The organism is Streptomyces sp. NPDC093591, from assembly GCF_044764885.1.
Lineage (GTDB): Bacteria > Actinomycetota > Actinomycetes > Streptomycetales > Streptomycetaceae > Streptomyces.
This window is the reverse complement of record NZ_JBIWIY010000001.1, coordinates 171390-228745: the sequence shown is the minus strand read 5'-3', so window position 1 is coordinate 228745 and position 57356 is coordinate 171390. Positions and strand designations below refer to the sequence as shown.

47 protein-coding genes (2 of these 47 cut by a window edge) are annotated in these 57356 nt (G+C 71.2%); 14 read left to right on the top strand and 33 right to left on the bottom strand.

Features of this window, described 5'->3' with window-relative positions; translation table 11 throughout:
• Both ACIREI_RS00980 and ACIREI_RS00975 read right to left on the bottom strand, forming a co-directional pair.
• Positions 1-67 carry the 5' portion of a PHB depolymerase family esterase gene (locus ACIREI_RS00980; protein WP_403325799.1) on the bottom strand. The gene continues 1256 nt to the left of window position 1, outside the view, so 67 of the gene's 1323 nt are visible here — the first part of the coding sequence; its start codon is at positions 65-67; its stop codon lies off the left edge, out of view.
• A 32-nt stretch (positions 68-99) separates the two neighbouring features.
• Positions 100-1182 carry a non-reducing end alpha-L-arabinofuranosidase family hydrolase gene (locus tag ACIREI_RS00975; RefSeq protein ID WP_403325796.1) on the bottom strand — a complete coding sequence of 361 codons (1083 nt, stop codon included), beginning with the start codon at positions 1180-1182 and terminating at the stop codon, positions 100-102.
• Between the two features lie 311 nt (positions 1183-1493).
• On the opposite strand from ACIREI_RS00975, the gene ACIREI_RS00970 reads away from it, so the two are divergent.
• Both ACIREI_RS00970 and ACIREI_RS00965 read left to right on the top strand, forming a co-directional pair.
• Positions 1494-2474, top strand: coding sequence for a polysaccharide lyase family 1 protein (locus ACIREI_RS00970; RefSeq protein WP_403325794.1), 981 nt, complete (start codon positions 1494-1496; stop codon positions 2472-2474).
• A 32-nt stretch (positions 2475-2506) separates the two neighbouring features.
• A complete protein-coding gene (locus ACIREI_RS00965) occupies positions 2507-3289 on the top strand; it encodes a pectate lyase (RefSeq protein ID WP_403325792.1) in 783 nt (260 codons plus the stop codon).
• A 192-nt stretch (positions 3290-3481) separates the two neighbouring features.
• On the opposite strand, the gene ACIREI_RS00960 is transcribed toward ACIREI_RS00965, so the two are convergent.
• Positions 3482-4276 (bottom strand): PaaX family transcriptional regulator C-terminal domain-containing protein, encoded by a 795-nt coding sequence (locus ACIREI_RS00960; RefSeq protein WP_403325789.1) that lies wholly within the window; start codon positions 4274-4276, stop codon positions 3482-3484.
• Between the two features lie 80 nt (positions 4277-4356).
• On the opposite strand from ACIREI_RS00960, the gene ACIREI_RS00955 reads away from it, so the two are divergent.
• A complete protein-coding gene (locus ACIREI_RS00955) occupies positions 4357-6114 on the top strand; it encodes an acyl-CoA dehydrogenase family protein (RefSeq protein ID WP_403325786.1) in 1758 nt (585 codons plus the stop codon).
• A 579-nt stretch (positions 6115-6693) separates the two neighbouring features.
• Here the strand turns inward: ACIREI_RS00955 and ACIREI_RS00950 are convergent.
• Positions 6694-7281 carry a hypothetical protein gene (locus ACIREI_RS00950; RefSeq protein ID WP_403325783.1) on the bottom strand — a complete coding sequence of 196 codons (588 nt, stop codon included), beginning with the start codon at positions 7279-7281 and terminating at the stop codon, positions 6694-6696.
• A 275-nt stretch (positions 7282-7556) separates the two neighbouring features.
• Here ACIREI_RS00950 and ACIREI_RS00945 point away from each other — a divergent pair, with 275 nt between their 5' ends.
• The 4 genes from ACIREI_RS00945 to ACIREI_RS00930 all read left to right on the top strand — a co-directional run bounded on the left by ACIREI_RS00945 (position 7557) and on the right by ACIREI_RS00930 (position 11420).
• On the top strand, positions 7557-8642 hold the full coding sequence (locus tag ACIREI_RS00945) for a WD40/YVTN/BNR-like repeat-containing protein (protein WP_403325780.1): 1086 nt from the start codon (positions 7557-7559) through the stop codon (positions 8640-8642).
• Positions 8643-8724: 82 nt separating this feature from the next.
• On the top strand, positions 8725-9402 hold the full coding sequence (locus ACIREI_RS00940) for a uracil-DNA glycosylase (protein WP_403325777.1): 678 nt from the start codon (positions 8725-8727) through the stop codon (positions 9400-9402).
• On the top strand, positions 9399-10376 hold the full coding sequence (locus ACIREI_RS00935) for an N-acetylglucosamine kinase (RefSeq protein WP_403325774.1): 978 nt from the start codon (positions 9399-9401) through the stop codon (positions 10374-10376). Before ACIREI_RS00940 ends, ACIREI_RS00935 begins: the two co-directional genes overlap by 4 nt.
• Before the next feature lie 120 nt (positions 10377-10496).
• On the top strand, positions 10497-11420 hold the full coding sequence (locus tag ACIREI_RS00930) for a sirohydrochlorin chelatase (RefSeq protein WP_403325771.1): 924 nt from the start codon (positions 10497-10499) through the stop codon (positions 11418-11420).
• A gap of 100 nt (positions 11421-11520) precedes the next feature.
• Here ACIREI_RS00930 and ACIREI_RS00925 read toward each other — a convergent pair whose 3' ends face one another.
• Positions 11521-12582 (bottom strand): lactonase family protein, encoded by a 1062-nt coding sequence (locus ACIREI_RS00925; protein WP_403325768.1) that lies wholly within the window; start codon positions 12580-12582, stop codon positions 11521-11523.
• Positions 12583-12958: 376 nt separating this feature from the next.
• Positions 12959-14449, bottom strand: a complete 1491-nt coding sequence (locus ACIREI_RS00920) for an FUSC family protein (protein WP_403325765.1) — start codon at positions 14447-14449, stop codon at positions 12959-12961.
• A 193-nt stretch (positions 14450-14642) separates the two neighbouring features.
• Between ACIREI_RS00920 and ACIREI_RS00915 the strand changes: the two genes are divergently transcribed.
• From ACIREI_RS00915 to ACIREI_RS00895, 5 genes are all read left to right on the top strand, one after another.
• Complete coding sequence (locus ACIREI_RS00915) at positions 14643-15122, top strand: Lrp/AsnC family transcriptional regulator (protein WP_403325763.1); 480 nt, start codon at positions 14643-14645, stop codon at positions 15120-15122.
• Positions 15123-15168: 46 nt separating this feature from the next.
• Positions 15169-15864, top strand: a complete 696-nt coding sequence (locus ACIREI_RS00910) for an HAD family hydrolase (protein ID WP_403325761.1) — start codon at positions 15169-15171, stop codon at positions 15862-15864.
• Positions 15865-16099: 235 nt separating this feature from the next.
• On the top strand, positions 16100-16516 hold the full coding sequence (locus ACIREI_RS00905; RefSeq protein WP_403325759.1) for a hypothetical protein: 417 nt from the start codon (positions 16100-16102) through the stop codon (positions 16514-16516).
• 191 nt (positions 16517-16707) lie between these two features.
• Entirely contained in the window at positions 16708-19557 is a 2850-nt protein-coding gene (locus tag ACIREI_RS00900; protein WP_403325756.1) for a beta-L-arabinofuranosidase domain-containing protein, read from the top strand.
• A gap of 85 nt (positions 19558-19642) precedes the next feature.
• Positions 19643-20095 (top strand): SRPBCC family protein, encoded by a 453-nt coding sequence (locus ACIREI_RS00895; RefSeq protein ID WP_403325753.1) that lies wholly within the window; start codon positions 19643-19645, stop codon positions 20093-20095.
• A gap of 15 nt (positions 20096-20110) precedes the next feature.
• Here the strand turns inward: ACIREI_RS00895 and ACIREI_RS00890 are convergent, their stop codons facing one another.
• Positions 20111-20821 (bottom strand): LysR family substrate-binding domain-containing protein, encoded by a 711-nt coding sequence (locus ACIREI_RS00890; protein ID WP_403325750.1) that lies wholly within the window; start codon positions 20819-20821, stop codon positions 20111-20113.
• A 172-nt stretch (positions 20822-20993) separates the two neighbouring features.
• Here ACIREI_RS00890 and ACIREI_RS00885 point away from each other — a divergent pair, with 172 nt between their 5' ends.
• Positions 20994-21386, top strand: a complete 393-nt coding sequence (locus tag ACIREI_RS00885; protein ID WP_403325747.1) for a DUF5997 family protein — start codon at positions 20994-20996, stop codon at positions 21384-21386.
• An 82-nt stretch (positions 21387-21468) separates the two neighbouring features.
• Here ACIREI_RS00885 and ACIREI_RS00880 read toward each other — a convergent pair whose 3' ends face one another.
• On the bottom strand, positions 21469-22422 hold the full coding sequence (locus ACIREI_RS00880) for a Dyp-type peroxidase (RefSeq protein ID WP_403325745.1): 954 nt from the start codon (positions 22420-22422) through the stop codon (positions 21469-21471).
• Positions 22423-22658: 236 nt separating this feature from the next.
• Here ACIREI_RS00880 and ACIREI_RS00875 point away from each other — a divergent pair, with 236 nt between their 5' ends.
• Positions 22659-24824 carry a hypothetical protein gene (locus ACIREI_RS00875; protein ID WP_403326849.1) on the top strand — a complete coding sequence of 722 codons (2166 nt, stop codon included), beginning with the start codon at positions 22659-22661 and terminating at the stop codon, positions 24822-24824.
• A gap of 103 nt (positions 24825-24927) precedes the next feature.
• Here the strand turns inward: ACIREI_RS00875 and paaE are convergent, their stop codons facing one another.
• The 25 genes from paaE to ACIREI_RS00750 form a co-directional block, all read right to left on the bottom strand.
• Positions 24928-26043: a 1,2-phenylacetyl-CoA epoxidase subunit PaaE gene (gene paaE, locus ACIREI_RS00870; protein ID WP_403325742.1), complete on the bottom strand. Its 1116-nt coding sequence runs from the start codon at positions 26041-26043 to the stop codon at positions 24928-24930.
• A complete protein-coding gene (gene paaD, locus ACIREI_RS00865) occupies positions 26044-26556 on the bottom strand; it encodes a 1,2-phenylacetyl-CoA epoxidase subunit PaaD (RefSeq protein WP_403325739.1) in 513 nt (170 codons plus the stop codon).
• On the bottom strand, positions 26550-27377 hold the full coding sequence (gene paaC, locus ACIREI_RS00860; protein ID WP_403325736.1) for a 1,2-phenylacetyl-CoA epoxidase subunit PaaC: 828 nt from the start codon (positions 27375-27377) through the stop codon (positions 26550-26552). Before paaC ends, paaD begins: the two co-directional genes overlap by 7 nt.
• A 10-nt stretch (positions 27378-27387) precedes the next feature.
• The gene (paaB, locus tag ACIREI_RS00855) at positions 27388-27681 is read right to left on the bottom strand and encodes a 1,2-phenylacetyl-CoA epoxidase subunit PaaB (protein WP_403325733.1); all 294 of its coding nucleotides are present in this window, start codon (positions 27679-27681) and stop codon (positions 27388-27390) included.
• A complete protein-coding gene (gene paaA / locus ACIREI_RS00850; RefSeq protein WP_403325730.1) occupies positions 27678-28673 on the bottom strand; it encodes a 1,2-phenylacetyl-CoA epoxidase subunit PaaA in 996 nt (331 codons plus the stop codon). The genes paaB and paaA overlap by 4 nt, the downstream gene beginning before the upstream one ends.
• A 115-nt stretch (positions 28674-28788) precedes the next feature.
• On the bottom strand, positions 28789-29685 hold the full coding sequence (locus tag ACIREI_RS00845; RefSeq protein ID WP_403325727.1) for a peptidoglycan-binding protein: 897 nt from the start codon (positions 29683-29685) through the stop codon (positions 28789-28791).
• A complete protein-coding gene (locus ACIREI_RS00840) occupies positions 29685-31241 on the bottom strand; it encodes a DUF6519 domain-containing protein (RefSeq protein WP_403325725.1) in 1557 nt (518 codons plus the stop codon). The genes ACIREI_RS00845 and ACIREI_RS00840 overlap by 1 nt, the downstream gene beginning before the upstream one ends.
• Before the next feature lie 56 nt (positions 31242-31297).
• Entirely contained in the window at positions 31298-33484 is a 2187-nt protein-coding gene (locus ACIREI_RS00835) for a hypothetical protein (RefSeq protein ID WP_403325722.1), read from the bottom strand.
• The gene (locus ACIREI_RS00830) at positions 33484-37281 is read right to left on the bottom strand and encodes a putative baseplate assembly protein (protein WP_403325720.1); all 3798 of its coding nucleotides are present in this window, start codon (positions 37279-37281) and stop codon (positions 33484-33486) included. The genes ACIREI_RS00835 and ACIREI_RS00830 overlap by 1 nt, the downstream gene beginning before the upstream one ends.
• Positions 37278-40385, bottom strand: a complete 3108-nt coding sequence (locus ACIREI_RS00825) for a putative baseplate assembly protein (protein ID WP_403325718.1) — start codon at positions 40383-40385, stop codon at positions 37278-37280. The genes ACIREI_RS00830 and ACIREI_RS00825 overlap by 4 nt, the downstream gene beginning before the upstream one ends.
• Positions 40382-40774 (bottom strand): GPW/gp25 family protein, encoded by a 393-nt coding sequence (locus ACIREI_RS00820; RefSeq protein WP_403325715.1) that lies wholly within the window; start codon positions 40772-40774, stop codon positions 40382-40384. Before ACIREI_RS00820 ends, ACIREI_RS00825 begins: the two co-directional genes overlap by 4 nt.
• Positions 40771-41106 carry a hypothetical protein gene (locus ACIREI_RS00815; RefSeq protein WP_403325714.1) on the bottom strand — a complete coding sequence of 112 codons (336 nt, stop codon included), beginning with the start codon at positions 41104-41106 and terminating at the stop codon, positions 40771-40773. Before ACIREI_RS00815 ends, ACIREI_RS00820 begins: the two co-directional genes overlap by 4 nt.
• A gap of 22 nt (positions 41107-41128) precedes the next feature.
• Positions 41129-41668 carry a phage baseplate assembly protein V gene (locus ACIREI_RS00810; RefSeq protein WP_403325712.1) on the bottom strand — a complete coding sequence of 180 codons (540 nt, stop codon included), beginning with the start codon at positions 41666-41668 and terminating at the stop codon, positions 41129-41131.
• A 64-nt stretch (positions 41669-41732) separates the two neighbouring features.
• A complete protein-coding gene (locus ACIREI_RS00805) occupies positions 41733-42872 on the bottom strand; it encodes a hypothetical protein (RefSeq protein ID WP_403325709.1) in 1140 nt (379 codons plus the stop codon).
• Positions 42865-43239 carry a hypothetical protein gene (locus ACIREI_RS00800; protein WP_403325706.1) on the bottom strand — a complete coding sequence of 125 codons (375 nt, stop codon included), beginning with the start codon at positions 43237-43239 and terminating at the stop codon, positions 42865-42867. The genes ACIREI_RS00805 and ACIREI_RS00800 overlap by 8 nt, the downstream gene beginning before the upstream one ends.
• Before the next feature lie 180 nt (positions 43240-43419).
• Positions 43420-44103, bottom strand: a complete 684-nt coding sequence (locus ACIREI_RS00795) for a hypothetical protein (protein WP_403325703.1) — start codon at positions 44101-44103, stop codon at positions 43420-43422.
• Positions 44100-44711 (bottom strand): hypothetical protein, encoded by a 612-nt coding sequence (locus ACIREI_RS00790; protein WP_403325701.1) that lies wholly within the window; start codon positions 44709-44711, stop codon positions 44100-44102. Before ACIREI_RS00790 ends, ACIREI_RS00795 begins: the two co-directional genes overlap by 4 nt.
• Positions 44701-51093: a DUF4157 domain-containing protein gene (locus ACIREI_RS00785; protein ID WP_403325699.1), complete on the bottom strand. Its 6393-nt coding sequence runs from the start codon at positions 51091-51093 to the stop codon at positions 44701-44703. Before ACIREI_RS00785 ends, ACIREI_RS00790 begins: the two co-directional genes overlap by 11 nt.
• On the bottom strand, positions 51090-51437 hold the full coding sequence (locus ACIREI_RS00780) for a hypothetical protein (RefSeq protein ID WP_403325696.1): 348 nt from the start codon (positions 51435-51437) through the stop codon (positions 51090-51092). The genes ACIREI_RS00785 and ACIREI_RS00780 overlap by 4 nt, the downstream gene beginning before the upstream one ends.
• Positions 51428-53413, bottom strand: coding sequence for an ATP-binding protein (locus ACIREI_RS00775; protein ID WP_403325693.1), 1986 nt, complete (start codon positions 53411-53413; stop codon positions 51428-51430). Before ACIREI_RS00775 ends, ACIREI_RS00780 begins: the two co-directional genes overlap by 10 nt.
• Before the next feature lie 32 nt (positions 53414-53445).
• Positions 53446-54384 (bottom strand): DUF4255 domain-containing protein, encoded by a 939-nt coding sequence (locus ACIREI_RS00770; protein ID WP_403325690.1) that lies wholly within the window; start codon positions 54382-54384, stop codon positions 53446-53448.
• Between the two features lie 70 nt (positions 54385-54454).
• A complete protein-coding gene (locus tag ACIREI_RS00765) occupies positions 54455-55210 on the bottom strand; it encodes a hypothetical protein (protein ID WP_403325687.1) in 756 nt (251 codons plus the stop codon).
• A complete protein-coding gene (locus ACIREI_RS00760) occupies positions 55203-55937 on the bottom strand; it encodes a hypothetical protein (protein ID WP_403325684.1) in 735 nt (244 codons plus the stop codon). The genes ACIREI_RS00765 and ACIREI_RS00760 overlap by 8 nt, the downstream gene beginning before the upstream one ends.
• 179 nt (positions 55938-56116) lie before the next feature.
• Positions 56117-56641 carry a phage tail protein gene (locus ACIREI_RS00755; RefSeq protein ID WP_403325682.1) on the bottom strand — a complete coding sequence of 175 codons (525 nt, stop codon included), beginning with the start codon at positions 56639-56641 and terminating at the stop codon, positions 56117-56119.
• Positions 56642-56674: 33 nt separating this feature from the next.
• Positions 56675-57356 carry the 3' portion of a phage tail sheath family protein gene (locus ACIREI_RS00750; protein WP_403325679.1) on the bottom strand. It continues 1184 nt past the right edge of the window, so only the last 682 of its 1866 coding nucleotides appear in the window; its start codon lies beyond the right edge, outside the window — the gene reads right to left on this strand; it ends in the stop codon at positions 56675-56677.

Genomic DNA, 57356 nt, shown 5'->3' with positions numbered 1-57356 from the left:
GGGCCGCGAGGGCGACGAGTAACGCCTGGAGCGGTCTTCTCACGGTGGTGCCGGTGGGGGTGGGCACGTCCTTGTCCCTTCTGGCGCTGTCTGTACCGGTCAGCAGGAGCTGTTGGTCTGGGTCACCAGGCCGAGCTTCCAGGGGAGTTGGGAGTAGTCGCCGCCGGCGGCGGGGTCCATCCCCTGGTAGAGGAACCGAAGGCGGCAGGGGTTGATCGTGAGGGTCTGGTCGACGCCGTCGCGGATCATCTCGCCGTGGCTGAAGTCCGTGGTCCACGCGGGCTGTCCAGGCCCGAACGTCACGTTGGTCGATCGTATGAAGGGGTTGGCCTCGGTCTCCGCCAGCGGTGTCCAGGCGCCGCCCGGGCTGTCGGCCGTCCAGGCGCGGAAGTAGCGCCGCCAGTCGGAGCCGGTCGCCAGCGCCTCGACGAGCATGAGGTACTTGCCGCTGCTGCCGAGGCGGTAGACGTTGCTCCCCTCGAAGAGGTCGAAGCGGTTCGGTTCGGACAGGACGATGGTCGTGTCGCGGAAGCCGTTGGGGAACTCGGCGACCGTGGTGCGCGAGCGGTACTCGTGGCCGTTGCCGTCGGAGGAGAACAGATAGCAGTCGGTGTCGTCGCAGATGACCCAGTAGTCGAGCCAGCCGCCGGGGCCCTTGTTCTCCGTGACGATCGGCGGCTCGGCGTCGACAAAGTTCCGCGGCGCGCTCCAACTGCCCGGATCCGAGGGGTCGTCGGTGGTGGAGAAGCTCGGCAGCGGGCTCTGGTAGACCATGTACCACTTCTTCTGCGGCGCGAAGTAGAACACCTGGGGAGCGGCGACGTACCGGTTGCCGATGGCGGGGTTGGTGTCGAGGAACGTCTGTGGTGCGGCGGCCGCCTGGGACCAGTCGGTGAAGCTGGTGTGGGCCAGGCTCCATCGCCCGGAGGTGTCGGCCGTCGTCATGTAGACGTGCCAGCGGTTGTGGTGGCGCAACACCGTCGGGTCCTTGACCGAGACGATCGGATGCGCGGCGTCCGGCTTCGGCGCGATCAGTGGTCCGCTGGACGACCAGGCGAAGGAGCCGGGGAGCGGTCCGGCCCGGTCCGCCCCTGGGCTGCCGGCGGCGGCACGGTCCGGGGATACGGCCACGACGCCGAAGGCCAGCAGAGTGAGCACCAGCGCGCTGATCAACGTACGCATACGTGGAGTCGGCATGGCCTCGCCCTCTCGCAGGAACAACGCCCGGAGGGCATCGTGGCATGGACACGCTCATCATGGAAGCGCTCCCACGGCAGGCGCGAAGAGAGCCCTTACCTCCCACCAGGACTGAGTGGATTCTTTTGCGCAAAGCGTTGACCAGAAAGCGCTTGCCCTCTACGTTCCGTTCAACAGGCTGACCGAGCCGCACCGCCGCACCCCCACACGGTCACCCTGCCCGCGCGCGGCGTTCTGTATGACACACACCGTTCACGTACACGATCGAGTAAGTCCTTCTGAAGGGACGCACCCGCATGCGTACTCTCCCCCCACGTGCACGCCCGCAAAGAACCGCGCTGGTGACGGCGGCCGCGGCCGCTCTCGCCACCGCCGCCGTCCTCGTCCTGCCGCAGCCCGCCGGGGCCGCCGAGACCTCACCGGTCGGATTCGGGGCCGGGACGACCGGTGGCGGCAGCGCCTCGGCGGTGACGGTCTCGACGCTGGACGCCTTCAAGACGGCGGTCACCGGCAGTTCGGCCAAGGTCGTCCGGGTCAACGGCCTGATCTCGCTGAGCGGTCAGGTCGACGTCGGCTCCAACACCACGGTCCTCGGCGTCGGTTCGTCGTCGGGGTTCACCGGGGGCGGGCTGCGGCTGAAGAACGTCACGAACGTCGTGGTCCGCAACCTGAACATCAGCAAGCCCGTGGCGCCGTCCGACGGCATCACGGTCCAGGCGTCGACGAAGGTGTGGATCGACCACAACTCCTTCTCGGCCGACCGTGATCACGACAAGGACTACTACGACGGTCTGCTGGACATCAACCACGGCTCGGACAACGTCACGGTGTCCTGGAACACCTTCAAGGACCACTTCAAGGGCTCACTGGTCGGACACAGCGACAACAACGCGAGCGAGGACACCGGGCACCTGAAGGTGACGTACCACCACAACCACTTCAGCAACGTCTACTCGCGCATCCCCAGCCTGCGCTTCGGCACCGGGCACTTCTACAACAACTACGTGGCCGGCGCGGACACCGCCTGCCACTCGCGCATGGGCGCACAGATGCTCGTGGAGAACAACGTCTTCCGCGACACCAAGATCGCCGTCACCACGAACCGCAGCAGCGACGTGGACGGCTACGCCAATCTGCGCGGCAACGATCTCGGCGGGGCCGCGACCGAGATCTCCCGGGTCGGCACCTTCACCACGCCGCCCTACAGCTACGCCGCCGAGTCCGCGTCCACCGTCGTCGCCTCGGTGACGTCCGGCGCGGGCGCCGGAAAGATCTGACCACCCCCCAACTGGAAGAAGGCATCCGGGACATGACTTCACCAGCAAAGCCCCGCTCCCGCCGGCGCGCACTGACCGGCGGTCTGGCCGCACTCGGCCTCTCGTCTGTCATGATCACGACTATCGGAGTACCGCCGGCGAGCGCCGCCACCTGGCCGACGCCCAACGGCAGCCAGGGGACCTCCGCCACCATCTCCGTGTCCGGCACCAAGGACTACGGCATGAAGCGGTTCTACGGCACCGGGGACCTGGCCGGTGACGGCCAGGAGGAGGGCCAGGACCCGATCTTCAAGCTCGCGGCCGGCGCGACGCTGAAGAACGTCATCATCGGCGCACCCGGCGCCGACGGCATCCACTGCGAGGGCAACTGCACGCTGCAGAACGTGTGGTGGGAGGACGTCGGCGAGGACGCCGCCACCTTCCGGGGCGGCTCCACGTACAACGTGATCGGCGGAGGCGCGAAGAAGGCGGCCGACAAGGTCTTCCAGCACAACGGGCCCGGCACGGTGAACATCTCCAACTTCGCCGTCAGCGAGTTCAAGACGCTGTACCGCTCCTGCGGTGACTGCTCCACGCCGTACACCCGCAAGGTCAACCTCAGCAACATCGAGGTGACCGGCACGGGCTCCACGGCCCGCCTCGTCGGCATCAACGTCAACCGGGGCGACGTGGCGACCCTGCGCGGCATCACGATCCTCAACGACGCGAGCCGCAAGGTCATCCCCTGCCAGAAGTACAACAACAACACCGCCGTGGGTACGGGTCCGGACAGCACGAACTGCCTGTACTCCACTTCGGATATCACCTACAGGTAGACCTCGCTCGCCCACATGTCGGTCTCACACATGGGTGAGTCACACGCAGGTCGGTCTCACACATGTGGGCCACACACAGGTCGGTCTCACACATGTGGGTCACACACCGGTAGGTCTCACACATAGGTGGTCCCCCCCGGGGAGGGCGGCCGTACGAAGCGTCCCCGCACGGCGCTTCGTACGGCCGCCTCGTCATTTCTGGCCGGTACGCGCGCGTGGAGCTTCGACGGCAGCCCGGTCGTCACGCGCGGGTGTGTCCTCGGCCAGCTCCCGCCGGTAGTCGGCGTACGCCGCCCGCAGTCGCGTGCCCGGCCAGTCGGCCGGGAGGAGTTCGGGGGGCAGCACCGGGTCGGCGAGCAGGTGCCGCACGACGGCCGCGAAGGCGGTGAAGCGGTCGGACGGCCGGCGGGCGTGCGTGACATGGGTGAGCAGGGCGCGCCCCGTCTCTCCCCACACGTCCAGCGACCACAGGCTCGCCGCCAGCTCTCGCGCCGGGCGGTCGGGGCGGGCCGTGCAGCGCTCGGCGACCTGGTCGAGTTCGTCCGGCAGGGGGCGGAGCAGGTTGGCCGGTCGCAGCCAGACGCCCTCACGCAGCTCGGCGAGCCGGAGCCGGGTCAACTCGTTGCGCAGGTCGGCGCGTTCGGCGGGACCGCGGCCCGTGGCGGTGACCACGACCATCTCCCAGTCTCCGCGCCAGGGCCGGGTCGCGGGGTGGACGGCGTCGTCCTGGCGCCGCTGGCGTTCCAGCAGCCGGTCGCTGAGCCGGTAGACCGTGTCGGCGCGCCGCAGGTCTCCGGCCGCCACCATCCGGCTGAGCGCGGCCCGCACGGTGGATCCCGCGATCCCGAACGGCTCCACACTGCGCACCACATCCTTCACCGGCAGCTCGGGCGGATGCAGACCCAGCAGCAGGCTCAGGACGACCGACCGGGCGGACAGCGGGCGCAGTCCCACCTCTCCGGCCTGCGGTGACGCGTTGTTCGGCATGGCGACGACTGTACGGGGCGGGGCGACGGTGACGTATTACAGGATTGCTGCAACCGCAGCCGTAGTGCAACACTGGCGGCATGGTCTCGATACCCGCGCAGGAGCAGTCCGGTGCCTCGCTGGAGCAGCCCGGCGTCACGCAGGAGCCGACCGGACTCACGCAGGAGTCAGCCGTACTCACGCAGGAGCCGACCGGGCGGTACGCCACCCACGACGTCACCAACCAGCCCCCTCCCCTGGCCCCCTACGACGCGTCCGAGGACACGGCCCTGTTCGAAGGGCTGCGCCGTGAGGGCGCCGGGTGGGCCGAGGAGGACATCCGGCGGCTCGGGCTGCGGGCCGGGAGCGCCGAGGCACAGGAGTGGGGCGAGCTGGCCAACCGGCACGAGCCGGAACTGCGTACGCACGACCGGTACGGCCGTCGCGTCGACGAGGTCGAGTTCCATCCGAGCTGGCATCACCTGATGCGGGTCGCGGTCGCCGAGGGGCTTGCGGGGGCGCCCTGGGCGGACGAGCGGCCCGGCGCCCATGTCGCCCGGACGGCCGGCGGGCTGGTGTGGGGGCACACCGAGGCCGGGCATGGCTGCCCGACGTCGATGACCTACGCCGCCGTCCCCGTGCTCCGTCGGCAGCCCGAGCTCGCGAAGGTCTACGAACCCCTGCTGACCAGCCGGGAGTACGACCCGGAGCTGCGCGTGCCGACCGAGAAGCGGGGTCTGCTGGCGGGCATGGGGATGACCGAGAAGCAGGGTGGCTCCGATGTCCGCACGAACACCACGACGGCGACGCCGACCACCGAGCCCGGCATGTACACGCTGCGCGGGCACAAGTGGTTCACCTCGGCGCCCATGTGCGACGTCTTCCTGGTGCTGGCGCAGGCTCCCGGCGGCCTGTCCTGCTTCCTCGTGCCGCGCGTCCTGCCCGACGGCAGCCGCAACACCTTCCGCATCCAGCGCCTGAAGGACAAGCTGGGCAACCGTTCCAACGCCTCCTCCGAGCCCGAGTTCGACGGGACCGTCGCCTGGCTGGTGGGGCCCGAGGGGCGCGGAGTCAAGACGATCATCGAGATGGTCAACTGCACCCGCCTGGACTGCGTGATGTCGTCGGCGACGCTGATGCGCAAGACGCTCGTCGAGGCGGGGCACCATGTGCGGCACCGCCGCGCGTTCGGGGCCCGGCTGCTCGACCAGCCGCTGATGCGCAACGTGCTCGCCGACCTGGCGCTGGAGTCCGAGGCCGCCACGACGCTCACGCTACGGCTGGCCGGCGCGGCCGACCGGGCGGTGCGCGGGGACGACGCGGACGGGGCCGAGGCGGCGTTCCGCCGGATCGCCACCGCCGTCGGCAAGTACTGGGTCACCAAGCGAGGGCCCGCCTTCACCGCCGAGGCCCTGGAGTGCCTGGGCGGCAACGGCTACGTCGAGGAGTCGGGCATGCCCCGCCACTATCGCGAGGCTCCGCTGCTGTCGATCTGGGAGGGCTCGGGGAACGTCAACGCCCTCGACGTGCTGCGAGCGTTGAGCAGGGAGCCGGCCACCGTCGAGGCCCTCTTCGCCGAACTCGCCCTGGCGCAGGGGGTGGACGCCCGGCTGGACGCGGCCGTCACCCGTCTGAAGGGCCTGCTCGCGGCCGGTTCCGAGGCCGGCGCCCGCCGCCTGGTCGAGCAGATGGCCCTGGCCCTCCAGGCATCCCTCCTGGTCCGGCACGCCCCCGCGCCGGTTGCCGACGCCTTCTGCGCGAGCCGGCTCGGCGGCGACTGGGGGCATGCGTTCGGGACTCTGCCGGAAGCCGCCGATGTAGACGGGATTTTGGCGCGGGCGCTGCCGGGTGGGGTGTGAGGCGCGGCTCCTCGTGGTCGGGCGGGGGCCCTTAGGGCTCGGGGCCACCTGAGTGAGGTGGAGCGGGGCAGGGCTGATCGGGCGGGGGAGGCCGCAGGGCGCGGAGCTGGGCAGGGCTGATCGGGCGGAACATCGCCGGGCTCGACCCGGGCGCGCCGCCAGGTGGCCGGGCCCGCGGACCGGGCCACCGCCTCCGCCCAGGCGGACATGGTCTGCGGGTCGCCGCGTCCTCTGCTGTCAGAGGGAGGTCGTAGGCGACAGCCAGCCTGTGTCAGGGCCCTGACCGCCCGGGACCCGGACTACCGGCGTTCTGACAGGAGTCCCCCGCGGGCGCAGCAACGCACGGACCCGAGGGACGGGCCTACGGGAGGAGCTCGCCCGGCCCGTGGCCGCCGGCTCGGGGGGCCGCCGACCGCCCTCGGGCGCAGCCGAGCCCACCGCATCCCCTGGCGGTCCGGGCCGCCGGGCATCCAACCCTGCGCCGCCGGGACGCCGTACGGCGCGATCGGACAGGCCGGGCGATCAGGCCATTTCACGGGTACGGCAGCCACGCCCCTTCGCCCACCCCGCGTACAGCCGTCAGCCTGTCGTCCGCCCACCCCACAGGGGGCCGAACCGTGCCCACTCGTAGCCCCACTGGTCGATGCGCCGGCTCTCCAGGCGACTGCGGAGGGCGCGCCCGGCGACGAAAGGTACGCAGGCGGCGCAGACTCCCGCGAGACCGCCGACCAGAGTGGCCCGGGTGCGGGCCTCGGAGGCGGTGGCGGGCTGGGTCACCATGCGGCCCTGCGGGTCCGTCCAGACGGTGACCGGCGTGCCGACGCCGCTGCCGGGCCGGACGCGGGCCTGTCCGGTGTGCGCGGAACCGTCCTGTGCGCTCCAGCGGACCTTCGCCCACACGCTCGCGCCGCTCGACGTGCCGGAGCGCGCGTCGGTCGTGCCCGGCGCCCGCTCGGTGAGCAGGGCGACGACGGGGCGCCACTCGACGCGCTCCCTGGCCATCCCCTGCTCCACCGTGCCGGCCGTCGCCAGGCCGGCGAGCACTCCGGCGAGGACGGTGAGCGCCCAGGCGGCGAGCAGCACCCAGGCCTCCACCGCGTCGGCCCGGCGCTTGAGCGGATTGCGCCGCCACCGCCACAGCCACACCTTCGGACCACGGAACGCCATCGAAGGCTTCCTCCTCCTGAGCGCACGAACCTGCCGGACCCACCTCCCTCCCATACGGGAGAGGGCAGGCGGATGCTCACTGCACGTACCGGGAGACGACCGTGGCACGGGTCACGCGGTCCCCGCGGATGTCTGCCGGAAAACCCCCGCGGCTCGCGGCTGCGAGCTATCATCGCCGCCCTGACCTGCGATGTCGGCCTTTCCAGAGGTGACTGTCAGTGCTGGGGTGCAGACTGGCCGGTACCTGAGACAAAGACGTCGCGGAGGTGATCGGCATGACCGAGGTACTGCTCGCCGTGGGCACGCGCAAGGGGCTGTTCATCGGGCGGAGGCGAGGTGGCACCTGGGAGTTCGACGAGAGTCCCTACTTCAACGCCCAGGCCGTGTACTCGGTCGCCATCGACACGCGGGGCGAGCGTCCGCGGCTGCTGGCGGGCGGCGACAGCGCCCACTGGGGCCCGTCCGTGTTCCACTCCGACGACCTGGGCCGCACATGGACCGAACCGGCCCGGCCGGCCGTCAAGTTCCCGAAGGACACGGACGCTTCCCTGGAGCGCGTGTGGCAACTGCACCCGGCGGCCGCGGAGCCGGACGTGGTGTACGCGGGCACGGAGCCGGCCGCGCTGTACCGCTCGGAGGACCGCGGCGAGACCTTCGAGCTGATCCGCCCGCTGTGGGAGCACCCGACCCGGTCGAAGTGGGTGCCGGGCGGCGGCGGTGAGGGCCTGCACACCGTGCTCACCGACAAGCGCGACCCCCTGGCCGTGACGGTCGCCGTCTCGACGGCCGGCGTCTTCAAGACGGCCGACGGCGGTGCGAGCTGGGTTCCGTCCAACTCCGGTGTCTCCGCCGTTTTCCTGCCGGATCCGAACCCGGAGTTCGGCCAGTGCGTGCACAAGATCGCACAGGACGCGGCGACTTCGGACCGCCTCTATCTGCAGAACCACTGGGGCGTGTACCGCAGCGACGACGCGGGCGCGCACTGGACGGACATCGGCGAGGGCCTGCCGTCCACCTTCGGCTTCGCGATGGCCGCACACCCCCACCGCGGCGAGACGGCGTACGTCTTCCCGATCAACGCCGATTCCGACCGCGTGCCCGCCGACCACCGATGTCGTGTCTTCCGTACGGCGGACGCGGGCAAGACCTGGGAGCCGCTGTCGGCAGGACTGCCGCAGGAGGACCACTACGGCACGGTGCTGCGCGACGCCATGTGCACGGACGACGCGGACCCGGCAGGCGTGTACTTCGGCAACCGCAACGGCGAGGTGTTCGCGTCGGCCGACGACGGCGACAGCTGGCGGCAGCTGACGTCGCATCTGCCGGACGTGCTGTGCGTGCGGGCCGCGGTGATCGCATGAGCCGTCCGAGGTGGCGGGGCTTACGGGCCGGCCTTGGCCACCGGTTGATCACCGCTGCCGGTACGGCAGTAGGGTGACGGCCGTGGCACCACGACCCTTGCATGAAATCCTCGAGGCGGGCTGGGCGAAGGCCCTGGAACCCGTTGCCGATCGGATCGCCGCGATGGGCGACTTCCTGCGCGCGGAGATCGCCGCGGGACGCACCTATCTGCCGGCCGGGCCGAACGTCCTGCGGGCCTTCCAGCAGCCCTTCGACGACGTACGGGTCCTGATCGTCGGACAGGACCCGTATCCGACCCCGGGACATGCCGTGGGGCTGTCGTTCTCGGTCGCGCCCGAGGTGCATCCGCTGCCCGGCAGCCTCATCAACATCTATCGGGAGCTGAACGCCGACCTGGGGCTGCCGCAGCCGTCCAACGGCGATCTGACGCCGTGGACCCAGCAGGGCGTGCTGCTGCTCAACAGGGCGCTCACGACGGCCCCGCGCAAGCCGGCCGCTCATCGCGGCAAGGGCTGGGAGGAGGTCACCGAACAGGCCATACGGGCGCTCGCCGCCCGTGGCAAGCCGCTGGTGTCCATTCTCTGGGGCCGCGACGCCCGCAACCTCCGCCCGCTGCTCGGCAACCTCCCGTCGGTGGAGTCCGCCCACCCGTCCCCCATGTCCGCCGACCGCGGCTTCTTCGGCTCCCGCCCGTTCAGCCGGGCCAACGACCTGCTGATCCGACAGGGAGGACAGCCGGTGGACTGGCGCCTGCCGTGACCGACGTCTCCGGGTTCCTCGCCGTCGACTCCGGAGGGTCCGGGATGCGTGTCGTCGTCGGCACCGTCGGCCAGGGGGCGCTGGCACGGCGGGAGTCCGGCGAGCCCGTGCGAACCGGGGGGCGGGGCATCGACGCCGGGCATCTGATGGAGCAACTGGTGCCCATGGTCCGGGCGTTGGTGGCCGAGACCGGTGTCGCTCGGCTGGGGGCGGCCGTGGTCGGTGCCGCCGGGCTCGCCTCCCTGGGGGACGGACTGCGCGCCGAGCTGCCCGCCGCGTTGGAGCGGGAGTTCGGCATCGGGCGCCTCGCCCTGGCCGCCGATGCCGTCACCGCCTATGTGGGCGCCCTCGGGCCCCGTGCCGGCGCCGTGGTCGCCGCCGGTACGGGGCTGATCGCGATCGGCACCGACCTGACGCGCTGGCGCCGCGCGGACGGCTGGGGGCATCTGCTCGGCGACTGCGGCAGCGGTGCCTGGATCGGACGGGCCGGGCTGGAGGCGGCGCTGCGCGCGCACGACGGGCGGCCCGGTGGGTCGGCCCGGCTGCTGGCCCGCGCCGAGGAGTCGTTCGGCCCGGTGCGGGGGTTGCCCGGCAAGCTCTATCCGCGCCCGGACCGTCCCGCCGTCCTCGCCTCCTTCGCCCCGCACGTGGCCGCCTGCGCCGACGGCGACCCGGTGGCCGCGGAGATCGTGCGGGCCGCCGCACGGCACATGGCCGAAGCGGCGGCCGCCGTCTGCCCCACCTCCGGAGAGCCCCAAGTCGCGCTCACCGGGGGCCTGTTCAAGATGGGCACCCCTCTTCTCGTACCGTTGGAAGAGGAGTTGTCGAAGCGGCTGCCGCACGCGCGGCGGGTGTCGGCCGCCGGGGATCCGTTGCAGGGGGCGGTACGTATCGCGACCGACCTGGCGGCGAACGCGTTCACTCTTCCGGGTGACGAGGCGATGCTCTGCGTGGTGACCGGAAAGAGGGACTGATCCACCTACGCCGTCCGCTTCCGCACCGCACGTAACTCAATCAGACAAATGCGGACGGATACCGCTCACCTGCACCCTCCCCGAACAGGGGAGCCCAAGAAGCCAGTAACATGCGTCGCCATGAGCTCCCCCACTGGGCCCGCGTCCGGCCTGCCAGTACGAATGCCGCGACCTCGTCAGCCCGGGCGGCACCGCCGACCCGAGCCCCTGGCGGCTCCCGAAGGCGCGCCCGCGCTCGTCCTCGCGGTGCCGGGCACGCCGAGTGCCGCCACCCGCGGCCTGGCCGAGGAGGTCGTGAGCATCGCCCGCTCCGAGCTCCCCGGTCTCGACGCCCGGATCGGGTACGTCGACGGCGACGACGTGGAGTTCCCCACGCTCCAGTCCGTGCTCGTGCACGCCGCCGAGGAGCGCATCGCCCGCTATGAGCAGGCGATCGCCGCAGGTGTGGAGGTCAAGGAGCCGGAGGGCCCGGTCGCCGTCGTCGTGCCACTGCTGGCCGGCCCGGACAGCGCGCTGCTGCGCGTCATCCGCCAGGCCGTGATGGACAGCCGGGTCGCGGCCGACCTCACCGATGTGCTCGGCCCGCACCCGCTGCTCGCCGAGGCGCTGCACGTGCGGCTGTCGGAGGCCGGTCTGGCCCGCGCCGACCGTGCCCGGCTGTTCACCGTGGCCACGGCCGCGGACGGCATCATCCTCGCCTCTGTGGGCGGCGAGGAGGCCGTGCAGGCGGCCGGGATCACCGGCATGCTGCTCGCCGCGCGCCTGGCTGTGCCGGTGATGGCGGCGGCCCTGGACCAGGACGGCTCGATCACGGCCGTCGCCGAGCAGCTGCGGTCCTCGGGCTCGCAGCAGCTGGCGCTGGCGCCGTACCTGATAGGGCCGGAGATCGACGCGAGCCTGATCGCGCAGGCCGCCCAGGAGGCGGGCTGCTCCGCCGCCGAGGCACTCGGCCCGTACCCGGCGATCGGGAAGCTCGCCCTGTCGAAGTACACGACGGCGCTGGGCATCGCCCCGCAGCAGCCACAGGGCACGCCGGTGCGCTGACGCGCACGTCACAGCCGTAACGCCGAAGGGCCCGCTCCTCACACGGAGCGGGCCCTTCGGCGTCCCTTCAGCACTCCTGGGGCAGCCGGCGAACATCCGGTCATGCCTCGTCGGCGCCCTCGCCGATGACCACGCAGGACGCCGCGGGCGCCTCGATCGAGCCTTCGTAGCGTGGGAGTCCCGTGGCCGGGTCCAGGGCGAACCAGGACACGTCGCCGGAGCGCTCGTTCGCGACGTACAGGAAGCCGCCCGCCTCGGTGATCGCGCGCGGCCAGTGCCCGGCGCAGGTCACCGTCCCCACCAGCCGCAGTTCATCCCCCGCCACGGCGAACGTCGACAGCACGTCCTCGCCGCGTGTCGCGGTCCACACGAAGCGGCCGTCGGGCGAGGCGACGATCCCCGACGGATAGGCGTCACCGGCCGGGGCGCCCGGCAGGACGTGCGTCTCGGCCAGCGGCTTCAGCGTGCCGTCGTCGGCGTCCCAGTGGCAGACGGTGACGGTGGGGGTGAGTTCGTTGAGGACGTACGCGTACCTGCCGTGCGGATGGAAGGCCAGATGGCGCGGGCCCGAGCCGGGCCGCAGGGCGATCTCCCGGTGCACGTCGAGGGCGCCGTCGGTCAGCGTGCACACCCGCACCGAGTCCGTGCCGAGGTCGACGCTGACGACCCAGCGGCCGCTCGGGTCGGGCTGCACCTGGTGGGCGTGCGGGCCCTGCTGGCGTGGGGTGTGCGGGCCCGAGCCGGTGTGCTGGAGGACGGCGGCCGGGGCGTCCGCGAGGGCGCCGTCGGGGCGCACGGGCACGACGGTGACACTGCCGGAGCCGTAGTTGGCGGTCAGGACGTGGCCGGCGATCACGCTGAGGTACGTGGGTCCGCTGCCGCCCACCGGCACCGGTGATCCGATGAGCTCCGGCTTGGCCCCGGTCAGACGGTAGGCGGCCACCGCGCCCTGGGCGGTCTCGCTGACCGCGTAGAGCGTGTCACCGCCGGGCGACAGGGCCAGGTACGCGGGGTCGGGCACGTCGTCCACGCCGCTCAGGACGGTCAGCGCGCCGCTGAACGGGGCCACGGACGCCGCGGTGATGCCATGGCCTCCGGCAGCCGTGAAGGACCCGATGTAGGCCCGCGTTCCCCGTCGTTCCCGCCTGCCCACGTCTGCCACCGCTGTCCCCTTCCGGTCGGGTGCCGTCCGGGGTGACGGTAGCAGCGGATCATCATCGGTCTAGACCAAGGTCACCTAATCGTCGGCGAGTACGTACGGCGGAAGACGGGCGTGACGTCGCGTCGGGCGACGCGTGCGCCGAAGGCCGGTCCTTGCGTGGAGAAAGGCGTACGCCACCCCCAGGAGGCTCGCCCGCGGGCCGCTCCCGCGCGGCTCGCGGGTTCCGTGCGTCCGATGACGCCGGGTTACCCGGCGGATGGCCTGATCCACCCTCTACGTGGCCGACAAAGCGACATACCGACCCGAGCCGTTCAAGGCCCGAGTGCCGGCCAAGTCACTTGCCCACCCGAGACGAGGCCCTGCCCGACCGGTCGTCTCATGCCCCCACGAGCCGCGAACCGGACGGCGTGCGCAGGGGCTGGGCGAGTTCGGCCAGGGCGCGCTCGAGGCCGTGCAGATGGGCCAGCGCGGGATCCGACGCCGTCGGCTGCTCGGTGGGGACGGTGATGTCCGTGCCGCCGGTGAGCGCCTCGACCGCGGCCTCGACGCGCCAGCACGCGGCTGCCAGGCGGGCGTCGTGCGAGGCCTCCGGGTCGGCGGCGACGGCGGCCAGACCGCGGATCTCCCGGGCGCAGTCGTCGAGCAGGGCCAGGACGCGGCGAGCACGCCGCTTGCGGGCCGGCATCGGGTTCAGGGGGTGCACGAGCGGGGCGACCGAGAGCCGTACCCGGCCGAGCAGCTGCTCCAGTTCGGCCAGTTTCGAGGCCGGGTCGGCGGTCGCGTCACCGGCGAGGCGCGCGGTTGCCTCGGCGGTGGCCGCGTGGACGCAGCGCAGGGCCCGCTGGATCCAGGCGTCCGTGACGGTGTGGGTGGTGACGGGCAGGACGAGCAGCACGGCCAGCACGGCGCCGAGCGCGCCCACGCCGGTCTCGGCGAGCCGCAGCGCCAGCAGGGCGGGATCCAGGACGCCCAGGAGGCCGTAGAGGAGCTCGGCGAGCACCGTGACGCAGAGCATCATCCAGCTGTACGAGACGGCGGCGGTGTAGAAGATGCCGAAGACGCAGACGGCGAGGAGCACCGCCGTGGGGAGGCCCGCGCCGTTCAGCGGGACGGCGATGAGCAGGCCGAGGCCGATGCCGATCACCGTGCCGAGGATCCGGCGGAAGCCGCGGACCAGGGTCTCGCCGCGCGAGGTGGTGTTGACGAAGATCCACCAGGTGGCGCCGACGGCCCAGTACCAGCGCTGCCCGGACACCAGTTGGCCCACGACCAGGGCGAAGCCGGCGCCGGCCGTGGCCTGGATCGCCTGGCGCGTGGTCACACGGGCCAGTCCGCTGCCGCCGGGCGGTGCCGGTGCGGGCGCCGGGGGCGTACGGCGCTCGTAGCACCACAGCCCGAAACGCACGGCGGCGGCGGTGAGCAGGGACAGCAGTACGGCGGCGTAGAGCTCGGGCAGTTGCCGTGGGGTCGCCTGCAGGAACTGCGCCACGAAGAAGGTCATGAACGCGAACACGCCCAGGCTGTGACCGCGCGGTCCCCAGCGGCGCGCATACACGCCCGCGCCGACGACGGCGAGGAAGGTGAGGTCGCGGGCGACGGGGTGGTCGTGCAGTTCGGCCGCCGCCGCGAGGACGGGGAGGCCGACGAGCGGCAGCAGCGCGGTGGTGACCGCCTGCCCGCGGACCGTGGGGTCGGTGACGGTGAACAGGGCGAGCAGCGCGGCGAGCCCCCCGGTGACGGCACCGACGAGGGAGTGTCCGGCCAGTGCGCAGACGACGACCGCGAGCCCGATGCCGAGGACCGCCCGCACGGCGAAGCGCAGCCGCGCCCGGCCCGGGTCCGGCGCCACGAACACCCTCTTCAGCACTGCTTTCCGCCCTCCGAATCGGCATGAAAAAGGCGCCGCGGAGGTCCGCAGCGCCATCGACGGTCCCATTGCAGCATCGCCGGAGCGACTGGCTCAAGTGGCGTCGAATATGCTGGGCCATTGGCACAGACATTTCGGTCCCGCAGCGTCCACCAGCGAGCCAACGGACCACGTACGAGGAAGGCCGGATGCCATGGCCGTGGACGAGCTCGACACCCGCATCCTGCGGCTGCTGCTGGAGCAGCCCCGCACGAGCGTGCGCGAGTACGCCCGCATCCTCGGCGTCGCGCGGGGAACCTTGCAGGCGCGGCTCGACCGGCTGGAGCGGGACGGCGTGGTCACCGGCACGGGGCCGACCCTCTCCCCCGCCGCGCTCGGCCACCCCGTGCTGGCGTTCGTGCACATCGAGGTCACCCAGGGCCATCTCGACGACGTGGGCGACGCGCTCGCCGCCGTACCGGAGATCGTCGAGGCCTTCTCGATCACCGGTGGCGGGGATCTGCTGACCCGGGTGGTCGCCCGCGACAACGCCCATCTGGAGGACGTGATCCAGAAGCTGATCAGCCTGCCCGGCGTGGTCCGCACCCGTACCGAGGTGGCCCTGCGCGAGCGCGTCCCGCACCGGCTGCTGCCACTGGTGGCGTCGATCGGGCGGACGGCGGCCCGGAAGTGACCTTCGAGGCCGAGATGACCCGTGAGGCCTTTGACATCCTGGGCCCATGAGCGGTCTCAACGGCACTTCGGTCATCTTCGATCTCGACGGAACGCTCGTGGACAGCGAGCCCAATTACTACGAGGCGGGCCGGCAGATCCTCGCCGAGCACGGAGTCCCCGACTTCACATGGGCGGATCACGAGCGGTACGTCGGCATCAGCACGCTGGAGACGGTCACGCTCTGGAAGCGGGAGTACGGCCTGCGGGCCTCCGTCGACGAGTTGCTCGCCGCCAAGAACGCCCGCTATCTGGAACTCGCCCGCGCCGCCACGCGCGCGTACCCCGAGATGCGCGAGTTCGTGGAACTACTGGCGGGTGAGGGGGTGCCGATGGCCGTGGCGTCCGGCTCGTCACACGGGGCCATCACGGCGATCCTCGCCGGCACCGGCCTGGACGCCCATCTGCGCACCGTCGTATCGGCCGACGAGGTCGAACGCGGCAAGCCCGCCCCCGACGTCTTCCTGGAGGCGGCCCGTCGGCTCGGCGCGGCACCGGGCGACTGCGTGGTCCTGGAGGACGCGGCCCCCGGCGCCGCCGCCGCGCACGCGGCCGGAATGCGCTGCATCGCGATCCCGTACGTGGCCGCCCACGCGGACGCCCCGGAGTTCGCTACGGCCGGCCTGCTACTGCGGGGCGGGCAAGGGGAGTTCACGGCGCGCGGAGCGTACGACTGGCTCGTGCGGTCGACGGCCTCCTTCTGACCACCGTCAGCTGGACCGCTGAGCCGACCGGCCAACTGGGCTTCCAGTTAGCGCCTTTTGCGGCGATAGGCAACCAATGGTTGGATTGGCGGTGGTACGTGCTCGCGCACGCGCCGTTCCACAGGCACTCGCGCCCACCGCGAGGCCCGTCACCTCCCTGCCGACACCCATGCTCGGCGCGCGTGGCCGGCTGCCGTGAGGCATGCGTCCGAGCTCCATCCTCCCGGAGGGACCGATGGCCGCCGCGAAGACGCCCCACTACGAGCAGAACGTACCGGACACCGTCTACGGCTATGTGGCCGCGCGGTCACAGGGCGGGGTACCGATGACCGAGGCGAGGCGCTTCGAGTCGGCCGCGCCGTTCCGTGCCGAGGAGCGTGACCGGGAACGTGCCAAGGAGTTCGCCCGCCAGGCGGGCCTGACGGTGACCGCCGAGAGCCGCCTGGGATTCTCCGTGGCCGGCTCGCCGACGGCGTACGAACAGCTGACGACCGGCAGGATCGTCAGTTACGAAGTGCGCCAGCGGGTCGAGATGAGCCGGGAGCGTTCCGTGACGCACCTCGACATCATCGGCGACCGGCAGCCCGAAGCCCTCGGCGTCGGTGCCGCGCACTCCGCCCGGGACCCGAAGTGTGCCATCCGGAGTTCCTGAGTCCGCTGCCCGCCGACGACCGCGTCCGCCGCGGTCGCGGCCATCAGCAGATCCGCTTCCCCGCCTCCCCGTCCCCGAGTGCCAATCCCGTCAGCACCGTTGACGGCTCCTCACCCCACGCATAACGTCTGGTCGACCATTCGCACAGTGTTCGATATACCGAACCGCGTTGACCTCGTGGAGGAGCCCACATGGCACCGCCCCTCTCCAGAAGAGCACTTCTCCAGGCCGCGGCGCTGGCGGCGGCGACGCCCGCGGCCTCGTTCGCGGCAACCGGCCGGGCCGCGGCCGCCGTTCCGGAGGCTCAGGCTGCGGCTGCCGTACAGGAAGCGCAGGCTGCGGCCGCCGCCCCGTCCACCTGGACCGTCCAGCCCTTCGCCCTCGACGACGTGGCCCTCAGGCCGGGCGTCTTCGCCGGCAAGCGTCAGCTGATGCTCGATCACGGCCGGGGCTACGACGTGAACCGGCTCCTGCAGGTCTTCCGCGCCAACGCCGGGCTCGCCACGGGCGGCGCGGTGGCCCCGGGCGGCTGGGAGGGACTGGACGGCGAGGCCAACGGCAACCTCCGCGGCCACTACACCGGCCACTTCCTGAGCATGCTGTCGCAGGCGTACGCGAGCACCGGGGAGCAGGCGTACGCCGACAAGATCGGGACCATGGTCGGGGCGCTGACCGAGGTGCGGGAGGCGCTGCGCCGCGACCCGCGCATGCTCGCCGTCACCGGGAAGTGGGGCGGCGCGCACGAGAACGTACGGGGCTCCTACCAGTACGTCGACCTCCCGGCCGCCGTGCTCGGCGGTGCCGCGGCGATCACCCTGTCGGTCTGGGTGAAGCCCACCCACAACGCCAACTGGCAGCGTGTCTTCGACTTCGGCAACAACACCACCCGGTACATGTACCTGGCCGGCCGCAACGCCAACGGAGTGCCGCGGTTCGCCATCACCACCAACGGGCCGGGCGGGGAGCAGGGGCTCAACGGCACCGCCGCGTTGCCGCTGAACCAGTGGAGCCATCTGGCGGTGACCATCTCCGGCAGCACGGGCACCCTCTACGTCAACGGCACCGCCGTCGCCCAGAACACCTCGATGACGCTCAACCCGTCCGTCCTGGGCACCCTGACGAACAACTGGCTGGGCCGCTCGAACTTCTCCGGCGACCCGGTGTACGCGGGCGCCTTCGACGAGTTCAACGTGTACGGGCGGGCCCTGACCGCGGCCGAGATCACCTCCCTGCAGACCAACGAGGCCAAGAACTCCTCCGCGGGGCTCGGCAACCTCGCGTCGTACTACTTCGCCACCACCACCGGCGGCACCTTCGCCGACGCCTCCGGCCGCGGGCTGACCGCCACCCTGCGCCGCACCTGGGGCGGGCCGAGCCACCCCGGGTTCCTCGCCGCGTACCCGGAGACCCAGTTCATCGAGCTGGAGTCGATGACCAGCGGCGACTACACCAGGGTGTGGGCGCCGTACTACACCGCGCACAAGATCCTCAAGGGCCTGCTGGACGCCCACCTCGCCACCGACGACGCCCGCGCCCTCGACCTCGCGTCCGGCATGTGCGACTGGATGTACTCCCGGCTGTCCAAGCTGCCCGACGCCACCCTCCAGCGGATGTGGGGCATCTTCTCCAGCGGCGAGTTCGGCGGCATCGTCGAGACGATCGTCGACCTGCACGCGATCACCGGGAAGGCCGAACACCTCGCGCTGGCCAAGCTGTTCGACCTGGACAGGCTCATCGACGCCTGTGCCGCGAACACCGACATCCTGGACGGCCTGCACGCCAACCAGCACATCCCGATCTTCACCGGTTACGTCCGGCTGTACGACGCCACGGGCGAGGCCCGCTACCTCACGGCCGCGAAGAACTTCTGGGGCATGGTCGTCCCGCAGCGCATGTACGGCATCGGCGGGACGAGCACGGCCGAGTTCTGGAAGGCCCGCGGGGTCGTCGCCGGCACGATCAGCGACACCAACGCCGAGACCTGCTGCGCGTACAACATGCTCAAACTGAGCCGGATGCTGTTCTTCCACGAGCAGGACCCGAAGTACATGGACTACTACGAACGGGCGCTGTACAACCAGGTGCTCGGCTCCAAGCAGGACAAGGCCGACGCGGAAAAGCCCCTCGTCACGTACTTCATCGGCCTGAAGCCCGGGCACGTGCGCGACTACACCCCCAAGCAGGGCACGACCTGCTGCGAGGGCACGGGCATGGAGAGCGCCACGAAGTACCAGGACTCGGTGTACTTCAAGAAGGCCGACGGCGGCGCTCTGTACGTCAACCTGTACAGCCCGTCCACCCTGACCTGGGCCGAGAAGGGCGTCACGGTCACCCAGAGCACGGACTACCCGAGGGAACAGGGCTCCACGATCACCATCGGCGGGGGCAGCGCGTCGTTCGAGCTGAAGCTGCGCGTGCCGTCCTGGGCGTCCGGCGGCTTCAAGGTGACCGTCAACGGCAGTGCGGTCGGCGGCACTCCGGTCGCGGGCAGCTACTTCACCGTGTCCCGGACCTGGCGCAGCGGCGACACCGTACGCGTCACGCTCCCGTTCCGGCTCCGGGTCGAGAAGGCCCTGGACGATCCGTCCCTGCAGACCCTGTTCTACGGCCCGGTCAACCTGGTCGGCCGCAACTCCTCGGCCGACTACCTCCAGTTGGGCCTGTACCGCAACGCCGGACTCTCCGGCGACCTGCTGCCGTCCCTCACCCCGGTGTCCGGCAAACCGCTCCACTACACCCTGGGCGGCACCGAGTTCGCCCCCTTCTTCGAGGGCACCGAGGACCCGACCCACGCCTATTTCCGGCGCTCGGAGCCAAGGGTGATCTTCGGCAACAGCGACTCAGGTGTCGCCAATCCCGCGAAGTCCGACGGCACCACGCTCCTGGACGAGATCTGGGCCGGGGCGCCGTTCAGCGGCAAGGGTGCGCTGGTCACACGCGTGCGGTCCACCGTGAACGCATGGGTGAGCGCGGGTCTGCTCAGCCAGGCCGACGGACAGACGGTGGTGCGTACGGCGGAGCAGGCCACGTACGCCCCCTGAGCCGCCGCCCGCCCAGGGCCCCGGGTCCGGTACTCGGGGCCCTGCTGCACGTGCGCCGCCCGCCCGGCACGGTGATCCTGGCAAGGTGACGATCGATGTATCGGCGGAGCGGGTGATCCCGCTGCCTCCCGAGAAGGTGGCCGAGTACGCCATGGACTGGCGCCACGACGCCGACTGGACACAGGGCATCCGTACCGCGGAGCTGACCCGCGAGGCCGAGGCGGGCGGCTTCGGGGTCGGCGCCGAGGTCACGCGGACGGCGTACTTCCTCGGTCGGCGCATCGACTACGTGCTGCGCGTGGCGTCGTACGACTTCCCGCGGCTGCTGGACATGGTGTCCGTGGCCGGCCCGATGCCGATGCACGTCACCTACGCCTTCGACCCGCACCCGGACGGCACCCTCGCCCGCATCCGGGTCCGCGGCGGCGGTGGCGGCTTCTACCGGCTGGCGGCGCCGCTCATGGGCCGGCAGGTCCGCTCCAGCATCGGCAAGGACCTGCGCGACCTGGAGCGCAGGCTCACGGCGGCCACCGCATGAGGCCGGTGCCGTCCGCTACGAACGGCGGCGGGGCTTGCCTCGGCCGGTCCCCTTGGCTCCCTTGGCGCCGCCGCGGGGGCTCCGGCCGGTTCCGGGCTGGCGCCGGGGGCTGCCGGTGCCTTCGGGGCGTTTGCGCTTGGGCTGGTCCGGGGCTGCCTGGGACGTGGTGCGGCCGCGGGTGCTGTTGACCGTGCGGCCGCGGACGACGCCGATGAAGTCCTCCACCAGGTCGGTGGTCGCCTCCTCCGGCCAGGACAGGGCGATGCTCGACTGGGGGGCGTCCACGAGCGTCCGGTAGGTGAGGTCCTTGCGGTGGTGGAGACGGGCCAGCGACTGGGGTACGACGAGCAGGCCGACGCCGGCCGCGACGAGCTCCACGGCGTCCGCGGTGGTCGCGGGACGCTCGAAGGCGGGCTGCCCCGGTGGCCGCTCCCAGTCGAGGACGTCGTCCAGGGGGTGGAAGAGGACCTCGTCGGCCAGGTCGTCCGTGGTCACCTCCTCCACGGCCGCGATGACGTGGTCCTTGGGGACGACGACGACCGTGGTCTCGGTGTACAGGGGGATCGCGCTGAAGAACGTACGGTCGACCGGCAGCCGGACGAACCCGGCGTCGGCGGCTCCGTCCCGCAGCAGGTCGGGCGCCTCGGCGGCGGTGGCCGCGTGGAGGGTGAGGGGGACGTCGGGGAAGCGCTCGTTCCAGATCCGCACCCACTTCGAGGGGGTCACTCCCGGGACGTACGCGAGCCGGAAGGAAGCGGCTGCTTCCGGGGACGAAGGCGGTGCTTCCGGGGACGAAGGCGGTGCTTCCGGGGATGAAGGAGGTACTTCCGAGCCTGTCACCTGGCCAGGTTACCGGCCGTGGTCGGCGGGGGGTCAGCCGGTCGATACCCTTGAGACCATGACGTCGCACCAAAGCACCCAGACCATGAAGCCCGCGACCGCGGCCAAGAAGCTGGGTGTGTACCTCGAAGCCACCCCTGCCGAGTTCCGAGAGGGTGTCGTCACGCGCGCGGAACTGAACGCGCTGCAGGCGGACCCGCCGCAGTGGCTGCGCGACCTGCGACGTGACGGCCCGCACCCCCGCCCGGTGGTCGCGGCGAAGCTCGGCGTGTCCATCGCGGGCCTGGCCCGCGGCGGCGTCACGGAGCCCCTCACCACCGAGCAGATCGAGGCGCTGAAGCAGGAGCAGCCCGAGTGGCTGCGGAAGGAGCGCGCCACCCAGGCCGAGGTCCGCAAGGAGGCGGCCCGCCTGAAGGAGCGCAACGCGGAGCGCGCCGCGGAGCGCCCCTGACCTAGCCCCCTCCACGTCTCGCCGTGGGCGGGTCCGTCCGCCGGAGCCCGGCCCGGTGAACCCGCCCACGCCTCCCGTCGGCTCAGTCCGTCACGGACCGTTCCTGGATCGACTCGAGGAAAGTGACCGGCGGGATGAAGAAGAGGGTTCCGGTGACGGCCTGCGAGTAGTCGAGGATCGGGTCGGGGCCGGATTCCGGGCCGCCGAGGAACATCTTCCGCATCATGGCCTCCGGTATCCGGGGCGTCCGGGCGTAGGCGATGAAGTACGTGCCGAACTCGCCGTGCCCGGGCCTGCCGAACGGCATGGCGCCGCGCAGTATCTCCAGCTCCTCCCCGTCCGGGCCGGTGACCGTGTTCACGTCCTTGTGGGAGCCGGGCACGTCGAGTTCGATGTTGGTCAGCTTGGACCGGCCGATCACCTTCTCCTGGGCCTCGACCGCCAGGGCCTCCCAGGCGTCCACGTCGTGCAGGTACTTCTGGACGATGGCATAGCTTCCGCCGCTGAACGCCGGATCCTCGTCCCCGACGACCGCCGCCTCGGCCGCCGCCCGGCCGACCGGGTTCTCGGTGCCGTCGACGAAGCCGAGGACGTTGCGCGAGTCGAAGTAGGCGAACGCCTGGACCTCGTCCTGGACGGTGACCGCGTCGCGCAGCCGCTTCATGATCTCGGCGGCCAGGGCGAAGCACAGGTCCGTGCGGGCGGCGCGGATGTGAAAGAGCAGGTCGCCGGGGGTCGACACGGCGCGGTGTCGTGACCCTTCCAGTTCCTTGAAGGGGTGCAGCTCCCGGGGGCGCGGATCGCCGAACAGCCGGTCCCAGGCCGTGGACCCCACTCCGGCGACGCAGCACAGGCCGCCGTCGGGACTCGGGAACCCGACGGCCCGTACCAGTCCCGCGAGCCCGGCGAGCAGATCACGGACCTCCGGCTCGCCGCCCGGCTCGATCGTGACCACCAGGAAGACGGCGACAGGCGCCGGCGGACTGAGCACCGGCTGTGACTGTGCATCGGCCAACCGCATCGACGACGACGGCATCGTTCCCCTCTCACCTCGAACCCCGCCAACTAACGATGCCCGGCCGAACCGTGAACGATACCCCCCAAATTTCCGTACATATGACTAGTACGACGGGTGAGGAAAACCGTGCGCGACGCCGTACTCCACCGCTCTCGACGCGGCGTTCGATGCCGCGTCCGATGCGGCATCCGACACCGCGTTCGACGCAGAAAACCCGCATGCGCACACACGTACGCATGCGGGATCATCCGGGAATGGTCCACCGCCTCGAACCCCTCGTCATCCGGCACGTCCACCGTCTCCCCTCCCCCGCGGGCCCCGCCGGGGAAGGCGCCGTCGCGGCACGGCAGTTCGACGCCGCGTTGATGTCCGCGGGCTTCAAGCTCTCGGCGGAGCTGCTGGCCCATCTGTCGGGGCTGTCCGAGGGCACGGTCGTCGACACCGCGGTACGGACGCTGGGCACGGTCCGCGAGATGGTCGGCGACCATGTGCGGCACAACGTGTACTTCGTCGACTTCCCGGCCAACGTGCCGGACACGTACGACTTCTGGACGCGCTGCATCGCCGAGGCCCTCACGGACGACGCGACGCGCGCGAGTGTTCTGGAGCAGGTGAGCGACGGTGCCGTCGACCTGCTCACCCTGCCGTCGTACGGCCGCTACCAGCACACCTACGCCGAGATGCTGGGCCACCACGAGGAGCTGATCGCGGCGGCCGGCGACCGTGTGACGGTGCTGCACCTGGGCACCGACGCGGATGCCGAAGTCACCGCCCTGTACCTGGCGTTGGCGGGCAGCGGCACCCCGCTCGGCGAGGACGGACTGCGTGATCTGGAGTTGCTGGCCGAGGCCTGCGCCGACGGGCCGCAGCCCGCGCAGATCCCGGTCCGGGAGAACCGTGCCGTGATCAACCGCGCTCGTCTGCGGGCCGGTTCGGCGCTTCTCCTGGACACGGTCACCGATGTGCTGCGGCTGGCGTGCGCGGTGTCGGGCGGTGACGTGACCCTTGTGGAGGCGACGCGGTTCCGCGGACTTACCCGACCGGTGCGCCGTGCGCTGCTGGCGGGCCTCGACTCGGTGGTCGCCGCAGCGCCCGCCAAGCTCGCGGACGTGCACGCGTACCGCGAGGACTTCAAGCGGCTCGGCGAGCGGCTGCACCCGCACGAGTACCCGCAGTGGCCGCACGCCGCCGACGTGTTCGCGGTCGCCCGCGGCGAGAAGAAGGCTCGCTCCTTCGACAGCCGAGTGGAGGAGCTGCTCGGCATGCACGACGTCACCGGCGCGGCGGAGCTGCTGAAGTCCGCGCCCGGAAAGCTGTTCCGCTCCCTGGACCGGCTGCTGCGCATGGCCCTCGACCAGGACGAGCGCACCACGGTCGCGGCCGCCGCCGAGGAGGTCGTGGGCGACGTGTCCGGCCGGGTCCTGCTGTCGGTCCGCGAACACCTCGCCAACCGCGCGCAGGACACCGGCGAGCCCCGCGTGTTCGTGAACCGGCTCGGCCGCGCCTGGGTCACCGAGGACGACCGCCCGCCCGTGCTGCCGCCCGAGCGCGAGCGTCTGATCGCCGTACTCGACGCGGAGATACGGCGCCGCCTGCCGGCCCCGGGCCATCTGCTGATCGACCCGGATGTCCTGGATGTCGCGCTGCCGCTCAGCGGCAGGGCGGCCCCGGCCGGGCTCGGCGTGCTGCCCCGCGGTTCGGTGTCGCCCGTGGACGGCGAGCTGCTGCGCTTCTTCGTGTACTGGAAGCAGGCCGCCCACCGCACCGACTACGACCTGTCGGCGCTGATGCTCGACGCCGACTACGCGACGGTCTGCTGGCTGGCGTACACCAACCTCAAGGACCTGGAGGGCGAGCACTCCGGTGACATCACCGAGGCGCCAGACGGCGCCTCCGAGTTCATCGACCTGCGCCTCGGTGCCGCGCGCGGCGAGTTCATCGTCCCGCAGGTCAACATCTTCTCCGGGGAGGGCTTCGAGGAGGTCGAGGAGTCCTTCTTCGGGTTCATGCTGCGTGAGGCGCGGCAGCAGGGCCGGCCGTTCGAGCCGCGTACCGTGCGTATGAAGTCCGGCCTGCGCGGGCCGGGCCGGGTCGCGCTGCCGCTGGCGTTCCAGCGCGGCCGCGACGGCCGGTGGCGTGCCAAGTGGCTGCACCTGTACCTGAAGGGCACTCCGGCCGCCAACCGGGTCGAGGCCAACCGGGTTTCGGTCGCGACACTGCTGCGCGGCATCGTGGAGCGCGAGCAGCTGACGGTCCGCTACCTCACCGGTCTGCTGGACGCCTCGTCGACCACCCTCTGGGACGGCGAGACGGTCCCCGAGGGCCCCGTCACCTACATCGGCCTGCAGCGGCCCGACGGTCTGCACCCGGAGTCGCGGATCGTCACCCCCGAAAATCTGCGCGACCTGATCCCCGCGTGACTGTTAGAGTCGGCCGTGGCGAGGCCATGAAGGGACTTCCTTCTCAACTCCTTCTTGAACTAGTCCTTTCGCTTTCCTCGCCACTCGACTTCCTACGGCCGGCTCAGCTGTCGTAGTCCACCGTCAGCGTCTCCGAGACCGGGTACGACTGGCAGGTCAGGACGTAGCCGGCGTCCACCTCGGCCGCCTCCAGCGCGAAGTTGCGCCGCATGTCCGCCTTGCCGTCGGTGACCAGGGCCCGGCAGGTGCCGCAGACGCCGCCCTTGCAGGCGAACGGCAGGTCGGGGCGGGTGCGTTGGGCGCCGTCGAGGATGGTCCGCTCACGCGGCAGCGCGGCGGTGGTGGACCGGCCGTCGAGGGTGATGGTGACCTGGCTGACGGGCCCCTGCGGGCCGCCCTCCTCGTGGTGCACCTCCCGCACGGGCTCGTCGTCGGCGTAGAACAGCTCCTGGTGCACCCGCTCCGCCGGGACCCCGAGGCCCTCCAGCACCCGTTGTGCGTCCCGGACCATGCCGTGCGGGCCGCACAGCCACCAGTGGTCGGCGCTCGTCACGTCGACCAGCGCGTCGATGAGCGTCGACAGCCGGTCGGCGTCGATCCGGCCGGAGAGCACCTCGGCCTCACGGGGTTCGCGGGACAGGACATGGGCGAGCTGGAACCGGGTCGGGTACAGGTCCTTCAGGTCGGCCAGCTCGTCGGCGAACATGACCGTGCCGGTGCGGCGGTTGCCGTAGAAGAGGGTGACCGTCGAGCGGGAGTCGGCGGCCAGGACGGACTCGGCGATGGACATCATGGGCGTGATGCCGGAGCCCGCCGCGATCAGCACGTGATGGCCGGGGGTCGTCAGGTCGGGGGTGAAGGCGCCGGTGGGGGCCATGACCTCGACGGTGTCGCCGGGGCGCACGTCCTCGACGAGCCAGGACGAGAACAGGCCGCCGGGCACGACCCGTACGCCGATCCGCGGGCTCGACCCGACCGGCGAGCAGATCGAGTACGACCGCCGCTCGTCCCGCCCGTCGATCTCCCTTCGCAACGTCAGCGACTGGCCGGGCGCGAAGGCGAACTCCTCGGCCAGCTCCGGCGGGATGTCGAAGCCGACGGCGACCGCGTCCGCGCACAGGGGTGTCAGGGTGGCGACGCGCAGGGAGTGGAAGGCCGGACGGCGGCGGGTGCGCGGGCGTACCGTGGCAGCCGTCTGTGCTTCCCTCAGGCCTTCCATTCAGATCTCCTTGACGTACTCGAACGGCTCACGGCAGGCGCGGCAGCGCCACAGCGCCTTGCAGGACGTGGCGGCGAAGCGGGAGGTCTCCTCGGTGTCCGCCGAGCCGCAGCGCGGGCAGGTCACCGCGTGCCGGGTGGGCGACAGCACGAGCGGGACCGGGCCGCCGGCGCGGGGGGCGGGGCCGGGCGGGGCGATGCCGTGCTCGGCGAGCTTGCGGCGGCCGGCCGGGGTGATCCAGTCGCTGGTCCACGGTGGATCGAGGACCGTACGGATCTCCACGCGCGCGTACCCGGCGTCGCGCAGTCGCGCCGCCACGTCCGCCCGCATCTCGGCCATGGCCGGGCAGCCCGAGTACGTCGGCGTCAGGCTCGCGACGACGGTGCCGTCCTCGGTCGTCTCGACGCTCCGCAGGACGCCCAGGTCGGCCAGGGTGAGCATGGGCAGCTCGGGGTCCGGCACCCCTTCGGCGATGTGCCGGGCGCGCCGGGCGTCGAGCAGGGTGGTCACCATGTCGCCTCCGGGTGGGCGCGGGCCACGCCCTGCAACTCGGCCAGCAGGGGCACGAGATGCTCGGTGTGCTCGCCGTGGCGGCCGGATCCGGGCAGCGGCCGGTACACCGGCATGGGCAGGCCGGCGGCCTCGGTGACCTGGCGCAGGACGGCGACGACCTCGTCCCGCACGTCGTACGCGGTGAACAACTCCCCCACGTACGGGGCCACTTGCTCCAGAGCCCGGCGTGTGCGGCGGTGCGACTCCTCGGTGCCGTCACCGAGGCGGACGACCCACTCGGCGGCGTACTGCCGGTGGTAGGCCAGCTCCTTGACGCCCTTAGCGGCGATCGCCGCCAGCACGGGGTCCGGGTGCGACGCCAGCCGCTCGAAGTGCGCGAGGCGCCAGCTGGACAGCATCAGCAGCCGGACGACCGAGAACGCGAAGTCGCCGCACGGGAGTTCGGCCAGGCGTACGTTGCGGAAGTCGCCGGCGTCCCGGAAGTAGGCGTAGGCGTCCTCGTCGCGTCCGGTGCCGTCGGCCTGGCCGGCGCGGGAGTACAGCAGGCGGGCCTGGCCGAGGAGGTCGAGGCCGATGTTGGCCAGCGCCACCTCCTCCTCCAGCTCGGGGGCGCGGGTGATCCACTCGGCCAGGCGCTGGGCCGAGACCAGGGCGTCGTCGGCCAACTCGACGCACAGGGCGGCCAGTTCAGCGGCGTCGACGCCCTCGGGCACGGTGGTGTCGACGCCGTGCAGCGGGTCCTCGAAGCCGGTGCCGTACGCCCAGCGGGCGTCGTCCTCGTGTCCCTCGGCGAGGGTCAGATAGACGTGGTCGTCACTCATGCCCTCTCCTTCAGATGTGCGGGACGTCGTCGGGGATGTCGTAGAACGTGGGGTGGCGGTAGACCTTGTCGGCGCTGGGCGCGAAGAAGGGGTCCTTCTCGTCGCGGGTCGAGGCGGCGATGTGCTCGGACCGCACCACCCAGATGGACACGCCCTCGTTGCGCCGCGTGTACAGGTCCCGCGCGTGCGTGAGCGCCATCCGGTCGTCGGCGGCGTGCAGCGAGCCCACGTGGACGTGGTTGAGCCCGCGCTTTCCGCGCACGAACACCTCGTACAACGGCCAGTCCTTCTGGTCGGCGCTCATGCCACCGCTCCCTTCTCCGCGCGGGCGGCCTGCTTGGCCGCGTGGGCGGTGGCCGCCTCGCGCACCCAGGCGCCCTCCTCGTGGGCGCTCCTGCGCCGCTCCATCCGCTGGTCGTTGCAGGGCCCGTCACCCTTGATGACCCGCATCAGCTCGTCCCAGTCCGGGGTGCCGAAGTCGTGGTGGCCGCGCTCGGCGTTCCAGCGCAGCTCCGGGTCGGGCAGGGTGACGCCGAGCTTGTCGGCCTGCGGGACGGTCATGTCGACGAACCGCTGGCGCAGCTCGTCATTGCTGTGCCGTTTGATCTTCCAGGCCATCGACTGCGCGGAGTTGGGCGAGGCGTCGTCCGGCGGGCCGAACATCATCAGCGACGGCCACCACCAGCGGTTCACCGCGTCCTGCACCATCTCCCGCTGGGCCTCGGTGCCGCGCATCATCGTCATCAGCAGCTCGTAGCCCTGCCGCTGGTGGAAGGACTCCTCCTTGCAGATCCGCACCATCGCGCGCGCGTACGGTCCGTAGGAACTGCGGCACAGCGGCACCTGGTTGCAGATCGCGGCGCCGTCCACGAACCAGCCGATCACACCGACGTCGGCGAAGCTCAGGGTCGGGTAGTTGAAGATCGAGGAGTACTTCTGCCGGCCCTCGATCAGCCGGTTCGTCAGGTCCGCGCGGTCGGCGCCCAGGGTCTCCGCCGCCGAGTACAGATACAGCCCGTGCCCGGCCTCGTCCTGCACCTTGGCGAAGAGGATCGCCTTGCGCCGCAGCGACGGCGCCCGCGTGATCCACTCGCCCTCCGGCTGCATGCCGATGATCTCCGAGTGGGCGTGCTGCGCGATCTGGCGGATCAGCGTCTTGCGGTAGCCGTCCGGCATCCAGTCGCGCGGCTCGATCCGCTGGTCGCGCGAGATCGTCGCATCGAAGTGCTCCTGCAGCTGCTCCGTCACCGATGTCATCGATACCAGCTTCCGACTTCCGGCTTCCCAACCGACCATTCGTTCGGTACCAGTGTGACTTGTTTTCGGGTGCCGAGCAAGACCCGTCACACAAGTCGGAGCCGCCCTCAATACCTCCACGGGGTATTGAGGGCGGCTCCGCGCCAGGCCGGGTTCACTTCCCCCCGTCGGGCACCTTCAGCTTGTCCCAGCTGACCTTTCCGGGGATGCCGTCCGCGTCCTTGCCCTTGAATCCCAGCTTCTGCTGCCAGGCGGCGTAGGAGCGGCGGTCGGCCTCCGTCCACTCCGGGCTCGGGCCCTCCTCGTAGCGGCCGCAGCCCTCGGCGACCAGGCGGCGGCCCATCGCCGTGATGATCGGGGACTTCTGGCCGGTGTGGAAGAAGCCGCTGCCGGGGAACGGCACGTACTTCGGCTTGGGCACGGGCGTCGGGTCGGGGGCGGGCTCACCGCCACCGCCGCCGCCCTTCAGCCGCTGCGCTATGCGCCCCCGCATCCCGTCCATCGTGAAGCCGCGCGGGTCGGTCTTGCCCGGCTGCCACTCCTTGTGGCCGATGACCGAGCGTTCGCTCCAGCCGTGGTGGCGGCAGATCGCGGCCGAGACCTTCTCGATGGCCTCCTTCTGCGCCTCGGGCCAGGGGTCCTTGCCGTCGCCGAGGTTGATGCACTCGAAGCCGTAGAAGCGGGCGTTGCCGTCGGTGTCGGCCTCGTTGTCGTGCGGCAGTTTCGACTCGTTGATCACGGCGCGCAGGACGTCGCTGTCGCCGAGGCCGGCGTGGTTGGCGCGGCCGTTGCCAACGAGGTGAACGTGGCCCTTCTTGTCGATCACACCGTGGCAGAGCGGGCCCGGCAGGCCGGAGTAGCCGTTGTAGCAGATGTTCACCGACGCCTCGGTGCCCTTGGTGACGGTGTGGTGGATCATCACGCCGTTCACCGGGCCCCAGGCGCCCTTGCTGTTGCGGTTGTGGGTGCGCCAGCTGCGCACCTCGTGGACCGTCAGACCCTCCGCGCGGAGGATCTCCACCATCTTGGACGCGCTCAGGGGCTTGGCCATTACTCGTCTCCCTCCGCCGCCGCCTCGGCGTCCGCCGTGGTCTGCGACCGCCCGCCCGACGGGTCCTCCGCCAACTGCTCCTCGCGGCGCGCCTGTTCCTCCGCCGCGAGCGTCGCCTCGTCCGCGGCCGGAATGCTGCTGGCCAGCGGGTTGAAAGCGAGGCGCAGGTCGACGGTGCCGCCCTCGCCCTTGACCAGGGCCAGCGGCGCGAAGCTGCGGACGATGCCGAAGGGGCCCCGCAGCAGCGGTCGGCGTGCCGGGTCCGTGGGCCACTCGACGCTGCCGGTGGCGGTGCGGGCGGGGATGATCCAGTGGTCGCCGGTGCGGTAGGTGGCGCCCTTGGCGAAGTACACCTCGACGCCGTCCTCCAGCGGCAGCCACTCCCCCTCCGCGACGGGGACCGCACCGGCCTTCAGAGCAGTCGTACGGCCCTTGCGCCGCGGTCCCTCGTGGTGGTCCCAGCGGCGCAGGAACGGGTTGAGGTGGGGCAGCCGTCCGACGGACTGGTCGGGCTCGGCGGACAGGCGCACCCGGCGGCCCGGCAGGTCCAGTTCCTCGACCCGGAGCAGGGGCAGGGGTTCGAGGCAGGAGGCGTACGCGGTGTCGACGAACTCGACGTGGTCACCGACGTCCAGGTCCAGCTTGTCGTCGTGCCCGAGGGACGCCAACTGCACCCAGGTGCCGTCGAGTTCGTCGACCGGGAAGACCACCGAACCGTTCTCGCGGGACCACTTGAAGGTGGCGTCCTTCGCCGCGCCGCCCGCGTGCACCTCGACGCGGTACAGCTGGTTCTCCTGGCCGCGGTAGCGGGCGTCCGGCTTCACGAGGCACGGGTCCTCGTCGGCGTGGTCGGGCCGCTCGCTGCGGGCGGCCAGGCGCGCGTTGGACGTGGCCTGCTTCTTGGCCCAGTTGTCGAAGGCGGCCCGGACGACCGCCTTGGACGGCTCGGTCTCCTCGATCTCCAGCGCCGCCAGCGACAGCGGCAGCACCTGCCAGACGACCTTCACACGGGCGGCCGTGTCCGGCATCGCCGCGCCGAGCGCGACCTCGCGCAGCGCGGGGTCCTCGGCGGCGGAGACGGCACGCTCCCACACCTTCAGGTAGACCACGAACGGCGACTGGGCGGGCGAGGGCAGCCGGTCGCCGGGCTTCTCCGGGTCGCGGAAGCCGTCGGGCTGGTCCCAGTAGGTCCAGTACGCGGGCGGGGCGGCGGCGTCCTGCTCCGCGGAGTCCTCGGCGTCGTCGTCCGGGACGGGCACGCCGGGTGCCGGGCGGGTCGCGTCGACCAGGATGCCGTCGACGTAGTAGCGGCCGCCGTGGATGAAGAGCGTGTCGATGTCGTGCCTGCCGCCCACATAGTCGATCTTGAAGCCCGCGGCGCCGCTCGGTCCGCCGTACCGGCCGATCAGATCGGCGGCGAACGTACGGGCCTGGTGGAGCTGGATCGCCGTCTGCTCGTTGATGTCGGCGTCGAGCTGGACGCGTCCTTGCTGGGCGACGACCGCCGAGTAGCGCCGTTCCGGGCGGAACGTGAGGCGGGAGAGGTCAGCGTGCATGAAGGGGGTCCCCCTGGTTCAGGAAAGTGCGGGTTCGCAAAGTCGGTGGGTGCGGCTCACGTCACGAAGAAGATCCCGGCGTCCGTGCCCGCGGGGGTGTACTCCGCGAGCCGAGCCCTGAGGCCGTCCTCGCGCTGCGGCCGGTACAGGTCGTGGAAGGCGCCCATCTCGGCGCCGTCGTCCGAGCCGCGCCGGATCTCCTCGGCGCACCGGTCGGCGAGCAGCCCGTACCAGGGCGTCCCATAGCGCTCGGAGGTGAACAACGGCCGTACGCGACCGGCCTGTTCGGGCCCGGCGAGGTCGGGTTGGCAGCGGTACCGGCGCGGGGTGCGCGAGCCGGCCGGTACGTACGAGTACCGCATGCATCCGATGCCGCGCCGGGCCACGTGGAGCCGGCCGGTGAAGACCGAGTTCTCGGCGATCTTCACGGCGTGCGTGTGGATCTCGCCGATCACGGTCGTGCGGTGCAGGTGCAGCACGGCGTGCGCGTGGCGGCAGTCCGGCGCGGACAGGGCCTCGCGGTCACTGCCCGTCGCGTCGAGGATGCTGTCGCGCAGGTGGATGTCGAGCGGTTCCTCGCTCACCTCGTCGCCGATGACCTCGATGGTGCCGAGGACGCTGTGCTCGACCTGGAGGCACGCGGTGGTGCGCTCCAGGACGATGCTGGGCTCCTCCGGCGAGTGCGGATCGCACTCCGGCTCCAGCGACCAGCCGGGCACGAGCGTGGAGTGCCGTACGACGACCGCGCCCACCGGGCCGGTGACGTTGATGCCGCGTCCGGCGACCAGCAGCCCGTCGAGCACGATGCGCGGACGCTCGTGCGGGGCGCAGTCCTCGGACACCGCGCGGATGTTGAGGGCGTCGGGGCGGTTGCTGTACCAGTCGAGCAGGCGGATCACCGGCCGGGTGCCCTCGGCGGCCCGGACTTCGAGGCGGTCGCCGGGGTCGAGGTCGAAGTCCAGCTGCTCCTGGTAGGCGCCACTGTGCGTGATCTCGATGATGCCGGAAGGGCCGGTCCGGTCGGCGCGGCGGTCGTGCTGCCAGGCCCGGTAGGCGTCCATGATCTGGCGGTACGGCTGCCCGGGGCCGACCCGGTAGACCTCGGCGTCGGGACGGGGCTCACGGTCGAGGCGGTCGTACTCGCCACCGCCCATGTCGGCCGCGGACGCGTAGTGGTAGTCCACCCAGACGCCCTGCCGGGGCGCCGACCGCGAGCCGAACGCGATCCGGCCGAGTTCCGGGTCCACGGCCACCTGGCCGCGCTTGGGCCGGTAGCGCCACTCGGACAGGTCGGCGACCACGATGTCGGACGGCGGTACGGGCTGGTCCTCGCCGTCGCGCCGGATGACGAGGCTCTTGCCGGGGCCGTAGTAGTCGGTGAGCCGGTCGTGGAGCCGGCGGCGCGTGATGAAGGCCGGGACGTTGTCGATGGTCGCGATGTGCGTGGGCGACGGCTCCGGGAACGGCTTGGTGACCAGCGGGGTGTCGTTGCCCAGGATCGAGAAGGTGTAGAGGTTGCGGGCGCGGTCGATGCAGTACGCCGGGGACTGGGTGAGCGAGTGCGCCTTCAGCCGCCACACGAAGAGCGCGACTCCGGCGGGCGTCCAACCTCCTTGCCTGTGGCGTGAGTTGGCGCGGCGCACGTCGACCGTGCGGGCCGTGGCGCCGAAGGGTCCGCCCGCGAGGTCGAGGGCGGAGTTGTCGCGCAGGTCGACGAGACGGCCGCGCTCGCCGCGGTGAGCGCCCGTGTCGCCGTACAGCTTCACGGGCTGGGTGTGGGAGACCTGCCGGGACAGCTCGACGGCGCGGGCGGGCCAGCCGGTGACCTGGTCGGAGAGTTCCTCCAGGAGGTGGAGGGTGCCCTTGCGGCGGCGGTTGGCGACCGTCGCGGCCACGTCGGCGCGCGGGGCGACGGCCTCGGCGAGGGCGGCGCGGCCACCGTCGTGCAGGCCGGTCGTGAGGACGCGCTCGTAGCCGGGCAGGGTACGGTAGCCGACCAGATCGCCGAGGTACGGCAGCACCCAGGGCGCCGCCGTCTCCACGAACAGGTCCTCGTAGCCCTGCTGGACACCGTCGCGGACCCGGTCGAGCTGCTCGGCGATCACCGCGAGCAGCGCGCGCAGCGGTTCGCCCTCCTCGGCGTCGCGCAGCAGGTGCCAGCGGGGCAGCAGCTCGGCGAGCCCGTCGGGTTCCCTGGACGTCGTCGCAGGGGTCTGCGTCTCGAACTCAACGTCCGGGGACATCACTTGACCTCCGTCAGAATCAGGGTGTCCGCGGCCCTCGGCGACAGCAGTGCGAGCTGGGCCGGGCGGATACCGCGGAAGACGAACACCGAACGGCCCTTCGCCAGGCGCCGGGTGTCGGTGATGTCGGGGTTCAGGCGCAGGAGTTCGGCGAGCGGGACGCCGTACCTGGCGCAGATCTCCGACAGCGTCTCGCCGTTCGCGGCGCGGACGGTGTGGATCTTCTCGTCGTACGTCGCCGGGTGCGCCGGGACCGACGACTTCGGCGGGCCGGGGTCGGTGAGGATCCCGGTGAGTTCCCCGGGCGTCGCGGACGCGGGCACGCCGGTGAAGACGTCGACGTCGATGTAGTCGACGCCGGGCACGGAGTGGGCCGTGGCCAGGACGTCGGAGAGACGGGCGGGGCGCCCCAACTCACGTCCCTCATAGCCGAGTCGGCGGAGCAGGGCCTGGCGGAGCCGCGGTTCGACGATTTCCCAGGCGTGGTCCTTGGCCACCTTCACCTTGGCGGCGACGAGCAGCAGGACCAGCTCACGTACGTCCACCCGGACGGGAAGGTTCATGTCCCCGTACTCGGTGAGCGCGCCCCGCAGAGCCTTCAGTGTGTCCGAGTCGCCGTCGATCGGCACATCGTCGGTGCCCGCGACCGTCACGTGCAGTACGCGGCGCCGGCCGTCGAAGAGTTCGCGTGCGGCGGCCCGGCCGATGCCGGCGCGGGAGCGGGCGAAGTCCTCGTAGTCGGACGCCGAGACCAGGCGGTCGAGGGCCGAGACCGCCAGCGGGATCGTACGGCGGGTCAGGCCGGGGCCGTCCGCGTCCGCGCCGCCCTTCGCCGGGCGCGGGTTGGTCACCTGGGTGACGCCCAGCGGCCGGGTGAGGGGCTGGGTGACGCGGTCGGCGGCGACGTTGGCGGCCCTGCCGGTGCCGAAGCGGTAGCGGGCGCGGATGTTCTCGTGGCCGGACGGCAGCCGGGCGCCGTTGATGCCGTCGCCGAAGGTGACCGTCGTACGGCCGTCGGCGGTGGAACCGGTGATGTAGACCCGCTCGCCCGGGCCGCGTCCGGCGAGGCTGTCGACCTCGTGCCAGAGGACGCCGTCGACCCGGATCTCCAGCACCGGGGTGGCGCCGAGGGGGTTGTCGTCGGCGAGCCAGGTGAGCGGGGACTGCCACAGGGCGAACGTCTGGTTCACGCGGTCCGAGTCGCCGCTGCCGATGGCCTCCTCGCGGCTCTCGCCATGGGTGGCCTCGACGACGTTGCCGAGGATCCTGACCGTCTCGCGGCGGTAGCGGTGGGCGAGGCCGGCGGTCAGGGTCAGGCGGGTGTGGACGTGGTCGCCGGGGAGCTGGAGGTCGACGGTCTGGTCGGCGGCTGCGAGGGTGACGACCTCGGTGGCCCGGACGCCCGTCGTCCCCGGGATGTCACCGCGCTCGCCGCTCACCACGAGGGTACGTCCGGGCCGCAACCCGTCGTACAGCTCGGCGAGTTCGATCTCGTTGCCGTGGACGTCCTCGCCGAGCGGTTCGTCGGCGAGGCGGAGCGGCTCGCCCGCCGCGTGGACGGTGGTGTCGCGGATGTGCGAGAGCAGGACGTCGAACTCGTCCAACCACGGCTCGGTGAGGGTGAGTTCGGTGCCGCAGCCGGTGATGCCGTAGTTGGAGTACGCCGCTGTACGCACCGCGGCGACCTGGGTGGTGACGAACGCGAGCTTGGCGTCGCCGGGGATGCCGTCCTGGGCGCCCTTGGCGGGGCGCTGGATCGCGACCCAGCTGCCGACCGTGATGCCGGTGTGCACCGAGTCCAGCTGCAGGACGCGGCGGTTGAGGGGCTCCGGCTTGCTCGCGATGACGATCTCGACGTTGGGCTCGGTGGTCCCCACCGTGTACTTGAGGCTCACCTCGTACTCGCCGTGCGTGAACTGCTCACTGGCGTTCGGCCGCAGGGAGATCTGCTCCGACGTGCCGTTGTGGATGCCGACGTGGACCAGGCCCTCGTCGTCCGGCCGGGACACGAAGAGCGTGCGCTCCGGCAGGCCCGAGAGCAGGCGGGCCGTCACGCCGGGCTCCTGGGAGTCGGTGGGCCGGCGGTTGAGCCAGTTGAGGTCGCGGTCCTGGCTGGAGCGCACCGACAGCTCGACCTGGCCCGTGCCGAGCGGGAACGTCACCGGCTGGGCGGTGTTCAGGTTCTCGGCGCGCTGGTCGGAGCTGCTGCCCTCGACGTACTGGAACTCCGCCCGGACCGGTGTGCGGCCCGACGTGTCGTACACGACGCGCATGCTCGCCAGCACGGCACCGGTGAGCGGCCAGTCGGCGGTGCGGATGACCCGGCCGCGGTCGTCCTGGACGGGCTTGAGCGGGGCCGTGGCGCCGAAGGGGGCGGCGGTGACGCGCATGGCGAGCATTTCGCGCAGGAGCTGACGGGTGCCGGGGGCGGCGGCTGCCGCCGTTCGCCAGGCCGGGTAGAGGCTGCCGAGGGCGGGGTTGAGGACGGAGAGCAGACGTGCGGTGTCGCCTCCGGGGCGCTGGCGGCCGGTGCCGCCGTGGGGGGCGGGTGTCGCTCCGCGCAGGGCGGGGAGGACGGCACCCAGGGTGTGGAGGGCGGCTGCGCGAGGGTCGACGCCGGACGCCCGGGCCCGCTCGCTCTCCTGCGCGTCGCGCACTCCCGGCTCGGCCTCCGCGGGCTGCGCGGGCGCCAACTCCAGTGCCCGCTCCGCGAGTTCGGCCAGCACCGCCTCCAGCTGCTCGAACCACGCCGCCACGTCCTCGTAGGGCTCGGCCAGCACCTGCGCCTCGCCGAGCCGTGCGACGGGCTCCGTGAGCCGGGCCGCGAGCCGCTCGGGGGTCTTGATGCCGTCCAGGTCCTCGCGCAAGGGCTCCAGGACCTGGTCCTCGAAGTCCTCGATCAGTCGGCTGACCGGCCGCGGATTGGGCACCTCGGGCGTGGGCGGCTCGTCGCCGGGCTCACCCGGGGCCTGCGGCGCCGTCCAGCGCCGTACCTCGTCGACCAGCTCCTTCAGGGTCGGCGGGGCCGACTTCGGCAGGGAGATCGCCGTGATCTCGTCGTCCCGGTCGACGCGGGCCTTGGCGACGGGCAGCAACTTGCGTGCGCCGCCCGCCTGTTCGCCGAAGACGAAGAGCAACTGGTCTCCGGTCCGGAGGGAGTTCGCCGTGCCCGTGACGTAGATCTCCGAGCGGCGCTCCAGGTCCTCAGGCGTGAGCAGGGTGGGGCGCCTGCGGCGGACCTTCAGCTCGTTCCAGTCCCAGCGGGCCGTCAGGTCGCGGCTCGTCTCGAACGTCAGCGACTGCTCGTCGGCCGAGGCGGGCACGCTGTGGCTGCGGGCGCCGCGCGGGATGGTGACGGCCAGCGCCTCGGCGCGCGGGTCGCGCTCCAGCGTGTACGCCAGATGCGTGGCGGCGGCGACGCCGGGGCGCGGGCGGTGGCCGACGAGGCGGCCGAGCAGGACCAGGGAGCGGTGCTCGTTGGCCGTGCGGATGTAGGCCTCGTCGGCGATGCGCTCGGAGTGGAAGGTGAGCAGGTCGCCGAGGACGGCGGTGGCGTCGAGCAGGCCGATCGCCGGGTCGTCCGGCGTGCGCACGGTCAGGCCGTTGAGGGCCGGGTACGCCGGTGAGGCGAGGCGGTCGAGCAGGGCGGCCCGGAAGGAGCCGTACTCGCCGACGCGGTAGTCGAGGGCGGTGCGGCCGGGCGGGTTGTGCACGGGGGCCGGGGTGAGGCGCTCGTCGTGGCCGCCGCGGCAGGCGCCGCCGCAGGCGCACTCGTCGATCGTCGAGTCCGTCGTCATCGGGCACCTCCCAGGGAAATCGCCAGCCGGCCGTTCTCCGGCCGGTCCGGGTCGTTGTCGCAGGTGGCGATCTCCAGCGGGCCGAGCCGCAGCACGCCGTCCTCCCTCTCTCCTCGGTCCGGCTCGAACAGCCGCCGCAGCCGGGTGACTTGGACGCTCTCCACGCCGGGCACGGCCGCCGCGACGGCGACCAGGCGGCTGAGCCGTACCGGTTCACCGAAGGTCAGCGCGTCCGGGTGGAAGAAGCCCCGCACACCGCTGCCGAGTACGCGGTACAGCTCGGCCAGGATCTGCCCGTGCTGGTGGCCGGGCTCGGCACACACGGTGAGTGCGATGTCCAGCGGTACGAGACGCGCGGCGCCGACGACGAGGTCGTGGCCGATGCGCCGGTACGGCTCCAGGGCCTGGGCGACCGAGTCCAGCAGCTCGGCCGACGGGGCGCCGGTGCCGTACGCGTCGATCGCGACATGCGCCTCCTGGACGCTGCCGGTCCAGCGCAGCTCCGCCGCGGCGCGCTGCACGCCGGGCAGGGCGGTGGCGAGGGCCGCGTAGTCCTCGGCGGTGACCGCGCGCAGGCGGGTGCGGCGCAGGTCGAGCGGAGCCAACTGGCGTACCTGCTCGATGTGTTCGGGTTCGATGCCGCCCTTGGCGGGCAGCGGGTTGCGGACCACGGCGGCGGGCGGTGGCTCGCAGTCGGACTGGACGACGAGGTGGTTGATGGCCTCCGCGCCGACGTTGCCGGCCGTTCCGCCGCCGAGCCGGTAGTGCAGGGCGAGGCGGGATCCGGGCGTCGGCTTCGCGCCGTGCCGCCCGTCGCCGAAGCGCAGGGCGAGGCGGCCGTCGTCCTCGAGTTCGCCGACGAAGTGGCGGTCGCGCGGGCCGCTGTCGAGCAGATCGCGGCGCGGCTCCCACACCGCGTCCTCGTCGCCGCTCTCGTGGAGGCGTACGGCGGGCAGGGCGCGGCGCGGGTCCAGGTCGAGGGCGGCGGTCGCCGAACCGCGCAGCACCGGCTCCTCCGGGTGCAGTCCGGCCGCGTATGCCGGGCCCCAGCTGTGGGCGATCTCCCAGGCGATGTGTCCGTCGAGGACGGTACCCGCGCGGGCGCGTGCGGTCAGGACCTCGATCCGGCGCAGCTTGGCGTCGAGCAACTCGTCGCTGCGGTGCAGGAGTTCGCGCAGGGCACGGACGGGATGGCGGCGGAGCTCGATCCTCTCCAGGATCCTCAGGCCGTAGATCACGGCGAGTTCGGCGATCTCCTGCTCGGAGAGCCCGTCCCGGTCGCGGGCGCTGCGCCACAGCTCGACGAGCCGCTGCCGGACCCGTCCCGGTATCGCGGCGATCCGCTCGGCCTGCCCGGCGGCGACGGTGCCGAGGTCGGGGAAGGGCACCGCCTGCACGACGGGCGCACGGCCGAGGACGGGACGGAAGCGGGGCTGGATGCCCGGGTAGACGGACTGGGCGAGGAGCGTGCGCAGGGCGGCCGCCTGGGCGTACGCCGTGCCGGGGACGACCCGCTCGTGGCGCTGGCCGGCTCGTTCCAGGCCGAGCCCGGCACGGTTGGTGGCGGATTCGCCGACGACCTCGAAGAGCTCGTGGATGTCGTCCGGGGTCAGCGCCTCGCCGGCTTCCGCCTGATCCGTAAGGGAGTTGATGAGCCGGGCGGGTGCGTTGCCCTCGTCGCGGTCGTAGCAGCCGAAGGACGGCGGGTCGCAGGGAGCGACGACAGCCGGGACCTGCGGGACGGTGAAGGTCTCGGGTAGTCCGTGCAGGGTGCGGCCGTGGTCGACGAGGACGACGTTGCCGCGCGCGAGGGTCACGTCCTCGACGGGCAGGCAGTCGCGTCCGCCGCGGGTGGCGAGGCAGAGCGGGAAGCGCAGGGCGTCCTCGGCGGCCCAGGTGACCTCCAGGACCGGCTGGTCCTCGATGCGGTCGACGGCCGGGGTGACGGAGGTCAGGCGGACGGCCTGGCGGTGGCTCGGGTCGGCATCGCCAGGGGTGCCGGTGCGCGGGCCCTTGACCTCCTCCAGGACGAGCACGTCACCAGGCTTCAGGTCGAGTTGGCGATCGCGGCACGTCTCCGCGTCGACCCACTCGTCGCGCAGGGTCGCGGAGGTGGCGCCCTTCGGCAGGGTGCACACCTCGCCGCCCCAGGTCCACAGCCGGATCGCGTTGTGCGCGACGCGCAGCTCCAGCGGGTCGGCGGTGACGACCGGCTCGAAGACCTCCACCGAGCCGCGCTCGTCGAGGTCGCCGAGGTCGGCCTCGTCGATGACGGTGCCGGGTTCGGGACGGTCGTGCGGGTCGAGGGAGCGGACGTCGACGGAGGCGAAGCGGTACGTGCCCGGGGCGAGCGTGTGGTCGCCGGCTGTCTGCACGGCGACGTAGGCGCGGGCCGTGCAGCCGTCGTGCATGGCGTAGTCGATGAGCCGGACGTGCCGCCGTACGGAGACGCGGCGGCGCGCGGTGTCGAGGTAGGCCTCGGTGGCGACCGCGTCCTGCTGGTAGCTGATCTGGTCGCCGGTGTACGCGAGCAGCTCGACCAGGGTCGTGCCCAGGTCGGCGGGGTTGCGCTCCACCCAGTCGGGGGTGGTGAGCGCGAGCCGGTCCAGGAGCAGCTTGCGGATGGTGTCGTAGTCGCGGGCCGTGTAGTCGACGACGGGCGCGGCGGGGAAGTCCGTCTCCGGCTGCTCGTCTTCCTTGCAGTCGAAGGGGGTGGGGCAGTCGGGCCGGAAGGCGAAGGTGGCCCGGTGGTAGCGCTGGTCGAAGCCGCGGAACGGTTCGGTGCCAGGGCGGCCGTACGGGTCGGTCTCGACGAGGGAGAGCCGGTAGCGGGAGGTGTCGCCGGCCTGGTCAAGGGTGACGTAGAGCCGGTCGTCCAGCTCCGGGTCCTCCTCGCGCTCCACACTCACGTCCACGGCGGTGATGCCGGTGATGCGCCGGCCGCCGTCGATGCGGACGTTCTCGGAGCCGAGGCCGTGGGGTGCCTTGCCGAGGAAGGTGACGGTGAGCAGCAGCCCGTCGTCGCTGACCTCGACGGCGTCGATGCCGTTGAGCTGCGCGGCTCGTACTTTGCTCCGGCGGGAGGTGGCGGTCGTACCGGTCATGCCGTGGCCCTCCCTTCGAACACGTCGTCGCGCCGGGTGCCGTCGGCGCGTATGGCGTACGACAGGTACACGCGCACGACGTTGTCCTCGCTGATCACGTCGAGGGCCTCCACGTCGATGAGGTCGCCGAGCCAGCGCTGGAGCGAGGCCTGGACGGAGAGTTCGAGGGTGCTGACGAGTTCGGGGCTCGTCGGCGCGAAGACCAGGTCGAGGAGCCCGCAGCCGAAGTCGGGGCGCATCACGCGTTCGCCGGGACTGGTGAACAGCAGCTGTTCGATGAGGTCGTGGACGTGCTCGCCGTGGGTGGCGTGCGCGGTGCGGCCCCGGCGGTCGGCGCGGAAGGGGAACGCGATGTCGCTGCGGGGGCGTTGACTGGTTCGGCGGCTCATCGGACGGTGACCTTTCGCTGCGCGGCCTGGACTACGGGCGGCCCCTGCGGCACGAGGGCCGCGCTGAAGCACTCCGCCGCGGAGGTGTCCAGCAGCACGGGTGCGCCGTCGACGGTGATGCCGGAGGCGTGGGCGGTCCAGCGGACCGTCACGCAGGGCGCGGGCACGCCGTTGACGGTGTGCGGGCAGCCGGTGACGACGTAGCTGTGCGCGGCTGTGGCGACGGCGGCGCCACCGGCTCGGACGCCGCCGGAGGGTGTGGTGGCCGCGGTGACGCGACCGCCGTGCGGGCAGCCGATCACGGCGTCGGCGTCGAGCAGACTCCCGGGCATGTTCTCTGTTCCCCCGTCTTCCTCATCGCTTGGAGAGCACAGTCAACTGGCCCTCGTTGATGGTCACTTCACGACCGCGCAGAATGACCTCCGCGCCCGCGCCGGTCGCGATGACCACGGCTTCCTTGGTGATACGGATGTACGCGCCGCCCTGCGCCTGGAGGAGAATCCCCTGCTCGGCACCGGGCGTGTCGTTCATGACGAGCTTGTGCGCCTGGGGCGTCTGTACGACGACCGGCTTGTTGGGAGAGTTGGCCTGGAGCTCACGCCGCGCGTCGGGCGGCAGTTCCTCGGCGGCGCCGTACCAACACCCCGTCCACACGGGGAAGCTGGGATCCCCCTGCTCGAACTCCACCCACACGCCGGCGCCGGGCGGCGGCACCACGAACTGTCCGGACTCGGGCCCGGTGAACGGCAGGCAGGGCAGCGCCCACGTCGACGGCTCGTCACCGAGGACGTCCGGAACCTCGACGGTGATCCGGCCGATGCGCAGCGGGTCGTCGTTGTTGACGACCCGGCCTCGGAACTTGCCGAGGAACCGGTCCTTCGGTCCTGTGACCATGGTGCAGTGTGCTCCTGTATCTCTCCGCGTCTTCTGACGACCGTGGGGAAGCCTTGGGGAAGCCTCAGGGACGAACCGTGCCGCTCCGGGCGATCAGTCCCTCCCGCGACAGCGTGAAGTTCTGCCGGAACGAGCCGGGGCTGAGATTCGACGTCACGGACTTCACGTAGTAGTCCCCGTCGTACGTCACTCCCGCGCCTCGCACCCCCACCAACTCCCGAGGCCGCAGCAGATATCCATGCCTGTTCACGTCCAGACTCCCGGACCCGGAGATGACGTCCGCCGACATCGCGGCCCGGGCGAGCGCCTCGGCCTCGGCCTGCCCCAGCTCCTTCTTCGCCGTACCGGAAATCGTGCGGCGTTTGAGCGCCGGAGTGGCCCGGCGCCCGAGCGGCGGCCGCAATGGGTCGATATCCGGCTGAGGCAGCAGCCGGGTCCCCCGCGTCAGCGGATCCTGCACGCGCACCTGCGGCTGTTCGCGCGCCGTACCGTCGTACGCGAACGTCAGCTGATCAACGGTGGAGTTGGTCTCCATGTTCACGTTCAGCGCATGCTGCCGCTGCCCGAGCCGCTGCTCGGGCCCCCAGTAAGCGGTGGACCGCCCCGGGACAGGCCCGGGATCCAGATAGAAGGTGTAACCGTTCGCCTGGGCAAGCTCGTTGAGGTACTGCAGGTCGGTCCCGGTCTGATAGTGAACGCGCAGATCCTGCCTGGGCGGCTGCGCGATCTGCTCGCGGACGACGTGCGGCTGGATGCCGTAATCCGCGTACTTGGCCAGAATGCGCGCGGCCCTCTGCGACGGCGCGAGGTTCGGATACCGGTCGGTCCGCTCCTCCAGATCCATCAGCAGGGTCAGGTCCTCGCCCGTCACGGTGAGCGTGGACTGCCCGGGCCGATTACTCGCCCCCACCTCCTGCCGCACGATCAGTCCGTCCAGCAGCACCCGCGAGGTGCCCTTGATCGAAACAGTCACCATCACGCGAGTCTTGGGATCGAAGAACCCCTCGGGCAGCAGCCTCTTCGCAATGGCCCCTTTCTTGCTCAGATCAAAGGCCATTTGAAATCCACTACGCTCCCCCGCCGTCATCGTGATCTGACAGGACAGCAGCGCTTCCGCGATCTCCGCCGGCACCGGGCGGGTCAGCTTCGGCCCCATGTGCAGGGTCAGGTGGACGGGCCCCCGCCCGATCGGCTCATCAGGCATACCCGGCTCCCGGGAACACCCCTGGCACCGGAAGGTCGATCTCCCGCCCGGGCTCGTCCGTCAACTCGCGTGGATCCAGTACGGGGTTGGCATCGGCGATCTGCCACCACTGATCGGAGTCCCCGAAGTACCGCTGCCCGAGGTGGTCCGGCCGCTCCCCGCTGCTGACGGTGTGGATGGTGGTGTCCTCGGGGCTCGCGTTCCGGTCGATGGGCGGCAACAACCGCCGCTTCGTATACCGCACCTCCGTCCCGTCGGCCCGCACATGCACCCCGATCTCCGCGTCGTGGTACCGGCTCGACCGCGGATACGGATGCGCTCCCGGTATGTGGTCCAGCGCACTCTCGTACGGCTCAGTGCTGGCCATGCTGCTCAACTCCCCCTGTTTGTACGGGTGTCACGGGTGCCGGTGTCGCTTGTGCGGGTGCCACTGGTGCCGGTCCCATGTGCACGGGCGTCATGTGTACCGGTGTCACTCGCGCTGGCGTCGCTTGTACGGTCGTCACGTGGACCGGCGTCACTTGCACTCGCGTCCTTTGCACCGGCGTCACCTGTACTGGCGTCCCGTCTGGCGGCCCAGAACGCGGCCGCCACCGAGCCCGACCGCCCCCAGCCGCCCGCCCGGCGTCATCCCGGCCAACCGCTCCTTCTGCGCCAGGTGCGCCAGATACAGGTCCGCGCCCCGGTGCTCGGGCGGCAGATCACTCACCGACAGCACCTTCATGCCGATGTTCAACGAAGCCCGCATCGGATTGAGGTTCACGTCGAAGGCCGTCTCACTGATCGACAACTCTGTCAGCCGCACCGGCAGCACCCGCTTGCTCCCCCAGGTGAAGAGTGTCAGCGGCATCTCGATGGGACTGATCTCGATCGTCCCCTTCTTCGCCTCCTGAGTGGCCTCCCGCAACTGCGCCGTCGTCGGGTGCACCAGCATCTCCAGCGCGGCGAGCTCCGGGTGAATCCCGTCCGGCGCCGCCACCTCGAGCTGATCGGTCGAGTCGATCTCGGCGGTGAAGGTCCAGGTCTCCTCGGCGGGACCCTTGAGCCGCAACGCTTCGTTCCGGTCGCCCTCGCCTTCTCCTTCGCCTCCTGCGGCTTGTGGCGCGAGGGAGCGTTCGAGGGTGTCTGGGTTGAACTGCAGCACGATGACGCGCTCTGGGGTGCCCAGTTCGGGATCCACAATCACAATCCCGGACCGAATCGGCTTGGGTATGTCCGCATATCTGGTCACTGCTCCGGTACCCCCTCGTGGTCGTAAGCCTCGAGTACGCTCATAGCCGTCTTCCTCAAACGAAGGTCGGACTGTGTAGCAAGAACCTCGTTCAGGAGTGCCCGGTATTGAGCGAATGGAGTGAAGGACGTCGCCCAGATAGCCGCTTCCTGGAGCTCAGGATTCCCGCTGGCGAGGAACGAGCGGATGCTACCGAAGAGACGCTCACTGAATTCTGGAGGCGCCCCGACGCTGGCTTGCATGAGCGCTTGTGCCGACTTCTCAGTGTCCTCAGCCGCCTCTACGGAATCCAGGAGCTCTTCGAATGAATAGACGTCGACACTTCCCTTGACCAAAAATGCGGCTGACTCCACGAAATCCGGACTATCTCCCGAAACTCTCACAACGGAGCAATTGGAGAGATCGTCCACGACGAAGTGAAGGATGAGCGCCGGTCCAGCCATCCATTGGACCTCGTAGGGGACACCCTGATCCGGGTCTGCGGGGATTTCTCCCCGGCATGGCCAGCCAAGCGACTCGGCAGCCCTCTCGACTTGCTCCTCAGCCTCGTCAGGGTTGCCCCGAATAATCAGGGGGCGAGAAAAATAGCGCGAAGATTCAGAAACCACTGGCACCCTTTCTCGCCCGCAATACGCTTTGGAAATCCTGGAAGCTCATCCCTTGCCGTTTGGCGTCGTTCCACATCTGGAAGGCGGCGACGTCGTTTTTCTCGGTCCCGTATGCGGCATGCACATGCTTCCTGATCTGGTCAAATAGTTGATCTTCTGTACTTTTCTTCGATGACCGATTGACCTTTATATCGAGCCCCTTAATCCAGTTTTCCACAATGTCGAGTTCGGCTTTCATCATGTTCTGTGCGCCTTGACTCAGGTCCTCAGCCCTCCCGCCTCTTCGACTGTCAGACTCCACGAACTTATTCAATTCTTCAGCATCCTTCTGTGCACCTTGGGCGATCATTTGGAATGATGCCAGATTCGGAGGCCCCCCTGACGCTACCGCACTTTCCATCATAAGTGCACTGGTGGTGGTTGCGGCGATACTGCGCATGCCTTCGATGTCAGAGACAACATCCGTCAGCCCGGCGGAAGCCTTGGCGAGTGAGTTTGCCGGCCTCTCTCCCCTCATGATGTCGAAAGAATTCCTGGACAGACCCGGTCCTACGCTCGGCTGTGAAGCATCACGGATCAGCTTCTTATAGCTCTCCTTCGCAGTGCTTGGCACCTGGCCGCCGCCCTGCTGTGCTTGTGATGAGGACTTAGGTATTGGGACGCTCGCAACCTTGTTTCGAATGATGCCGTGTCGGTCCTGTTGCTCCAGTGGAACTTCATTCGGATTACTGGGCCACCACCCCTGATACCTCGAAATAGTTATGGGAGATTGATTGTTATTCCTCTCGAGGTCGATATCCTCCCAAGTTCGCGGCCGGCTTGCCGCCATCCTTCGGGAATAATTCTGAACCGCCCCCATGCCGACACCCTCTTCGACTTTGAGGACAGTACGGTCTTTCGGTTTCCTTCCTCGAGGGAGGACCTGTTGACTAATTCCCGTTGCAGCGCTATCTCGAGAAGTGTTTGAATAGACGACTTCCCTGGCCACTTGTCGCAAGAATCTCAACAGCCGATCTCTATCAACGGAAATCCCGTTTGAGAAATCAGTTTGAGGATTCAGTCTTGCATGGAGGGAGAAGCTGTCATCTCCCCGAATGGAGAGGTCCGTAAGTCGGTACCGAAGTCTTGCCGCCGAAAGGAAACCTCTTAGAATCATGCCTTTCACGCCCCGTTTGAGCAGAGCATCGGTCCGCGGCTCAAGGCGGGCAACGATTTTGCGGAGGCGGGCAGCCTTGGACTCCGGGGAGTTTTCCTTCTTGCGGCGGTCGTCGCGTTGGCGGCGGCGCTCCTCATGACGCCGTTGCTGCTGCCGCCGGAGCTGGTCGCGGCGGTTCTTGTAGGCGCGGCGCATCTTGCGGGCGTCGTTGTCCAGCTTGCGGCCCGTCTTGCTGTTCTTGCCCTTGCGGCCCAGGGCCTTCTTGGCGCGGCGGTTGCGCTTGAGAGCGGCCTTGGTGGTCTTCTTGGAGCGCTTGTGGGAGCGGCCGGCCGGGGACGGCTTCCGGCGGGGCTTGTCCTTGTCCTTTTCCTTGCCTTCTTCCTTCTTGCGGTCCTTGCCGCCGTCCTTGTCGCGGGTGTCGTCGTCCCGGCGCGTGGTGTCGGAGTCCTTGTCCTTGCTGCCGTCGGACGTGGAGTCCTTGCGGTTGTCGGTGTCCTGCTTCTTGTCGTCGTCCGTGCGGTTGCTGGTGGACGTCGACTGGTTGTTGGAGTTGTTGCTGTTGTTGGCGGGCGGGTTGTTCTGAGGCGGGGAGTTGAGGTTCTCGTTGGCGTTGTTGGTCTGCTGCTGTGCGGCGTTGACCTCGTCGCCCTGGTTCTTGCGGTCGTCGGAGTCAGGGTTCGACGGTGACTTGTCCTTGAAGCCCTGGGCCACGCCCTTCAGACGGTCCGTCACCTTGCCGAGGTACTTGCCGAGGCCGCTGACCAGCGCGTTGTAGACCAGCTCGATCAGGGCGACGATGCCGGCCGCGACGGCTTTGGCGAAGGGGCGGCCCGCGTTTCCGCTCTTGACGGCCTTGAGGTAGTCGATGACCAGGCCGAAGGCGCGGAGGATCTCGGAGAGGGTCTCGTACGCGGCCTTCAGGGCGTCGATGATGGCCATCACCCAGCCCGCGCCGGGGATGAGCTTCGCGACGACCTTGGTGATGACCAGCTCGCCGATGATCATGGGGAGTTGGGGCAGGATCGCGGCCCAGGCCTCCTCGACGATCTCCTCGACCGTCATGCCGCCGCTGATCAGGAGGTCGAAGGTCTCCTTGTCGATCCCCAGGACCTCCTGGACCTTGTCGTTGAACCACTGCTTGATCGCCGACTGGGCCTCCGGGACCAGGTGGTTCCTCGCACCGTCCTCGGCGGAGGCGGCGGCGCCGCTGAGCCAGCCGCCGGGGTCGGAGATGATGTCGCCGGCGATCGTCATCCACTCGCCGAGGGCGTTGAGCAGGCCCATCGCGAGGTCCATCGCGGCTTTGAGGACGCCCTCGACGGCGTCGAGGGCCGCTTCCAGGCCGCGCTTCAGGGCGTCCAGGATGTCGGTGAGGATCTGGCCGATCTGGTCGAGGAGTTCGTCGAGCATCTCCTTGAGCTCGTTGGCGAGATCGTTGATGAAGGCGATCGCGTCGGCGATGAGGTCGATGATGAAGTCGCGGATGCGGTCGGCGATCTCCTGGATGGCTTCGAGGAGTTCACGGCCCAGTTCGACGATGGCCTCGACGAACTCCTCGAACATCTCGACGATCGAGTTGCGGACCTCCTCGATCCACCCGGTCACCGTCTCCTGGAAGTTCGTGATGAGGTTGGTGACGGCTTCGCGCGCCCGCTCGAAGATGCCGACGATCGTGTTCTTGAGATCTTCGAGCCACTGCCTGATCGCGTCGAAGGCCTTCGTCACCCAGTTGCCGGAGTCCTCCTTCGCGTCGTCGCGCTTGGTCTCGGCCTCCTCGGTTGCCTCGGTGCTCTTCTTCGTGATCTCTTCGTCGTCGTCCTTCTCCCGCTGCTCGACCTTGTCGTCGGTGTCCTTCTCCTCCTTGTCGATGTCCTCCCGGACCGCCTTGGACTTCTCGCCCTTCTTCGTGTCGATGTCGGCGAGTTCGGCGTCCTGTTCCGCCCGCCAGTTTTCGCGGTCGTTGACGACCTCGGACTTCGCGCGCTCGCGTTCGTCGGCCTGGCTCCTGGTGTTGGCGTCGACCTCGGCTCGGACGTCCTCCTCGTGCTTGCGCTGGGAGGCCTGGAAGTCCGTGTCCTTCTTCTCGCGTTCGGCGGCCAGGTCGCCCTGGCCCTTCTTGAACGCGGACTGGATCTTGGGGCCTTCCTCGTGCTCGGCCACCTCCGAGACGGCCTCCGGCGGAACGCCCTGGACCTGCGGGCCGCCACCGGACTTGGACGCGGCGCCCTTCTCCTGACCTCCCTCGGGGACGTCCGCGGTGAGGGTCTCGGGCGGGACGTCGGGGTAGATCTGGTCCTCGCCGAGGGGCTGTTCGGAGTCGGCGCGGCCCTCCTCCTCGACCTGGCCGGCTTTCGAGTCGAGCTCGCCGCCCTGCTGCTCGGTGAGCCCGCCCGTCTCCTCCGCCATGCCGACGCCGGGAGCCGTGCCCACCTGGGCCTGCTCCATCATCTCGTCCTCGGTCGGCATGTCGAGGACCTTCTGGACGAGCGCGTCGGTGTCGATGACGTCACCGGCTCCGACGAGGTTGCTGCCCCAGTTGACTATGCCGGCACCGATGGTGGTGGCGCCCGCGAGGATCTTGTCGCCGGTGCTCAGTTCGAAGTCCGCGCCCGGGAGTTCGCCCTCCGGGGCCTGGGCGCCCTCCACCTCGGCGTCCTCCGCCTCGGGGGAGTCGGTCGTGCTGACGTCGTCGTCGGAGTACTCGCCAGGGGGTGCGGCGTCCGGGTCGCCGCTGAGGGTCTCCGGGGAGCCGGCCGGGCGGTCCATGGTGGGCGGGGAGTCGGCCAGGGCCTGCTGTTCGTTGCCGACGCTGGTGTTGACCGAGTTGTGCACTCCGTCCATCGCGGCCAGGGCCTGGTGCGGCTTCAATCCGGCGGCGGTGGACAGTCCGGATTCCGGGTCGGAGGCGGAGAGGTCGGGGGCGGGGCTCTCCTTCTTCGCCTGCTTGCTCCGGGCTGGGGCACCCCCGCCGCCCCCACCGCCTCCTCTGGGGGCGGGGGCCGGGGCGGCCTTCGCGGCGCGGGTGGCGACCGGGGCGTTTGATTCCTCCGTGGGTTCGGAGGTGTCCGACTGACGCGAGGTGGACTGCGGTTCGGGGGCAGCCTCGTCGCCGGATGCGTCAGGAGTTGTGCTCGGCGCCGGGGCGTCGGCGGCAGGGGCCTCCGCGGTGTCCGGCTGCCTCGGGCCGGGGGCGAGGCCGTCCTGCTCTGTGGTGGCGGTCGCTTCGGCGGCGGGACGCGGCTGGCGGGGCCGGGGTGCCGCAGCGGCCGTCTGCCGGGCGGTGCCCGCGCCGCCGAGGGCCTCGGCTTGGTCCGCAGAGGTGGACACGGTCTCCGGTGCAGAGGGTTCAGCCGTGGGTTGCGGGGTGGGACCCGCCCCTCCGGCGGAGGCGTCGCTTCCCGGTTCCGCAGTTTCGGGGTCGGGGGTGGTGGGCTCCGGAGTGGTGTCCTCCGGGGCCGGGCTCGTGTCGCGGGCGCCGCCCTCGGTCTCGGGGGCCGGGGTGTCCTCGGGGGCCGGGCCGATCTCCTGGTCGAGGGGCTGCTCGTCCTGCAGGTCACGGGTGGCCTGCTCGGCCGCTTCGTCCGGGAACGCGGCGTCGCTCACGTCCGCCTCGGCGTCCTCCTGGGCGGTTTCCGCCTCCCGCTGCGCCTCGACCTTGTCGGCCTTGGTGGGCGGCGGAGCCGGGAAACTCGGGGCCTGCTGCTCGGTGCTGGATCCCGGGGTCAGCTCGTCGGCGGTCGGGACGCCCGAGACGTCCAGGTCCGAGCTGGGGAGGAAGTCGTCGGGCTTGAGTTCGACGTCCCAGGCGCTGTTCTTCTTGGGCTCCGCGTCCTGGGCCCCTTCGGAGCCGGGATCGGCGATGTCGGTCTCGGACGTCGCGTCGGGGTCGAGGCCGAGGGGGAGCTCGTCTTCGGCGGGCTCGTCGGACTCCCCGCCCTGGGCACTCTCCTGGTCGCGGGTCGCGGCCTCGTCCTCGGCCTCCGTTTCCTTGCCGGGGGTGACGGATTCGGACGGGCCGTCCTGCTCCTTGTCCTCCGACTCCTGCTTCTGCTCCTCCTCGCGGGTCCTGCGCTCCTCGCGTGCGCCCTTGTCCCCCTCGGCGTCCTGCTCCTCGCTGGCCGCCTCGGACTCGGCGCTCTGCCCGGCGGACTGGCTCTCCTCAGCCCGACGCTGCCCCTGCGGGGATGCGGAGGAGGCCGAGGACGAGGGCCCGGGTGCAGTGCCCCGCGCGCTGCCCTCGGCGGACTCCCGCTGCTGCTCCTCCTCTTCCCCGGACTGTTGCCGCTCGTCCTGCGCCTGCTGCTCGGGCTTCTGCTTGGCGGGCTTCTCGCGCTCGGGCCACTCGGGGCGGGCCGCGTACGCCTCGCGGTAGTACTCGATCAGCTCCAGGGCGTCCGGCAGCGGCTCGGGTACGTCGGCGGGCTCGAGGTCGTGCGGGAGCGGGTCGGCCTCCTGCTCGGCCAGCCGCTCCAGCAGGCGGTCGTACTCGCTGGTGAGCAGCCGTACTTCCAGCCGGTCGAGGACGAGCTCCTGCAGGTACGGGGACATACGGGACAGCTCGACCCGAACGCGGCCGGAGAGGTCGGCCGGGTCGCCGCGCAGGGAGCGCAGGACGCCGTTGGTCAGCCGGTCCACCAGGGTGGCCGGGTCGAGCTGTTCGGCGCGGATCCGGTCGGCGTCGACCGTGGCGTAGCGGAGCCAGCCGGGGGTGGTCTGGCCCTGGTCGATGTCGGGGCCGAGGGCGGGGCTCTCGCCGCGCACGGTCTGCTGGGCGGTCTGTTCGGCCTCCCGCTCGATGGGTTCGTGGGGCAGGCTGACCGCGCCCGGCTCGCGGCCGACCCGCAGCGCACCCAGGCCGTGCGGATTCTGCAGGGTGTGCAGGACCTCGTGGGCGACAAGGCGCCGGCCCTCGGCGGTGCCGGGGGCGTAGGCGCCCTCCCGGAAGAAGATGTCCTGGCCGACGGCGACCGCGTCCGCGCCCAGCAGCTCGGTGAGCGCGCCCGCGTCCCGGTCGGTGTGCAGCCGTACCCGGCTGAGGTCCTGTCCGAGCTGTTCCTCCAGCTCCCGGCGCACGCCGGGGTCCAGCGGCAGCCCGGCACCGCTGACGATGTCCTTGGGCTCCGGGGTACGGGACGCGGCGGCCCGCTCCTGCTCCCTGCGCTTGCGGCGCTTGGCGGCCGCCGAGGACGTACGGGAGTTCTGGCCCGCGTCGTGGGTGCTGCTCATCGGCGCCGCCCGGAGCGGTCGGCGGCGGTGTCCGGCTCCTGGCCGCGGCCCGACAGACCCGCGTGGACAGCCCGGGCCAGGGCCTGGCCGATCCTGACCGGCGAGGTGGTGACGGGCAGGGGCGGCAAGTGGGTGAGGGCGTCGATGACGTGATCGGTGCCGTCCGCGGCCAGCGGAACGCCCTCGTCCCGTACGAGCCGGGTGAGTTCGCTCTGGAAGACCGCCGACACCAGGTCCGGGTCGGTGCCGGGGCCGAAGCCGTCCAGGGCCAGCTCGCCGATCTCCACTCGGACGGTGCTCTGCTGCTCCTGCGCGGTGGGTGTCCGCGGCTCGTTCAGACCCATCCGTGCACCTCCGAGGGCGTCAGAGAGCGTTCCAGCTTCAGGTATTCGGTGCGGGCGGCAGCGAGCATGTGCCGCATCTGCAGACGGTCGCCCTCTTCGGCGGCGAGGAAGGCACCGGACAGCGCGATGTTGCGGATCGAGCCGCCCGCCACGGTGAGCCGGGCCAGCAGGTCGGGGTCGAGGTCCTTGGTGGGAGCCTGGGCGGGCAGCACCCGCCGCCAGATCTCGGCGCGCTCGTCCACGCCGGGGAAGGGGAAGTCGACGACGAAGCGGATGCGGCGCATGAAGGCCGGGTCGAGGGCCTTCTTCATGTTGGTGGTGAGGATGGCCAGGCCCCGGTACGCCTCCATCCGCATCAGCAGGTAGCTGACTTCGAGGTTGGCGTAGCGGTCGTGGCTGTCCTTGACCTCACTGCGGCGGCCGAAGAGCGCGTCGGCCTCGTCGAACAGGAGCAGGGCGCCACCGCGTTCGGCGGCGTCGAAGACCTTGCTGAGGTTCTTCTCGGTCTCTCCGATGTATTTGCTGACCACCTGGGAGAGGTCGATGATGAACAGATCGAGGCCCAGTTCCTTGGCCATCACCTCCGCGGCCAGCGTCTTTCCGGTGCCGGAGCCGCCCGCGAAGAGCGCGGTGACGCCGAGGCCGCGGCGCAGTGTCCCGGCGAAGCCCCACTCCTGGTAGACGGTGGCGCGCCGGCGGACATGGGCGACGATCTCGCGCAGGACGCGGGAGTGCCGTTCGGCGAGGACGAGGTCGCCCCAGCCTGCCTCGGGCTCGATCCGCCGCCCCAGCTCGTCCAGGCCGACGCGGGCCTCGGTGAGCCCGGCCTGCCACAGCAGTTGGGCGGCGTCCGGCCCGTCCTTCCCGGCACCGGCGGTGGGCAGGTCGCGGCGGACGGTGGCGGCGGCGGATCGGACGAGGTGCGGTGGGAGCTGGAACTGGGCTGTCAGGGTGCGGAGTTGGGCAGGCAGCACGTCCGGTACGTCGGCTAGGGCATCCTGCCAGAGGGCGAGGTGCTCATCCTCGCTGAGAGCGGGGACGGGCACGCGCTCCCCGCGGGTGTGGGCGCTGGGAGCCGGTTCCTGGCTGGAGACGGCGAGCGGGACGCCGGCCGAGGCGATGAACGCGTCGGTGGCGGCGGCCTGTTCGCGTTCGAGTCCGCCGGTCTCCAGGAGGAGCGCGGCGGGCAGGAGGATCGCCTCTCGCTGCCACAGGCGGGCGAAGCGGTCGCGTTCCGCCGGGTCGGTGGGTACGTCCTCGGCGGACATCGTGTACAGGCCGAGGCCGGTGCTGCCTGCCGCCGCGGCGGCGATGTCGGCGCGGCTGCGGACGTCGCCGCCGACGAGCTCGACGCGGAGCGGGGCGTCGGCCCGGGGCGCGGACCAGCCCACCGCGACGCGTTCGGCGGCCCGTCGGTAGGAGGCGGGGAGCGTGTCCGGCGCCGGGGTGCGGCGCAGCATGCCGTGCAGGCGGGCATCAAGGTAAGGGGAGCCGAGCAGGAAGTGCAGGATGCGCTCGTCGAGCCGGAGCCGGGTCGTCGTGAGCCGGGACTCGTCGTCCAGCTCGATCAGCCGCCAGCGGCGCAGCGGGGCGACGGGGGTGAGGGCGCTCCAGTGGGGTTCGGTCAGGGCGGCCAGGGCCAGGGCGAAGGTGGGGTGAGCACGGCCCGGGTCGCCCGTGGCGGCGGCGCACCGGGTCGCGGTGCTGGGGTCGAGCTCGGCGGCGGCGGTGAGCAGGATGACGTCGCGTTCGAAGGAGCTCAGGCCGAAGCAGGTGGTGAGGGCTTCCAGAGTGGGCGGTGCGGGGGCGGCCGTCCGAGGCCCGGCTTTACCGCCGCCATCGCTCTCGCCGTCGCTGCTGCCGGTGCGGGCGGCCAGCCGGTCCAGGCGCGCGAGCACGGCGCGCACGGCCCCGGCCAGAGCCGTGCCGTCCGCCCCGGGCCCGGTTGTCCGTGCGGTGCCCTGATGGGTGCTCATACCGTCGTCTCCCCCGCTGTACGCACTGTGCTTCAGCCCTCCCGGTCCCCGGCCGCGTCGGATCCGGCCGGGCTGGATCCACTGGTCCCGGACGGCTTGCGGGAACGAGTCGAGCCGGCCGTCTTCCTGGCGGTGGCTGTCTTCGCGGCGGCCTTCCTGGCCGGTTCCGCCTTCTTCGCCGGTTCCGCCTTCTTCGCCGGGTCGGCTTTCCTGGCCGGTTCAGCCTTCTTCTCCGGCTGCGCCTTCTTGGCGACGGTGGGCCCTACCGTCTCCCGCGTCCCGCTCCCCGCCGGCCGCTGCGCAACGGGAGCGGTGCCCGCCGGAGCAGGGCCCGGCGCTCCGGGCGGCACCGGTGCGTGGGGGGCGCCGAAGGGCAGGGCGCGGACGGTGTGTTCCTCCACCGGCTTGGCCGGGACAGGCTTCTCCCGGCCCTCGATCAGCACCAGTGATCCCTGGTAGGCGACCGACAGCGAGTACGGGGTCTGGTGGAGCATTCCCCAGAGCTTGGAGGTCTCGTCGATGTCCAGCTGAGTGGGGGTGAACCGCACCCGCTGTCCCGAGTCGGCCAGGTCGCTGCCGGCCAGGTACGGCCGTTCGCCCGCCACCGCGATCACGTCGGCCGGGAGGATGGGGATCTCATGCAGCGTTCGCACGACGCAGCCGATCAACCGCTGGCCGACCAGCTCGTTCTCCTCGCCATAGGCGCTGATCACATAGTGCAGGTCGATGGCGGCTGCCGGGCGCTTGACCAGGGCGCCCTGGGAACTGCGGGTGGGCAGGTCGTCGTTGCGCCGGGATGCGTTGGGAGTGACTTGGTAGAGAAAGACGGTGATGGTCGGGTCGGTGGGCGGCTCGGCCGGTGGCTTGCGGGTCTCCACGGAGACCGCCATGTCGATCTCGGGCCGCAGGTTGTTCTCGATCAACAGCGCCAGAGCCTGGGTGACATGGGCGATGGCGAGAGCGTTGCTCATGGCGTCGGTTCCTCGGTCCCTCTCGTCCTGCTCATCCGTCTCGTCCGTTCGGTGCGGCTCTCCGTGCCGCTCACTCGCGTCCCCGTCCCAGGTACTCCGCCAGGCTCACCGTGGTCTCCGGCCGCCCTGTGGCCCGCGGTCGCTGCCGGTCGCTGCCCCGGGGTGTTCCGGCCGCCGTCACCTCGAGCCGCCCGATCTGCACCTGCACCACCCGCTCGGTCCCGCGCCCGGGGCGCCGGCCCGCGACCTGCCGCGCGGCGTCTCGGGCGGCCGCCGTGTCCGCGGCGCTGGGCAGCAGCGCCGCGGACACGGCCGCGGGTGAAACGGCGCCCGTGCCCGGGGGGATGGGCGCGGGCGCCGCGCTCGGGGAGGTGTCCCGCTGCGTGATCCCCCGTACTGCCGCGCGGCGCGCGGCGTCGGGGACCGGCCGCGGACCGGGCGTGACCGGCGCGGCGGGCCGTAGCAGTGACACCTCGGGCAGGGCGGGCGCAGCCGGGCGGGCTGCGGCATCGTGCGGCGCGGGGTCCCGCTCCATCCGTACGACCGTCCGCTCCCGCTCGGTGCGCACCTCGTGAACGGCGGGGTGCGCCGTGTTCTCCCGCGGCACGGGAGAGGGGGTGGAGACGGGCCACAAGGGTTCGGTGTCGTCCGGATCCGGGGCCGCGCCCCGGACCGCCTCGATCCGTTCGAAGGGCCCCGCCAGCCGAGGCCGGACGCGTGCCACGTCCGGGCGCGGCGCGGCGGCCGGTGCGTGCCGGGCGATCAGCCGGTCGAGGAAGTCGGGCGCCGGGAGGTCCCCCGGCCGGTCTCCGGAAGAGTCAGGCATCCGCACACAGCTCCAGGTAGTAGCGGCGCCGCAGCGGGCTGAGCGCCAGGATCTCCGGCTCGCTCCAGCCGTACGCGGTGGCGAGCAGATGGATGTCCAGGAGCAAGTCACGTGCCCAGGCATCCAGTTCGGTCCACAAGTAGGAGGCGATGTCCAGCTCGGCCCGAGTGGCCTCGCCGCACTCGGGGCAGGCGATGCTGAGCGTCACGTCGCCGCCCGGGTCCGCCGCCTCGACCGCCTCGGCGATCCGGCGCTGCACGGTGGCGGGCAGTTCGTCGGCCGGGACCGGGACTCCGTCCCGTGCAGCCGTCACGAGGCATCGGACGAGCAGCGCCCTGCGCGGGTCGTCGGCCCGGGCCGCGGCTGTCAGGTCGGCGACGCCGGGCACCCGGAACTCGGCCTCCCAGCCGTGCTCGGTGATCCGCACCACCGGCTCGCCGCGTACGGCCAGGCTCCGGGCGAACTCCCCGGCGTCCAGCTCGAACTCCATGTCCTCGCCGCACGCGCCGCACGCCAGGCGCACCTGCATGCGCTCGCCGAACAGGGTCCGGCGCAGCGCGAACAGGTCCGCCTCGCGCTCGCCCACCGGCAGCGACAGAAGCGCCTCCGGCTCGCCGCCCAGGTCCGGGCGGGCGGCGCGATGCAGCAGCAGGGCACGTCCGGCCGGTGCCCGGCCCAGCCCGGCTTCCCAGGTGGCCAGGAAGTCGGCCGCCCGAGTGATCGCCATGTCCTCCCCCGATTCCCGCGTGTTTCGTCAGATCGCCTGCTGCCAGGGCCTGTTGCGAAGATCCTGGACGTCCCACGACGCGCTTTGCCGGGTCGTCCGGTTTCGCGCGAGCGGGCGGTGCCTCGACAGCGCTGCGGGACCTGCCCTCCGGGTGGAGGACAGGCCTTGCGCGGCAGGCCCTACGCCGGATTCAGGAACGACGGCTCCTCCGGCTCCGGCACCTCGTAGTCCCGCTCCCAGCCCTCGCACTCGAGTTTCAGCGACTGGATGGCCACCGCGTTGGCGTTGGCGTCCAACTCGCCGAGGACCTGGTATTCACTGGGCCAGGTCCGATACAGCTTGTGTGAGACGGCGACCTGACCGGCCTCGTTGAGGACCTGGATGATGATGTCCTTGCGGAAGTCGGCGAGGGACACCTCGGAGCCGAGCCCGGCGCCGACCTGCCAGACCTTGTTGGCCCAGCGGTCGAACTCCGGGTCGTGGGTGACGCCGCGCTCCAGGGTGATGCCCTCGAACTCGGAGCGGCCCGGCGACAGCCGCGGCGAGCTGGGATCGCCGCCGTGCCGGTGCTTGACGACCTCTGTGGTCCGCTTGAGCGGACTGATCTTGCTGATGCCGGCGACCGTACGACCGTCCCACAGGACCAGGAACTTGAAGTTCTTGTACGGGTCGAAGCGATGCGCGTTGACCGTGAACTCAGCCATCGGATTCCTTCAGTTCTCCACGATTCCCCGCGCCTAGAGCGCGAACTGCCCGGACGTCTGCTGGATTTTGACGATCACGAACTCCGCCGGCCGGACCGGTGCGATGCCGACGAGGACGTTGACGATGCCGTTCTCGATGTCCTCGGCGGTCGTCGTGTCGCTGTCGCACTTGACGAAGTACGCCTCGCGCGGGGTGCCGCCCTTGAAGGCGCCCTGGCGGAAGAGGGTGTGCAGGTACGAGGAGGCGGCGAGCCGGATCTGCTGCCACAGGTTCTCGTCGTTGGGCTCGAAGACCACCCACTGCAGGCCGCGCTGGAGGCTCTCCTCGACGTGCAGCGCGAGCCGGCGCACCGGCACGTACTTCCACTCGCTGTCGAGCGCGTCCGAGCCCTCCAGCGTGCGCGCGCCCCAGACGACCGGGCCGGTCACCGGGAAGGTGCGCAGGACGTTGACGCCGAGCGGGTTGAGCAGGCCGGTCTCGCGGTCGGTCAGGTTGACCGTGAGCGAGTGCACGCCCGCGAGCCGCGCCTCGGTGCCGGCCGGGGCCTTCCACACACCGCGCTCGGAGTCGGTGCGGGCGATGACGCCGGCGACCGCGCCGGAGGGCGGGAAGGAGCGCAGCCGGCCCGTGAGCGGGTCGGTGAGCTGGAGGTGCGGGAAGTACAGGCCCGCGTGGTTGCCGCGCACGGCGTCGAAGGCGGCGAGCCCGGCGCGG

Coding starts and splice junctions, on each gene's coding strand:
- ACIREI_RS00755 (WP_403325682.1), bottom strand. CDS start 56,641: ATGGCTGAGTTCACGGTCAACGCGCATCGCTTCGACCCGTACAAGAAC.
- ACIREI_RS00840 (WP_403325725.1), bottom strand. CDS start 31,241: ATGCACGCTGACCTCTCCCGCCTCACGTTCCGCCCGGAACGGCGCTAC.
- ACIREI_RS00880 (WP_403325745.1), bottom strand. CDS start 22,422: ATGCCGTCGTCGTCGATGCGGTTGGCCGATGCACAGTCACAGCCGGTG.
- ACIREI_RS00825 (WP_403325718.1), bottom strand. CDS start 40,385: ATGACCGGTACGACCGCCACCTCCCGCCGGAGCAAAGTACGAGCCGCG.
- ACIREI_RS00760 (WP_403325684.1), bottom strand. CDS start 55,937: ATGGCGATCACTCGGGCGGCCGACTTCCTGGCCACCTGGGAAGCCGGG.
- paaB (WP_403325733.1), bottom strand. CDS start 27,681: ATGAGCGCCGACCAGAAGGACTGGCCGTTGTACGAGGTGTTCGTGCGC.
- ACIREI_RS00820 (WP_403325715.1), bottom strand. CDS start 40,774: ATGAGCCGCCGAACCAGTCAACGCCCCCGCAGCGACATCGCGTTCCCC.
- ACIREI_RS00875 (WP_403326849.1), top strand. CDS start 22,659: ATGGTCCACCGCCTCGAACCCCTCGTCATCCGGCACGTCCACCGTCTC.
- ACIREI_RS00945 (WP_403325780.1), top strand. CDS start 7,557: ATGACCGAGGTACTGCTCGCCGTGGGCACGCGCAAGGGGCTGTTCATC.
- ACIREI_RS00835 (WP_403325722.1), bottom strand. CDS start 33,484: ATGTCCCCGGACGTTGAGTTCGAGACGCAGACCCCTGCGACGACGTCC.
- ACIREI_RS00930 (WP_403325771.1), top strand. CDS start 10,497: ATGAGCTCCCCCACTGGGCCCGCGTCCGGCCTGCCAGTACGAATGCCG.
- ACIREI_RS00900 (WP_403325756.1), top strand. CDS start 16,708: ATGGCACCGCCCCTCTCCAGAAGAGCACTTCTCCAGGCCGCGGCGCTG.
- ACIREI_RS00970 (WP_403325794.1), top strand. CDS start 1,494: ATGCGTACTCTCCCCCCACGTGCACGCCCGCAAAGAACCGCGCTGGTG.
- ACIREI_RS00905 (WP_403325759.1), top strand. CDS start 16,100: ATGGCCGCCGCGAAGACGCCCCACTACGAGCAGAACGTACCGGACACC.
- ACIREI_RS00975 (WP_403325796.1), bottom strand. CDS start 1,182: ATGCGTACGTTGATCAGCGCGCTGGTGCTCACTCTGCTGGCCTTCGGC.
- ACIREI_RS00815 (WP_403325714.1), bottom strand. CDS start 41,106: ATGCCCGGGAGTCTGCTCGACGCCGACGCCGTGATCGGCTGCCCGCAC.
- ACIREI_RS00915 (WP_403325763.1), top strand. CDS start 14,643: ATGGCCGTGGACGAGCTCGACACCCGCATCCTGCGGCTGCTGCTGGAG.
- ACIREI_RS00765 (WP_403325687.1), bottom strand. CDS start 55,210: ATGCCTGACTCTTCCGGAGACCGGCCGGGGGACCTCCCGGCGCCCGAC.
- ACIREI_RS00965 (WP_403325792.1), top strand. CDS start 2,507: ATGACTTCACCAGCAAAGCCCCGCTCCCGCCGGCGCGCACTGACCGGC.
- ACIREI_RS00805 (WP_403325709.1), bottom strand. CDS start 42,872: ATGCCTGATGAGCCGATCGGGCGGGGGCCCGTCCACCTGACCCTGCAC.
- ACIREI_RS00775 (WP_403325693.1), bottom strand. CDS start 53,413: ATGAGCACCCATCAGGGCACCGCACGGACAACCGGGCCCGGGGCGGAC.
- ACIREI_RS00800 (WP_403325706.1), bottom strand. CDS start 43,239: ATGGCCAGCACTGAGCCGTACGAGAGTGCGCTGGACCACATACCGGGA.
- ACIREI_RS00950 (WP_403325783.1), bottom strand. CDS start 7,281: ATGGCGTTCCGTGGTCCGAAGGTGTGGCTGTGGCGGTGGCGGCGCAAT.
- ACIREI_RS00780 (WP_403325696.1), bottom strand. CDS start 51,437: ATGGGTCTGAACGAGCCGCGGACACCCACCGCGCAGGAGCAGCAGAGC.
- paaD (WP_403325739.1), bottom strand. CDS start 26,556: ATGGTGACCACCCTGCTCGACGCCCGGCGCGCCCGGCACATCGCCGAA.
- paaC (WP_403325736.1), bottom strand. CDS start 27,377: ATGAGTGACGACCACGTCTATCTGACCCTCGCCGAGGGACACGAGGAC.
- ACIREI_RS00785 (WP_403325699.1), bottom strand. CDS start 51,093: ATGAGCAGCACCCACGACGCGGGCCAGAACTCCCGTACGTCCTCGGCG.
- ACIREI_RS00770 (WP_403325690.1), bottom strand. CDS start 54,384: ATGAGCAACGCTCTCGCCATCGCCCATGTCACCCAGGCTCTGGCGCTG.
- ACIREI_RS00830 (WP_403325720.1), bottom strand. CDS start 37,281: ATGACGACGGACTCGACGATCGACGAGTGCGCCTGCGGCGGCGCCTGC.
- ACIREI_RS00845 (WP_403325727.1), bottom strand. CDS start 29,685: ATGGCCAAGCCCCTGAGCGCGTCCAAGATGGTGGAGATCCTCCGCGCG.
- ACIREI_RS00810 (WP_403325712.1), bottom strand. CDS start 41,668: ATGGTCACAGGACCGAAGGACCGGTTCCTCGGCAAGTTCCGAGGCCGG.
- ACIREI_RS00960 (WP_403325789.1), bottom strand. CDS start 4,276: ATGCCGAACAACGCGTCACCGCAGGCCGGAGAGGTGGGACTGCGCCCG.
- ACIREI_RS00885 (WP_403325747.1), top strand. CDS start 20,994: ATGACGTCGCACCAAAGCACCCAGACCATGAAGCCCGCGACCGCGGCC.
- paaA (WP_403325730.1), bottom strand. CDS start 28,673: ATGGTCGGTTGGGAAGCCGGAAGTCGGAAGCTGGTATCGATGACATCG.
- ACIREI_RS00910 (WP_403325761.1), top strand. CDS start 15,169: ATGAGCGGTCTCAACGGCACTTCGGTCATCTTCGATCTCGACGGAACG.
- ACIREI_RS00955 (WP_403325786.1), top strand. CDS start 4,357: ATGGTCTCGATACCCGCGCAGGAGCAGTCCGGTGCCTCGCTGGAGCAG.
- paaE (WP_403325742.1), bottom strand. CDS start 26,043: ATGGAAGGCCTGAGGGAAGCACAGACGGCTGCCACGGTACGCCCGCGC.